The organism is Pseudomonas sp. B20 (genome assembly GCF_020515755.1).
Taxonomy (GTDB): domain Bacteria; phylum Pseudomonadota; class Gammaproteobacteria; order Pseudomonadales; family Pseudomonadaceae; genus Aquipseudomonas; species Aquipseudomonas syringae.
In genome coordinates, this window is sequence record NZ_JAHPJG010000001.1 from 57031 (window position 1) to 114701 (window position 57671).

The window sequence follows — 57671 nt, forward strand, 5'->3', positions numbered from 1 at the left end:
AGATTTTGCTGACGCTGGCGATCTGGTCCTTGGTAAAGCCCTGGTCGATGTAGAACACGTTGGCCATGACCCCCATTACCGTGTCGGACATCCGGTAGGTCGCGATCAGGCCCAGCAACAGCAGCGCCTGCCAGCGGTAGCGCATGATGAAATCGTTGATCGGGGTGAGCACCGGCGCCAGTCCGCGGCGACCCATCGAGGACAGACAGGCGATGGTCAGGAGCGTGTAGAGAATCGCGCGTAAAAACGCCCGGTCTTCCAGCAACAGGTCCATCCAGCTGGTGCCGTTGAACAGCACGCTGGCGAAGTCGGTGTTGTAAAGTTGGGTAAACATCGCCGGTACGGAGACCAGCAGCACAATCAGCACGAACACCGAGGCCAGCTGGTGCGTAAAGCCATAGCGCGCTGCCGACAGCTGGGTGCGCAGCGGCACCGGCGGCTCGCGCATGATCAGCGTGGTGACCAGGGCGGGCAGCATCAGCAGTCCGAACAGCACATAAGTGCCGGTCCACGCCGAATGCTTGTAGGCAAAGCCCGTCGAGCCGAAGCCCTCGGCGAAATACAGCGCACCCGCAGTCGCCAGCAGTGCAGCGACCCGGTAGCCGGACATATAGCTGGCGGCCAGGGCAGCCTGTTGGGTGTCCTGGGCAATTTCCAGACGATAGGCATCGATGGCGATGTCTTGCGTGGCGGACGAGAAGGCGACCACCACGGCAATCGCGATCAGCCACGAGAGATGCTTTTGCGGGTCGCAGAAGCCCATGCCGATCAGGCCCAGAATCACCAGGCTCTGGGACAGCACCAGCCAGGACCGACGACGTCCCAGTCTGCCAAGCAGGGGCAGGCGCCATTGGTCGAGCAATGGCGACCAGACCCATTTAAAGGCGTAGGCAAGGCCGATCAGGCTCGCATAGCCGATGGTCTCGCGCGCGACACCGGCTTCGCGCAACCACACGGACAATGTCGAAAAGACCAGCATATAAGGCATGCCCGCAGCGAATCCGAGCAGCAGTAACACTAATGTCGACGGGCTGGCATATGCGGCGAGCGCGGCGCGCCAGGTTTTACGGGGCATGGGCTGGAATCTGCCTCAGGTTACGAAAACAAAGGGCGCACTCTAACCGCTGTGCTATAGGGGACGCCAGCCATGGCGCTGCATATCAACCCGATTATTCACAATGGTGACGCCCTCGGCGCGTAAACGTGCCCGTTGTTCGTCACCGGAAACGCTGCCAGGCGGCAGACTGAGCCGACCGCCAGCGCCCAAAACCCGGTGCCAGGGCAGCGAAGAGCCGTCCGGCAACTGGCTCAACGTACGGCCCACCCAGCGTGCCGCTCGGCCCAGGCCTGCCAGTTCGGCGAGCTGCCCGTAGGCGACCACTTTGCCTTCCGGTATCTGCGCCATCGTCAGGTAGAGGGCGGTGCGTCGCGCCTCGTTCGGCGATTGTCCCGCTGGGTAAAGTAATGTTAAGTCCGGGTCTGTCACGCGATAATCCTGTATAAAACGCTATTGATTGTCGTTCAGTGAACTTTTGGTGGTTCGGGCTGTCAGTTACCACCGTGCTTGGTGGTACATGGATCGTCCCGTCACCTCCCCCGCAGGAAAATGCCCGATTCCCGCCTTACAGAGCCTAGTTATCGCTTATGTTGTCCAGAACCCTGTTGTGCCTTGCAATCACTGCTGTTTCCACTCCATTGCTTGCCGATACCGTCTGGTTGAAGAATGGCGACCGCCTGACCGGTACAATCAAGGTGTTCGACGGCGGCAAGTTGCTGCTGCAGACCGAATACGGGGGCGCTATCGCGCTGGACTGGAAGCAGGTCAAGACCCTGAAAAGCGATCAGCCATTGCTGGTCAAGCAGGATGAACATGGCGGCGAAGTCTCCAATTCGCTGCAGGCGGCGGATGACGGCAAGGTCGTGCTTGCCAATGGCGATGCACCCAAGACCGTCGAGCTGGCAAGTATCCATCAGATCATCAAGCCCAAGCCGGTTATCACGGATCTTGTCTGGAAAGGCAACATCGATGCGGCGCTGGATTTCCAGCAGGCCGAAAACGATACCAATGATTACAACGTCGCCTTCAAGACCTCGGCTCGTCATGGCGACTGGCGTCACAACGCCAAGGGCGATTACAACCGCGAGACCACCGACGACGTGGTCGGCACTGACAACTGGAGCGCCGAGTACTCGCTGGACCGCTTCCTGACCGAGAAATTCTTCTGGGACGGTCGCGTCAGCTACAAGCGCGACAAGGTCGAGGATCTGTCTCGTCAGCGCGTAGTCGGTACCGGTCCGGGTTACCAGCTGTGGGATGACGAACTGGGTGCATTCAAGGTCGGTGCGCTGCTTAACCGTACCGATTTCGAGTTCTCCAACGACGAGAAGGAAAACTTCTATTCCGTTGCCGGCACCTGGGATTACAACCGCTACCTGATTGGCAAGAAGGTCGAATTCTTCACCAACGGCGAGCTGGGCAAGCCGCTGAGCGCCGTCGCCGACTACTCGCTGGATGTCGAAGCGGGGCTGCGCTACAAGGTGACCGACTGGGCGTCGCTCAACCTGAAAGCCGAGAAGAACGTCATCAGTGGTTCGAGCAATGGCGATGTCGACAAGACACGCTACACCGCTGGCTTCGGCGTAAGCTGGTAAGCGAAGGGCAGGCGACGCACACCCTGTGCGTCGCCTGCTGCTTTTACGGGCTGACTAGATTCGCATTGCGCCATCCAGCTCAAGGATGCGTCCGCTGAAATAATCATTCTCCAGAATATAAGCCACCGAGTGCGCAATCTCGTCCGGCCTGCCCATGCGTTTGAGCGGGATCGCCGAGGTCATCTTCTCCAGTGCTTCGGGGCGCATGCTGCCGGTCATTTCGGTTTCAATGAACCCCGGCGCCACACCTGCCACACGAATGCCGTAGCGGGCCAGTTCCCTTGCCCAGGTAACCGTCGCAGCCGCCACACCGGCCTTGGCTGCCGAGTAGTTGGTCTGTCCGATATTGCCCGCACGTGAAATCGACGAGATATTGATGATCGCGCCCTGACTCTTCTGCTCGATCATTTTCGCCGCCACTTCACGTGTGCAGAGGAATACGCCGGTCAGGTTGACGTCAATCACCGCCTGCCATTGCGCAAGGCTCAGTTTGGTCATCTCGCCATCCTTGACCTTGACCAGCAGGCCGTCACGCAGAATGCCAGCGTTGTTGACCAGGCCATGAATGGCGCCGAAATCCTCGGCGACCTTGCTGACCGTGTCGACGACCTGTTCTTCATTGGCGACATTGCACAGATAGGCGCGAGCCTTGACCCCGAGTGCTTCGCAGGCGGCGACAGCCTGATCGAGTTTTTCCTGATTGAGGTCCAGCAGCGCCAGGTTGGCGCCTTTGCCGGCCAGGTATTCGGCCATGGCTCTGCCCAGCCCCTGGCAGCCGCCGGTGATGATTATCAGCTTTCCTTTCAATTCCATATGCGTGCCCAATCACAGTTGATCGTTTCCATGGCATCACTGGCGGGTTGCGAGTGCTTATGCCATAGCCAGAGCACGTTATAGGCTGTTTTTGCGCGTTCGTCTCGGGTGGGCCGCCAGCCCTGAAATACACCGATACACGTTTGTGAAGGCCTGGTTCAGCTCACTTGTGCGCATAATTTAGCGGTAAGCCAGATGCAGGGAGCTTGAATTAACGATCTTCTGACATCACATACGGTCTACTCGGAAGGCATTCTTCCCTTGAGGAACTCATTTGATGCGTGTTTTTTTGCTGCTGTTTCTATTATTCCCGGTACTTGAGCTGTTTCTGCTGGTTCGTGTCGGGATGTCCATCGGCTTTCTCTGGACCTTTCTGCTGGTCGTCGCGACGTCGATGCTCGGCTTGTTCGTGATGCGCGTGGCCGGTTTCGCGACGGCGCTGCGAGCCCGCGAAAGCCTGGCGCGTGGCGAGTTGCCTGCGCAGGAAATGCTCGAAGGCCTGATGGTTGCCGTGGGCGGCGGTCTGCTGCTGTTGCCCGGTTTCATCAGCGACATTCTGGGTGTGATCTGCCTGCTGCCGATCACCCGTCGTCTGCTGATCAACAAGGTCCGCCAGCGCGCCCAGGATCAGGCCATGCGTCAGCGGGCCTTCGCCGATGATTTGCAGACACCTGCCAATCACGGTGCGTCGAGTCATCGCCCGACGGCGATTCACCAGCCTACCCGCGAGCCCGACGTCATCGAAGGCGAGTTCGAGCATCGCGACAAGTAATCTTCCACACCCCCCGGCAGCGCGGCACCTCAGGGTGCCGCGTTCGTTTTGACCAGCCGGTTCGGGTGTAAAAAATTTCTACCCAAGACTTGTAATCACTTTGCTCGCCCTTATGTATGGGTCACCGCAAGGTTTCTGGCCTGAAGGCCAGACCGTATTCTGCGGTTCGCGCGTCGAACCGTAACCGGCAAGTCCGGATTTAAACCGGCCGGTGCACTCACCGGACGATCAAACAAACATAATCAGGAGATCGACAATGAAGCTTCGTCCTCTGCATGACCGCGTCGTCATCCGTCGCAGTGAAGAAGAAACGAAAACTGCCGGCGGTATCGTTCTGCCAGGTTCGGCTGCTGAAAAGCCTAACCGCGGCGAGATCGTTGCTGTGGGTACCGGCCGCGTGCTGGACAACGGCGAAGTACGTGCGCTGGCTGTGAAAGTGGGTGACAAGGTTGTGTTCGGCCCTTATTCCGGCAGCAACACAGTGAAAGTAGACGGCGAAGACCTGCTGGTGATGAGCGAGAACGAGATTCTTGCTGTCGTCGAAGGCTGAGTGCTCCCGCTGACTTCCGTTACTACTAAGTATTCAAGGAATAATGATCATGGCTGCTAAAGAAGTTAAATTCGGCGATTCTGGCCGCAAAAAAATGCTCGCCGGTGTAAACGTCCTGGCTGACGCAGTTAAAGCGACCCTGGGCCCTAAAGGCCGTAACGTTATCATCGAGAAAAGCTTTGGCGCTCCGCTGATCACCAAAGACGGTGTTTCGGTTGCCAAGGAAATCGAGCTTAAAGACCGTTTCGAAAACATGGGCGCGCAGCTGGTCAAAGACGTTGCCTCCCGTGCCAACGATGACGCAGGCGACGGTACCACTACCGCTACCGTTCTGGCTCAGGCCATCGTCAACGAAGGCCTGAAGGCTGTCGCTGCCGGCATGAACCCGATGGACCTCAAGCGCGGCATCGACAAGGCGACCATCGCCATTGTTGCCGAGCTGAAGAAGCTGTCCAAGCCATGCACCGACACCAAGGCAATCGCCCAGGTCGGCACCATCTCGGCCAACTCTGATCACTCCATCGGCGACATCATTGCCGAAGCCATGGAAAAAGTGACCAAAGACGGTGTTATCACCGTTGAAGAAGGTTCGGGCCTGGAAAACGAGCTGTCTGTTGTAGAAGGCATGCAGTTTGACCGTGGTTACCTGTCCCCGTACTTCATCAACAAGCCGGACACCATGGTTGCCGAGCTGGACAGCCCGCTGCTGTTGCTGGTCGACAAGAAGATCTCCAACATTCGCGAAATGCTGCCGGTTCTGGAAGCAGTCGCCAAGGCTGGCCGTCCTCTGCTGATCGTTGCCGAAGACGTTGAAGGCGAAGCGCTGGCGACTCTGGTGGTCAACAACATGCGCGGTATCGTGAAAGTTGCAGCCGTCAAGGCTCCAGGTTTCGGCGATCGTCGCAAGGCCATGCTGCAGGACATCGCTGTTCTGACTGGCGGTACCGTTATCTCCGAAGAGATCGGTCTGAGCCTGGAAACCACTACCCTGGAACACCTGGGTAATGCCAAGCGCGTCATCCTGAACAAAGAAAACACCACCATCATCGATGGTGCTGGCGTGAAAACCGATATCGACTCGCGTATCTCCCAGATCCGCCAGCAAATCGGCGACACCAGCTCGGACTACGACAAGGAAAAACTGCAAGAGCGTCTGGCCAAGCTGTCTGGCGGCGTTGCAGTGATCAAGGTCGGTGCCGGTTCCGAAGTCGAGATGAAAGAGAAGAAAGCCCGCGTTGAAGACGCCCTGCACGCAACCCGCGCAGCCGTTGAAGAAGGCGTGGTACCTGGCGGTGGCGTGGCACTGGTTCGCTCCCTGCAGGCTATCGAAGGTCTGAAAGGCGACAACGCTGATCAGGACGTCGGTATCGCTCTGCTGCGTCGTGCAGTCGAAGCGCCGCTGCGCCAGATCGTTGCCAACTCCGGCGATGAGCCAAGCGTTGTTGTCGACAAGGTCAAGCAGGGTTCGGGTAACTACGGTTACAACGCTGCTTCCGGCGAATACGGCGACATGATCGAAATGGGTATCCTTGACCCGGCCAAAGTGACTCGCTCTGCTCTGCAGGCGGCGTCCTCCATCGCCAGCTTGATGATCACCACCGAAGCGATGATCGCTGACGTGCCTGACGACAAGCCAGCAGGCGGCGGCATGCCGGACATGGGCGGCATGGGTGGTATGGGCGGCATGATGTAAGCCAGCTTTACCCCCAGCGTTACACCCATAAAGAACCCCGCCTTGTGCGGGGTTTTTTTATGGTCTTTGTGTGTCGGATCAATCAATGCGTCGGTTGTACCTTGCTGTTCTCGAGCCCCTTGGGTTCGGGTCGGTAAAGCACGAAGTAATAAACCCCCAGACAGATCAGCCAGCAGAACACTGCGGTCCAGATGTTATGGGAAAAGAAGTGCGCACCTTGCAGCATCCGCCCGACAGAGAACACCGTTCCAAGGCCGAACGCCAGAGCCAGGCCCATTTTCGCCATCCGTGGACGACGGTCGCGAAAAGCGAAGAACAGCGCGAACAGGGTAAAGCCGGTCGCCGCATGCCCGCCCGGCCAGCAGCGTCCCGGTTTATCGGTCGCAGGGCGTGGGCTCAACAGTTCGCTATAGGTTTCCTGCCCACCGAATTCTTTCAGGCTCCAGGGGCATTGCACTGACGTCACCACTTTCACCGGGGTAACGAAGGCAGTTGAAAGCGCCATGGACAGCACCAGGCAACCCAACTCTCTGCGCCACGGGATCAGGCGCTCTACCTTGAAGGACGCCGCAAAGCCGATCATGGCCACCGCGCCGAACACCATGACCAGCTGTTTGGCGCGGTCGTGGAGAACGTCTTCGAGAAAATAACTGTGCCTGCCGATGAACTGTCCGCTGACCGGATCGAAGGCCAGCTTGGCGATGTCCATGTCCAGGGAAGTCAGTTCAAGCAGCATGAGGATCAGTGCCACGGCGACAGGAATACCCAGGTAAATCCACGGGTTGATAGAGCGGGAATAGGGTGGAGCGACGGTTTTCGACATATCGAATCCAGATCTTTGAAGGGCATGCCGCGATTATTGTGTGCGACGGTTCGTCTCAAAGTGTGTCATGAGCCTTATGAATCATAGGTGAAAAAAACGTCATGCCATTTCGGCGCTGGCCCTCACGCCCACTTCGTCTTAAGCTGCGCCAGCCCAAACTGCATATGAGAGTGTTTTATGCGAATTCTTCTGGTTGAAGACAACCGCGACATCCTGGCGAACATGGCCGATTACCTGGGCATGAAAGGCTATACCGTCGATTGCGCCCAGGATGGCCTCTCAGGACTGCATCTGGCAGCCACCGAGCACTACGACCTGATCGTTCTCGACATCATGCTGCCCGGTATCGACGGCTACACCCTGTGCAAGCGCCTGCGCGAAGATGCCCGGCGCGACACGCCGGTCATCATGCTCACCGCCCGTGATCAACTGGACGACCGTCTGCAGGGCTTCCGCTCCGGTGCTGACGACTACCTGCTCAAGCCGTTTGCCCTGTCTGAACTGGCCGCGCGGATCGAAGCGGTATTGCGTCGTGCCCAAGGCGGCGGGCGGCGAACCTTGCAGGTGGCCGATCTGGTCTACGACCTCGACACCCTCGAGGTCACGCGTGAGGGGCGCATGCTCAAGCTCAACCCGGTCGGCCTCAAGCTGCTCGCCGTACTGATGCAGAAAAGCCCGCACGTGCTGCGTCGTGAGATTCTCGAAGAAGCGCTGTGGGGCGATGACTGCCCGGACAGCGACAGCCTGCGCAGCCATGTGCACCAGTTGCGTCAGGTGATCGACAAACCGTTTGGCAAGCCGCTGTTGCAGACCGTGCATGGCGTGGGCTATCGCTTGGCCGAGGGCCGGGATGGAGTTTAAACAGAGTCTTGCGCAACGGATCATCATTGCCTTCGCATTGATGAGTGCACTGGTCGCCGGGTCGTTCGCCATCGGAATCATCTCCACCGTCCACCTGGTCGAAGAAAAGCTGATTTCCGCCGGCCTCGGGGGTGACCTCAATCGTCTGATGCTGATGGACAGTGTCAGCGACTGGAGCCACCGGCCCAAGCCCGACCAGTTGTTCTATTTCACCAATGGTCCGGGCGACTTCGACCTGCCCAAGGATATTCGTCACCTTGAGCCAGGTTTCCATGAGGTGTTCCGCGGGCCGTTGTCCTACCACGCCATGATCGAGGTGGTGGATGGCCGGCATTACGCCCTGTTGCAGGATCAGAGCGATTTTGAAGAGCGTGAGCGGGTGCTGTTCGCCGTCGTGCTGGTCGGTTTCGTTCTGGCCCTGGCGCTGGCGGTGTTTCTGGGCTGGGTGCTGGCTCGCCGGGTCATGGCGCCTGTAGTGCGTCTGGCCCGGCAGGTTCGCCACCGTGACCAGCTGCTTGGACTGGCACCGCCTCTGGCGCCCGACTATGCCGCTGACGAAGTCGGCGAGTTGGCGGTGGCCTTCGACGCAACATTGGGTCGCTTGCGGCAGGCGCTGATTCGTGAGCGCATGTTCACCAGCGACGTGAGCCATGAACTGCGTACGCCATTGATGGTGCTGGCCAGCTCTTGTGAGCTGCTGCTGGAAAACCCTGCGCTCGATTTGCGCGGCCGTCGTCAGGTCGAGCGTATCGGCCGTGCCTGCGAAGAAATGCGCGATCTGGTGCAAACCTTCCTGATGCTCGCTCGCACCCAGCGCGAAGACCCGGCCATGACGCCCAAGGCCACGCTGGTCGGGGTGGCCGAACAATTGATCTCCCAGTGGCGTGACCCGATAGAGAGCAAGGGGCTGCAGCTGACCTACACGCCACCTGCCGATGACCAGCTGTCCGATATTCGTTACAACGCGACCTTCCTGCATGCCGTGATGGGCAACTTGCTGCGTAACGCGCTGCATTACACCGATCACGGATTCATCGCGCTGACCCTGCACGCAGAAAGCTTCACCGTGGAGGACAGCGGCGTGGGCATTCCCGAGGAGAAGCGCGAGGCGATGTTCGAGCCTTTCGTACGTGGCAATGAGCAGCGCGGAGAGGGGCTGGGCCTCGGCCTGTCACTGGTGCAGCGCATTTGTACCAACCAGGGATGGAGCGTCGATCTCACCCCTATGGAGCCCCATGGTTGCCGGTTCAAGGTGACGCTCAACGTGATCAAACCCTGACCTTTCTCTCGAGTAGACCGGCCTTATTGGGTAGCGGCCAATTGACTGCACTTCGTCGATTGGCCACACACGGCCTCTAACTCTCTGTAAAATCTCGAAACACCTGACGTTAAAAGGTAACATTTTTTTCACATTCAGATGACCTGACGGTGACGGCGGTGCCTTTAGTTTGGCCCCCATCAACATCAGGAGCTGCTCTCATGAGCGATCGCATCGAACTCGAGTTTTCCCGAAAGTACGACAAGACACACGCCCGCCAGTACCTGGAAAAGCATCAGGACGGTATCTGGCGCAAGCTGTCGCATCATCGCGATGAACAGCTGGCGAGAAAGGCGCTGCACATGGCCGGGGACCCAGGCCTGGTGCTGGACCTGCCTTGTGGTGCTGGGCGCTTCTGGCCGTTATTGGCCGAGAAGCCGAACCGCTCGATCATCGGTGCCGATAACTCCGCGGACATGCTCAGTACCGCCTGTGCCTCGCAGCCGGCAGACGTTGTAAAAAGGGTACAACCTTTGCAGACATCTGCCTTTGCCATCGACCTGCCTGATAACGCAGTAGACAGCATCTTCTGCATGCGCTTGTTGCACCACGTCGGTCAGTCCAGCGACCGGATGGCTCTATTGCGCGAGTTTCAACGCGTAACCCGTGACAGCGTGATCGTCTCCATCTGGGTGGATGGCAATTTCAAGGCATGGAAGCGTGCGCGCCTCGAGAACAAACGCCAGCAAAAAACCGGGCGGGAAAGTTACCAGAATCGTTTTGTGTTACCTGTTGTTACCGCAGAAACCGAATTTGAGCAGGCAGGATTTCGCATTCAGAACCGAATGGATTTCCTGCCCATGTACGCCATGTGGCGAGTCTATGTCCTACGTAAAAGGTAAAAAGATGGGTTTGCAGTCCGTGAAAGAGCCAGTTGTGAACCCGATCCAGAACGAGTTCGATCAGTTCTGGAGCCAGCGTGGCGAATGGGTTGAAGAACCCAATGTGCGTCGCGGTGGAGAAAGTGGTGTGCAGCGGTTGGTCATGGACGATGGACAGACCCTCTATGCCAAACGTCAGACAGGTCACATCTACCGCAGCCTGCTACACCCGCTGGGCCGGCCCACTGTACTGCGCGAGCGCGAGGCGCTTGAAGGTCTTCGCAAACTTGGCGTCGTCGTCCCCGAAGTGGTGTTTTGCGGTGCCGAACGGGGCGAGGACAATGCCTGGCGGGCATTGCTGGTCACCGTAGCGCTGGAAGGCTTCGAGGAAATTGAAAAGTGGCAGGCTGCCGGAGGGCGTGAGCGCCATGGCGAGCTGTTCTACGAGCGTGTGCTCAAGGAAGTGGCAGCCACTCTGGCCCGCATGCACTTGGGCCGCTGGCAGCACAGCTGTCTGTACATCAAGCACATTTTCGTGCGGGTGACGGGGGAAGGGGCGGACGCCAACGTCGAGGTCGCCTTGCTCGATCTCGAGAAGGGCCGTCGTCGCCTTACCGCTCAAGGCGCAGCCCAGCACGATATGAAACAGCTACGACGCCATTCGTCATTCAGCGCTGCAGACTGGCAGAAGTTGATCTACTTTTATCATGCAGCGTTTGGCAGCTCTATCAAAGGTTTAGAGTCATGAAGCTAGAAATGGCAAGAGGTTTGTTTATCTTCGGTGCACTGGCAGTTGCCACCGTCGCCGTAGCGGCGCTTGAACAACCGTCTACCCGCATCCTCACCACGCAGCACGGCGAGGGCCACTGCCCATTGCCACGCGTGGCGAAGAATCTTGTGAACGTGCAGCCGGACCACGACCTGTTGCTGTTCATGTACAGCCTGGCGCAGGGTACCGGGATCAAAAACTGAAGCCCTGGGTTCCCTTACCTAACCCACCTGAGCCAGATGAAGATGGTTGTCCCACAACCCGGCTGGCAGGTCCAGCGGCTGGGCCAGCAGCTGCGCCTTGCGACAGTCATAGAAGCGGCAGCGTCCCTGGCCTGAGGTCACGACAAAGCCGTCGGCTACAGCGCCGACTCCCGCACAGTCCGGCAACGGCGCATCCAGTTTCAATGCGCCACTGTCCAGATCCCAGATAAAGAAGCGGTTGCCGCGGGGGGCCGTCAGGGCTACCAGTCGAAGGTCACTGTGTACCGCGACGCTGGCGGTGTAGTGGGCCATCGCGCGCAATTGCTCTTCTGCCACCGGAAACGCCTGGAATGGCTGGCCTGGACGCTTGATGGCCAGCAGTTCGGCCAACTCGTGGCTGTCGCCCATGAACTGTTGACCCGCGACGATGGTGCCATCGCTGGCGATGCCCATGTGGCGCACGCTGTTCATCTGCTGGGAAAGCGCTTCCTTGCTGAGCAAGGTACCGTCACGCTGCATGATGACCAGGCTGGGTTGCATGGCGTCAAGGTTCATCTCTACCCGGCTTTCCGCTTCGGTGCGAATGCCACCATTGGCGACCACCAGCGTTTCACCGTCCGGCATCCAGGAGACCTGATGCGGGCCGATGCCATGCGTGGGGATCTCGCCCGAGTGCACCAGTCGCTCGTCGACGAAGCGGTAGACGCCCAATAAACCGCGGCCTGGATCGCGGGTGTCGTTTTCCGTCGCATACAGCCATTCGCCGTCGCGATGAATCACAGCATGGCCGTAGAAGTGGCGGTCAGGCTGCGACACGATGGTTTGCAGCAAGCGGCCATCGCGCAGGTCGATCAGGTAGCTTTCAGTGCCAGGACGACGGGCGATGAACACCGCGAGTGGCAGGTCGGGATGATTGATGATGTCGTGGCAGCGCTGGCCCACCTGAGTCGCGAATACCTGCGTTCCGTCGAGCTTGAAACCCACCGCATAGTGTTTGCCGTCGCCATCGTCGCGAGCGGAAAGCAACAAGGGGCGTGTGTTCTTTTGCTTGAACAGGGTCCAGCCACCCAGCGTGCAGGCGCTGCGCAGAAGACTGCCGAGCGCCATGGCCTGACGTCGCAACATCACATATACCTCTTGATCAATCGCCGTCGTTGGCGTTGAAACCCAATTGAATGCCGAGGGCCTTGGCCAGCTCGCCTTCGTGCAGGCGGTGCACGGCATTCAGGCTGTCGTAAAACGCATTGAGTTGCTGGCGTCCTGCATCCGTGGCCAGCAGGTCGGCCAGTGGCGGTTTGAGTTCCGACAGCAATTTGCGGCTGTTAGCGTAGGCGGCATCGATTTTGTCGGCCAGCGGTTTCTGCTCGGCGGGCAGCAGGCTGCGCAAGCCCTTGTTGTCGACACCGGTCCACACCGTCTCGGCGCTGATCAGGCTGGCTTCCAGGCTGCTGAGCGACGACTTGCTGCGCCAGGCATCTGCCTGGAACGGCTGCGGCTGCCCCTTGCTCTGACGACCCAATGGCGTGCCGAGCTTTTTCTTCAGGCTGTCGAGGGCGGTGACCTGAACGCGCAGCAATTCGGCAATCGCTTCGTGGGAGTCGGCGTAGCGCTGATTGGGGAACTTGCTCAGTTGCGCGAGCATGCCGTCGGTGCTGTTCCAGCTGTTGAGGATTTCTTCGGCAAGCAGCTTCTGGCGTTCACCGATGGCCATCAGCAGCGGGCAATAGCGCGCTTTTTGCTCGGCATTGGCCATGTCGATGTCAGCGTCGAAGAGGATGTATTCGTAGGCGGACAAGCCCTGCACCACGACACTGGCCTTGGACAGTTCCTGAGCGGTGATCTGTGGCTGTGCAGTCACCAGTTGCTCGACCTGACGGCCCACCAGATTCTTCTTGTCTGGCCAGAACTGTATTTGCCAGGCGCGATTGCCTTCGGCCAGAGGGCCGATCAACAGCGGTTGCAACTCGGCCCAGGTCTTCTGTGCTTTCAGAAAGTCGGCGCGGGCTGTGGCCAGATCAGTCTTGCCCTGGCAGAACGCCAAGGCGCTGGCTGCCAACTGACGATCAGCCTCCACCCAACGGCTGTAGGTCGGCAGGATGACCTGTTTGGCAATCGCTGCGGACGTTACCGCCTGAGGGTCGGATGGCGAGCAGGCACCCAAGGCAAGTGCCGCAAGGCTGGTCAGCAACAACTTGGGTCGGAACATGTCCGGCTCCTTATTTCTGAAAGGAAGATGTTAGAACAGGAAGATTCTGCAAAGGGCGCAATCATAACGAATTCAGGAAGGCCAGCAGCGCTTCACGTTGCGGTGCGTCAAAAGCCAGAACCTGACGCTGCGCCGCCTGGGCTTCGCCGCCGTGCCACAGTATCGCCTCAAGCACATTACGCGCGCGACCGTCGTGCAACAGTTGGGTGTGTCCGCTTACCGTGCCGGTCAGGCCAAGCCCCCACAAGGGCGGAGTGCGCCACTCACTACCGGTGGCCTGGAACTCGGTGCGGTTATCGGCCAGCCCTTCGCCCATGTCGTGCAGCAGCAAGTCGCTGTACGGGCGAATCTCCTGATTGGCCAGCTCGGGTTCGGCGGCGTCGCTACGGGTTTTGAAAGAGGGGGTGTGGCATTGCTGGCAGCCCGCCTGGAAAAACAGGTTCTTGCCTGCCAGCACCTGCGGGTCGTCCACCTTACGGCGCGCCGGAACACCCAGGTTGCGGGTGTAGAACTCCACCAGGCGCAGGATGTTTTCGCTGACTTCCGGTTCGCCCTCCGGGCCATTGCCATTGGGCGCAGCCAGGCAGTCGGTCTGGGCCGGCGTGCAGTCATCGAAAGGGCGCAGGCTGGTGGTCAGCCCCATGTCGCCGGAAAAAGCGTGCACGTTCTGCTGGTTGAGGTTGGGCTGGCCGGCTTTCCAGCCAAACCTGCCCATCACCACTTTTTGCTGAGCGTCATCCCAGACCCAGTTGGGGCGTCCCGAGATGCCATCGGCGTTCTTGTCATCGGGGTCGGCATTGGCAAGGATGGCATCATCGGCAATAGCCTCGAGCAAGCCCAGGCCGATCATTGGCGGGGCTACGCGTGCCGAGATGTGAGTATCGGGGTGCATGGGGCCATAGCCCAACTGGGTAATCCTGAGGGTCGGCTGGCGTAGTTCGACTGACGTGCCATCGCGAAATTCGACCGTCAGCGCATCGTACTCGACCCGCACCTTGCCCTCGGGCGCTACGCCGGGGTTCGACATGTCCTGCAATTGCCCGCCGTAAACCGGCTCGGGCAGCACGCCGTTGCGCTTTATGAGATCGGCATAGGCCGGGTCATCGGGAATCGACAGCCTGACCAGCATGGACACGGCATTGCTGTCGCCAGCCTCTGGCGGGTGACCGCGACCGTCCTTGATGTGGCAGTTCTGGCAGGCATTGGTGTTGAACAACGGCCCCAGCCCATCGCGAGCCGTGGTAGTCGACGGCGCAATCACCCACGGGCTGCGGAAGAAGCTGTTGCCGACGCTGAAATCCAGCCGCCGCACGGGGGCCAGATTGGCCGAGGGCATGGAGAAAGCGTTCTGGTCGCTCTTCCTGACGGTAGCGCTGCCACCGGACAAGGCTTCTCCCGGCTCGGCATGCGTGAAACGCGGGGCGTCATCGCATGCGCTCAGGACCAGGGTCGTGAGCAAGGCAAGTGATAGACGGAGCCGCGTACTCATAGACATCCTGCAACGGGGCGAAAAATCGGGGCGTGCAAGCTTATCAGCCTCGTGCGGTTTGAATAAGAGGGATTATCGTTTGCGACGTCTCATGCAATGTGATGTTACGAATCTTTGAGGCTGGTCGGGTCCTGATGTTTTTGCCTATGCTGCGCAGGCTGCTTCACACGATCAGTCACATGACGCTGGCAGCATTCATACACCAACGGCCAGCAGAGATTATCCAATGAATAGCCCGGACAACAGCGCGTTCGTGACCACCATCCAGGCACTTGAAGCGATCTATGGTCCGATTGCACCTCCTTCGCTCATCAAGGAAGTTGACCACATTCACGAGGTCTACCGGCCTTTCATCGAGCAGGCACCGTTCGCCGTGCTTGCCTCTGCCGGCCCTGACGGGCTCGATGCTTCTCCACGTGGAGATCAGGCGGGCCTGGTGCATATCGAGGACAGCAAGACGCTTTACCTGCCGGACCGACGCGGCAACAACCGCATTGATACGCTGCGCAACATCGTCAACGATCCGCGCGTCGCGCTGCTGTTCCTCATACCCGGCGTGGGTGAAACCCTGCGCGTCAACGGAACCGCACAGATATCGGTTGAGCCCGAGTTGCTGTCGCGCTTCGCAGTGAAGGGCCAATTGCCCAGGTCTGTCCTGCGTATTTCAGTGACCAGCGTGTATTTCCAGTGCAGCAGGGCGACCATCCGGTCCGGTTTGTGGGACCCGGCGAAGCACGTCGAACGCAGTGCGCTACCCACTGCCGGGCAGATTCTCAAAGCGGTTTCGGCGGAGCAGATCGACGGCGAAGCCTATGACAAGGCGCTGCCGGGGCGTATTGCGGATACGTTGTATTGATGCTCGTGAGTCCGCCCATGTCGCAGGCCAACGCGCACGGCAGTTGCAAGCGATGCCTGTCAATCAGACACAAAAAATGCCGGTCAGCGAACTGACCGGCATTGATTATTACCGCTACAAACGCCGTTGATCAGAACTCGTGATCGGCGTTGTCCGGGTTCAGATCGGTGATGCCCAGCTTGCCAGCCGCCTGCTCGATAGCGCCTGTCTGTTTGACCAGCGCGGCGATGGCGTCACGCACCACCTGATTGCCAGCCGTGTTGCCGGCAGCGATCAACTGGTCGAAATGCTCGCCCTTGTTCGCGTGATCGACGATGACCTGCAACTTGGCCTGAGTGTCGTCCAGGTCGGCGCGCAAGGTGGCGTCGGTGGCCGGGTCTGCCTTGGCGACCAGAGACGAAAGGCTCGGCCCGCTGACCTTGGTGCCGTCAGTACGGGTGTACTCGCCGAGGTAAACGTTGCGAATGCCCTTGCCGTTGTAGAAGTGCGAGTTGTGCGTGTTGTCGCTGAAGCAGTCGTGTTCGTCTTCGCTGGAGTTGGCTTCCAGTGCGACTTTCATGCGCTCGCCCGCCAGTTCACCCAGCGACAGGCTGCCCATGCCGAAGAGCATTTTGCGCAGACCGCTTTCGCCGGATTCGGCTTCCAGCGTGGCGCGGTAGTTGTCGGGCACGCCGGCCTTCCAGTTACCGGACATTTCTTCAAGGTCGCTGACCAGCAGGTCGGTGACGGCCTTGAGGTAGGCGCGGCGACGGTCATTGTGGCCGCCGGTTGCGCCAGCCCCTTGCAGGTAATCGCTGGCCGGACGTGCGCCGGCGCCAGGGCCGGTACCGTTCAGGTCCTGGCCCCAGAGCAGGAATTCGATGGCGTGGTAGCCGGTGGCGACGTTGGCCTCGGAACCGCCCAGCTCGTTCAGGCTGGCGAGTTTTTCGGAGGTGATTTCCTTCACGTCGACCTTGTCTTCACCGACCTGAATTTCGGTGTTGGCGATGATATTGGCAGTGGCGCCCGGGTTGCCCAGCGCGTGCTGGTAATCCTTGGCCACATAGTCGATCAGGCCTTCGTCCAGGGGCCAGGCGTTAACCTGTCCTTCCCAGTCGTCGATGATGGTGTTGCCGAAACGGAAGACTTCGCTCTGCATGTAAGGCACACGCGCAGCGATCCACGCCTCACGGGCGGCTTTCAGGGTTTCATCATTGGGTTTGGCCAGGAAAGCGTCGACGGCAGTGCTGAGTTTTTTCGCGCCGGCCTCGGCATCGTCGAACACAGCGGACACCATGTTGGTGTAGTTCGCGACCACAGCCTTGGCCGCCGCGTCGTCAGTCTGGGCAGCGGCTGCCGGAGCAGGGGCCGCAGGCGTCACAGCCGGCGTCGCCGGAGCAGCGGCTGGCGCGGGTGCCGGGGCGGCAGCCTTGTCCTTGCCTTCGCCACAACCGGCGAGAGAGATAGCGATGGCCAACAGACTAGCGGTTGCCAGAGGCATACGAATCATGACTGAATCCTGCGTCGATAAAGGTGATGGCGGGCGGGCGCCCATAAAATCTGCGACATAATGCGAAAGATTTGCATTCGATGTAAAGGCAAAACGCCTGTGTGGGCGTGTTCAGGCATTCGGCAGGTTGTAACAGTCGGTTTCAAGATGGCTTGAATGGCCGGTCGCGTGCAAGCCGGTTCACAGACTGGCGGTGTGGTCCTGACGCGACTGCTTGAGGTAAGCCAGCAACTCCCGACCCGGCAGCGGCTTGCTGTACAGATAGCCCTGGCCTTCGTGGCAGCCCTCGGTCACCACATAGGCCTCCTGCTCGACGGTCTCCACGCCTTCGGCAATGACTTGCATGCCCAGGCTTTTGCCCAACTGAATAATGGCTCGCACGATGGTGGCGTCATCGTCGTCATCGATCAGGTCCTGCACGAAGCTGCGGTCAATCTTGATCTTGTCCAGCGGCAGGCTTTTCAGGTAGCTCAGCGATGAATAGCCGGTGCCGAAGTCATCGATGGCAATCAAGGCGCCGGAACGTCGCAAGCTCAGCAAGTGCTGGGCGGCAGTGTTGATATCTTCCATCAGCCCGGTTTCGGTCACTTCCAGTTCCAGGCTGCGCGGTGGCAAGCGGTAGATCTGCAGCAGGTTGTTGACCACGCGCGGCAGTTCGGCGTGATGCAACTGCACGGTCGACAGGTTGACTGCCATGCGCAAATCCGTGAAGCCCTGATCGAGCCATTCGCGCAGCTGGCGGCAGGCCTGATCCAGCACCCATTCCCCGATGGCGATGATGGTGCCGTTCTGTTCGGCCAGCGGGATGAATACGTCCGGCGGCACCAGGCCATGCTCCGGATGCTGCCAGCGGATCAGCGCTTCCACACCGACGATACGGTGATCGCGATAGCTGATCTGCGGTTGATAGACCAGGTACAACTGATTGCGTGGCAGGGCTTCGCGCAGGTCTTTTTCGAGTTCGCGGCGGCGGCGCATTTCGCTGTCCACGCTGGCGATGTAGAACTGATACCGGTTGCGCGAGCGGGCTTTGGCCAGTGTCATGGTCTGTTCGGCTTTTTGCAGCAGTTTCTCGGTGCTGTCGCCGTCTTCGGGAAACAGCGTGATGCCAATGGTTGCCCGCAGTCGAATCTGCTGATCGCCGACGATGAACGGCGCTTCCAGCTCATCCAGAATATTTTGCGCCAGCTCTGCCGCCTCGTAGGGCTGCTCGATGTTGGATTGCACCAGCGCAAACTGGTCGCCGCCCAGGCGCGCCAGTGCCCCGAGCCTTACGCTGTGCGCGCGCAGACGATCAGCGAGTGCGAGCAGCAATTGGTCGCCGGACTGGTAGCTGAACTGTTCGTTGATGCCCTTGAAGTCATCCAGTCCCACGCAAAGAACCGCCACTCTGTGTTGCTGGCGTCCCGCGTCTTCCAGAATCCTGTCCAGCCGTGTCTGCAACTGCAGTCGATTGGGCAGGCCGGTGAGGAAATCGTACTGCGCCATGCGCTGCAGATTGTTCTCGGCCTCATGGCGCAGGTAAGTGTGGCGCTCGATGGATGCGAGCAACTGGTTGGCGGTGTTGACCCAGATCCCCAGTTCGTTTTTCTCGTGGCCTTTGAGCAGCGGCAGTTGGTGTTCGCTGGGGCGGTCGGGGTTGATCGCGATCAGGTGCTCGATGATCTTCGACAGCGGCTTGGTCAGCAGCCAGTGATAGACCAGATACAGCACCAGCCCCATTGCCAGCGCACGCAGTACGCCCGCGATGAAGATGATTCCGGCATTGACCAGAAAGCTTTCGCCGTAATTGGCGGTGTCCAGCGTGATGCGCAGGTCGCCGTAATACTCGCTGTAAGGGCTGCGGCCTACCAGTTGAGTGGTGAAGCTGCGCTCCTGGCCGAGGATGAGGTCTGTCAGCCACCGGGTAGAGGAGGTTTTCAGCGGCCGGTTTTTCTCGGCGAGCAGGCTTTCGTTGGGGTGCCCTATGGACGCCATGCGTACCGAGTCATCCTGGAACAGGCCTTCGATGACCTGCATGCCCATCTCGCGGTCCAGGCTGTAGACGGCCTGCGTCGACGGATCGCGGAACATGCCGAGAATTCGCTCGGCATCGTTCGCTACGGTCTGACGTGTCTTGTAGGCGTCGAAGACGATTTGCGCACAGCTGAGCAGGACGCCTACCAGAAGCGCCGAAAGCAGCACAACGCGCAGCAACTTTACCGACAGGCTGTTCTTGAGTTCCAGCTTCAATGGCCGTTCCTTAGTTCGTGTCGGAGGGCATATCGCCTCATGACCCTCGAAAAACCAGACCCGCACGCTATGACCTTGTCACAACCGGTGCGCCTGGCTGATCTTCGCGTTCCTTGCACCTGCTGGCCAAAGCCACCTAAATGCGTCGGGTGGCCAGGTAGGTAACTAGAGCAGAACACTGTAAAGAATTACGTCATAGAGAATTAAGTTGTATTACGAGTCAGCGAGCGTTTTCTGACAATACACAAAGTACGAGCGGCAGGCGAAAAAAGATTTGCGATTCGCCTGACGGGCAGGCTGGTGTTCTACGCTGTCTGTGAAACAGGCGTCTGGTGAGCAACCTTTACAGGCCGGAGAACATAAAAAACCCGACGCGAGGCCGGGTTTTTTCGATGACGCTGGACTCAGGCTGCGAATTGCTTGGCCACGAAGTCCCAGTTCACCAGGTTCCAGAACGCTTCTACGTACTTCGGACGCAGATTGCGGTAGTCGATGTAGTAGGCGTGTTCCCACACATCGCAGGTCAGCAGCGGGGTGTCGCCGCTGGTCAGCGGGTTGCCGGCACCGATGGTGCTGGCCAGTACCAGGGAGCCGTCAGCCTTCTTCACCAGCCAGCCCCAGCCGGAGCCGAAAGTGCCGATGGACGTCTTGCTGAACTCTTCCTTGAACTTGTCGAAGGAACCGAATGCCTTGTTGATGGCTTCGGCCAGAGCGCCGGTAGGCTCGCCGCCAGCGTTAGGGGCCAGGCAGTTCCAGTAGAACGTGTGGTTCCAGACCTGAGCGGCGTTGTTGAAGATACCGCCCGAGGAGGTCTTGATGATCTCTTCCAGGGTCTTGCCTTCGAACTCGGTGCCAGGCACCAGGTTGTTCAGGTTCACGACGTAGGTGTTGTGATGCTTGTCGTGGTGATATTCCAGAGTCTCCGCAGAAATGTGCGGCACCAGAGCGTCTTTGGCGTAGGGCAGTGGCGGCAATTCAAAAGCCATGGTTTATCTCCTTTCAGGTCAATTGCGGTAGTCGCACGGCCGATCACGGGCGGCCAGATACAGCATGCACCGGGAGTTTTACTCTTTTGCGGCGCAGACCCCGGATCATAGCACCGGGTCTGCGCCTTAACCACGCAACAACTGTGTGGGATAGAGGTTCCCACGGGTTTGACTCTGCGGTCATGAAATCCGTCAGGCTGAGCGGATCAACTGGAAGGCCACGCTGAACATCATCACTGCGATCATCAGATCCAGCATGCGCCAGGTGGCAGGGCGCGCCAGCCAGGGAGCAAGCCATGCCGCGCCCAGGGCCAGGCTCGAGAACCACAGCAGCGAAGCGCTGGCTGCGCCGGCGACATACGCGCCAGGTACGCCTTGTTGTGCGCCCAGCGAGCCAATCAGCAACACGGTGTCCAGATAGACATGCGGGTTCAGCAAGGTGACCGCCAATGCGCTGAGCAACACGGTGCGCAGCGATTTTCTGCCAACCGCTGCGCTGTGCTCCAGGCTTTGCCGCGAGCAGGCGCGGCGCAGTGCCTGCAGGCCGTACCAGCTCAGGAATATGACGCCGCCCCAGCGCGCCACCGCCAGCAGGGTCGGATTCTGCGCCAGCACATTGGCCAGACCGAACACACCTGCCGCTACCAGCAGGGCGTCGCAGACAATGCACAGCATCGCCACGGCCACGTGATGTTCACGACGCAGGCCCTGAGCCAGCACAAAAGCATTTTGAGTTCCGATAGCCATGATCAGGCCTGCCGCGATCAGCAGCCCGTTGAGGTAGCTTTGCCACATAAGGATGTTCCATTGAGCAGATTCAGGTAGCCATTCTTAGGGCTCGGGGGATATAAGGAAAACCAATAATCTTCATCGCTCATTAGGAAAACTGATGTTCGACTATAAACTGCTGTCAGCGCTGGCGGCGGTGATCGAGCAAGCCGGGTTCGAGCGCGCTGCTCAGGTGCTGGGGCTTTCTCAGTCAGCGGTCTCGCAACGCATCAAATTGCTGGAGGCACGCATTGGCCTGCCGGTGCTGGTCCGCGCCACGCCGCCGAGCCCGACCGACATCGGCCGGCGCCTGCTCAATCACGTGCAGCAGGTTCGTTTGCTGGAGCGCGACCTGCAAAGCCAGGTGCCTGCACTGGACGAGGAGGGCATGCCCGAGCGTTTGCGCATCGCCCTGAATGCCGACAGTCTGGCAACCTGGTGGGCGCCGGCCATTGGCGCGTTTTGTACGCAACACCGTTTGCTGCTGGATCTGGTTGTCGAAGATCAGGACGTAGGCCTCAAGCGCATGCGCGCCGGTGAGGTAGCGGCCTGCCTGTGTGGCAGCGAGCGTCCGGTGGCCGGAGCCCGCAGCCAGTTGCTGGGGGCGATGCGCTACCGGGCGCTGGCCAGTCCGGCGTTCATCGCCCGCCATTTTCCGGACGGCGTCAGCCCGGAAACACTCGCCAGAGCAGCGGCACTGGTATACGGGCCGGACGATCTTCTGCAGCATCGTTACCTGGCACTGCTGGGTGTTCAGGACGGCTTCGAGCATCATTTGTGTCCTTCTTCCGAAGGTTTCATCCGTATGATCGAGGCGGGGATGGGCTGGGGGCTGGCGCCCGAGTTGCAGGTGCGCGACCAGTTGCGCAACGGCACGCTGCTCGAATTGCTGCCGGACCGTTGCATCGATGTGCCGCTCTACTGGCATCATTGGCGCAATGGTGGGCAGCTTCTGACGCGCCTCACCGAACATCTTGCGCAACATTCGGCTCACTGGCTGGTGCCGCTGAGCGAAGACTGATCGTCAACAGGATCATGTGTAATCCATGCAGGCAGGGTTTTCCTTTCCTGCAGACGCGTTAATGGAGCGGTAAATGAAGATTCTGGTCACCGGCGCGAGCGGCTTCATCGGCGGACGCTTTGCGCGTTTTGCCCTTGAGCAGGGCATGAGCGTGCGGATCAATGGCCGTCGTGCCGAAGGTGTCGAGCACCTGGTCAGGCGCGGTGCCGAGTTTATCCAGGGCGACCTCGCCGATCCTTATCTGGTGCGCGCACTGTGCGATGACGTGGAAGCGGTCGTGCATTGCGCGGGCTCGGTCGGTACGTGGGGACGTCGCCAGGATTTCATGCAGGGCAACGTGCAGCTCACGGAAAACATCGTCGAGGGCTGCCTGAAACAAAGGGTGCGAAGGCTGGTTCATCTGTCCTCGCCGTCGATCTACTTTGATGGCTACTCGCACCGTGGCATCAAGGAAGAGCAGGTGCCCAAGCGCTTTCACAATCACTACGCGGCCACCAAATACCTGGCCGAGCAAAAGGTTTTCGGTGCCGAAGAGTTCGGGCTGGAAGTCATCGCCCTGCGGCCACGCTTTGTCACCGGTGCGGGCGATAACAGCATTTTCCCGCGTTTGCTGCACATGCAGCGCAAGAGGCGCCTGTCGATCGTCGGCAATGGCTTGAACGTGGTGGATTTCACCAGCATGCAGAACCTCAACGAAGCCTTGCTGAGCAGTTTGCTGGCAACGGGTTCGGCACTGGGCAAGGCCTACAACATCAGCAATGGCACGCCGGTCCCGCTGTGGGACGCGATCAATTACGTGATGCGCCAGATGCACTTGCCGCAGGCCACCCGTTATCGTTCGTACGGGCTGGCCTACAGCGCTGCGGCGATCAATGAGGCTGCCTGTATGCTGTGGCCGGGCAGACCTGAACCTACCCTGTCGAGAGTGGGCATGCAGGTCATGAACACGGATTTTACGCTTGATATCAGCCGCGCCAGGCATTATCTGGATTATCAGCCCCAGGTCAGCCTGTGGGCGGCGCTGGATGAATTCTGTGGCTGGTGGCAGGCACAGCACGCGATCTGAATGCGGCAGTAGCGCAGTGAGATTGATTCTGCGCTGTTGTTATACTGCTCAACTTTGATTTAACAGCTTCCTGAAGGGTTATTCATGCGCAACGATCCCTACGACGACGTCGATGACGTTCCCAGCCTGAGCGCCAAGGACGATGACGACGACTTCGCGCCGAGCAATGGCGCACGCGAGCGCACCACCGTCTATTCGCGCACCACGCCTGTAGTCAAGGTCAAGGCGCCGAGCACCGGGCCTTTGTGGGCGTTGGTCGGTGCGCTGTTCATCGCCTTCTGCGGGCTGGGCTGGTGGAGCTTTCAGCAGGTTTCCCTGATGGAACAGCAGTTGGTGGCGACTCAGGAAAGCTTCGCGCGCATCAGCGAAGAAGCAGCGGGGCGCTTGCAGGATATTTCCGGCAAGGTGGTCGCGACCGAAGCGCTTTCCAGTGATGGCGAGGCGCTCAAGCAGCGTATCAAGTTGCTCGAAGCGCAACTGGAAGATCAGGACAAGCAGCGCGAAGGGGTCGAAGGCCAGCAGGGCAGTCTCGACAAGCGTCTGGAGCAGATGGCCGCGCAAACCGCCCAGCAGCAGAGTGAAAACGCGCAGTTGCAGGAGCAGCTCAAAAGCGTCGTCGCTGAACTGACCACCCTGAAGGCGGCGTTGCCTGACCTGAAGACCGCTCAGGCCGATCAGGGCAAGCTGGATGCGCAGATCAAAAGCGTGGCAGCCGATGTCGCCACGTTGAAAAAACAGGGCAACCCGTCTGCCGCTGTAGAGCGCCTGGAGCAGGACCTGATGGTGCTGAAAAGTGAACAGGAAAACCGCCCGGCTCCTGCAGCGCAAGCCAATACGGCTGAGTTCGATGCGTTTCGTGCTCAGGTGACTCGTAACATCAATACCCTGACCAGCCAGATCCAGAACCTGTCGCAACAACTCAACGCTCGTCGTTGACCCCCGAGTCTGCCTGCCGCTATCCATGGCGGCAGGCAAATGCTCCGGTCTTTTTTGCACCCCGCAAATAAATATGTGCTTGCCAGGTGAGGGGCGGCTTAAAGTTGCGTTGCTGTTAAATAAATGGAGCTTCAATAATGAATGGAATCAATGGTATGAACGCTGATACGCCTGAAGAAAAAGCCCTAGTCGCTGGTGAAGATCGCCAGCCAATGGATGCCTCTGTCGAACGAGCAGAACCGGATGTGGAAGAACTCTCTGAAACGCAAGCGCCCGCTGGAGACTATGGGGCCGCGCGTCCGAAGAGGGCAGCGAGCCCGGACGGACCACCGGTAAGGAAGGCGCCACCTGTGAAGGTTGGGCGGGCCGGTGGGCCACCGGCCAAGGTCGGGCAGGCTGGCGGGGCCGGGGCAAATAGTGGCGCGCCTACCAGGCCACCGGTCAAGGTTGGGCAAACCGGCGGGTCCGGGGCAAATAGTGGCGCGCCTATCAGGCCACCGGTCAAGGTTGGGCAGGCTGGCGGGAAAGTGGCAGGAGGGGGAGCGCCTGTCAGGCCGCCTGTTGCAAAGGTATCGCCGCCTGAGAAACCGATCGTCCAGCCTGCTAGCGTTCCGCTGGCGCCGCAAACGGTTCCCGCGACCCCTGCGCCACCTTCGCGTCTGGAAAAGGTGCTGACGACCGTCAATACCGTAACGGGCGTGCTGCAACTGATCCCGGCGTTCCACCACATGGTAAATCCCAACGGCACGATCACCTATCCGGACGGCAAAGTTCAGTCTGCGGATGGTCAGACCCTTACCCATCCAAGCGGGGCCGTACAGCATGCCGACGGCACGACGGTGCATGCCGATGGTTCGGTAGAGAACGCAAATGGCGATGTGCAGCACAAGGACGGAACCTGGGTTTTGGCGGATGGCTCGATCAACTACCCGGACGGACGCTGGAAGCATCCGGATGGCAGTATCACCGACGCCCAAGGCAACTTGCTGGGGACGGCCGCGGCTGACGCCAAGCCGTAGCGCCAATGCTGGAGTGCTGATGGCTGCAGGCAATAAAAAACCCTGATGCTCGCGCGTCAGGGTTTTTGCTGTTGCAGCGTCTGGTTACATCCGTGGGTAGTCGATATAGCCGACTGGCCCTTTGGCGTAGAACGTCTCCGGATGGGCTTCATTCAGAGGCGCATCGCTGGCCAGACGCTCAGGCAGGTCCGGGTTGGCGATGTACGGCACGCCAAAGGCAATGGCGTCGGCCTTGCCTTCTGCCAGCCAGGCGTTGGCCGTGTCCTTGGTGAATTTTTCATTGGCGATATAGACGCCGCCGAAATCCTTCTTCAGCTGTGGGCCGAGGCTGTCTTCAGCATCATGCTCACGGGCACAGATGAACGCGATACCGCGCTTGCCGAGCTCTTTGGCCACGTAGCTGAAGGTTTCAGTACGATTTGCATCGCTCATGTCGTGCATGTCGAAGCGAGGTGAGAGGTGAACACCTACACGGCCAGCGCCCCAGACATCGATGACTGCGTCGGTCACTTCGAGGAGCAGACGCGCACGATTTTCCACCGAACCGCCGTACTCGTCGGTGCGCTGGTTGCTACCGGTCAGCAGGAACTGTTCAAGCAGATAGCCGTTGGCGCCATGCACTTCCACGCCGTCGAAGCCCGCAGCCTTGGCGTTTTCCGCACCGACGCGATAGGCCTCGACGATGTCACCGATTTCCGCCAGTTCCAGCGCGCGCGGGGTTGGCAATGGGGTGATCGGGCGCATCAGGCTGACGTGGCCTTCGGCGGCAATGGCGCTAGGTGCGACCGGCGTTTCACCGTTCAGGTAGGCCGGGTGGGAAATACGGCCCACGTGCCACAACTGCAGGGCGATGCGACCACCGGCGTTGTGCACGGCCTTGGTGATGTTGCTCCAGCCACGCACCTGGTCGTTGGACCAGATGCCCGGGGTGTCGGGGTAGCCCACGCCCATTGGGGTGACGGAAGTGGCTTCGGTCAGGATCAGGCCGGCCGAGGCGCGCTGAACGTAATACTCGGCCATCATCGCGTTCGGCACACGGCCTTCATCGGCACGGCAGCGCGTCAGTGGAGCCATGATGATGCGGTTGGGCAGTTGCAGATCGCCCAGGGTGATCGGGTCAAAGATAGTCGTCATGTGTCTAATCCTCGTAATTGATCAATGCGTAGCAGGGGCCAGATCGGGGTTGCCGGTCTGACGAAAGGTAATCAGGGTAATCAGCAGCGCCAGCACGGCCAGGATGGCGGCAGCCAGCGGTACGCTGGTCAGGCCCAGACCGTGGGCGATGACGCTGCCACCGACCCAGGCGCCCAGCGCGTTGCCGACGTTGAAGGCGCCGATGTTCAGGGTTGAAACCAGGTTCGGTGCGGCTTTGCCGAACGTCACCACGTTGATCTGCAGGGCCGGGACGGCAGCGAAGGCTGCGACTGCCCAGAGGAACAGGGTGATTTCAGTCGGGATCAGCGCGGTGCTGGTCCAGCTGAGTACGGTGGAGATCACCGCCATCGAGACGAATACGCCAATCAGCGTGGACGACAGGCGGCGGTCGGCCATCTTGCCGCCGATCACGTTGCCGGCGGTCAGGCCCAGGCCGATCAGCAGCAGGGTCCAGGTCACGCCGTTGGGCGGTACACCGGTGACTTCGCCCAGCAGCGGGGCAATGTAAGTGAACAGGGTGAACATGGACGCCGAGAACAGCGCAGTCATGGTCAGCGACAGCCAGATGCCGGCCCCTCGCAGGGCGCCCAGTTCAGCGCGCATGTCGAGCTTTTCTTCATTGCGGTTGGTCGGCAGGAAGCGGATCAGGCCGATCAGCGCAATCACGCCGATGACCGTGACGGCCCAGAACGTCGAGCGCCAGCCTGCGTATTGACCCAGCGCAGTACCCAGCGGCACGCCCAGTACGTTGGCCAGGGTCAGGCCGGTGAACATCAAGGCCACCGCCGAGGCACGACGGTTGGCGGGCACCAGACCTGCGGCGACCACCGAGCCGATGCCGAAGAACGCACCGTGACACAGTGCAGTCACCACGCGGGCGAACATCAGGACGTTGTAGTCACTGGCCAGCGCACAGAGCAGGTTGCCGATGATGAAAATCCCCATCAGCGTGACCAGCGCGGCCTTGCGCGGCAGTTTTGCCGTGGCCATGGCCATGAACGGCGCACCAACGGCGACACCCAGCGCGTAGCCGGTCACCAGCCAGCCTGCGCCGGGGATCGATACGCCAAGGTCGGCCGCTACATCGGGCAGCAGGCCCATGATGACGAATTCGGTGGTGCCGATGGCGAAGGCGCTCAGGGCCAGAATGAGTAGCGAAAGAGGCACGGGGGCAGCTCCTGGTAAACGTTGGAAAATCAGGTCGGGTTGTTCAGTTCTTCAACCAGCGCCTGAACGAATGCCTGTATGACTTCTTCGTTGCGTCTGAAGAAATGCCATTGGCCGACCTTCTTGCTGCTGATCAGACCAGCGCGTTGCAAGGTCGCCAGATGGGCCGAGACAGTGGATTGTGACAATCCCGCACGCTGATCGATCTGTCCGGCGCACACGCCGTGTTCGATCGAGTATTCCTGGGCGGGAAAGCTTGCGCGGGGGTTCTTCAGCCAGGTCAGGATTTCTCGGCGGACCGGGTGGGCCAGGGCTTTTATTATGTCGTCGAGGTCGATAGGCATGTCGTTCTCACAGGCGGTGTAGCGTTATATCGCGATAGAGCGAACCTTATATCTGTATTTCGCGATATACAAATATGATTATGTGCTTAGGATCAGTGAAATCGCTATATCGGGTTATAACGATATATGGACAGTGGGCCCGAAAGCGGCCTAGGCTTGCAGCCATGAACTACTTGGCACATCTTCATCTTGGCGGGCACCGGCCCGCTCAATTGCTTGGCAGCCTGTATGGCGACTTCGTCAAAGGTCCGCTGCCGGGACGTTTTCCTGCGGAACTCGAAGCGGCGATTCGTCTGCACCGTAGCATCGATGCCTTCACTGACAGTCATCCGCTGATCAAGGCTTCCATTGCCCGCTTTCCGCTCCAGAGACGGCGTTATGCGGGCATCATGCTCGATGTCTTTTTCGATCATTGCCTGGCGCGCGACTGGCATCGTTATGCCGACCTGCCGTTGGACGCATTCACCCGCAAAGTCTATGGCACGCTGGCTGCAGAGCCGCAATTGCCCGAGCGGCTGGCGCTGATCGCACCGCGCATGGCCGCGCAGGACTGGCTGGGGTCGTATCGGGATTTCGAGGTGCTGGAGCAGGTGTTGAGCGGCATATCCCGACGCTTGTCAAAACCCGAAGGGCTGGCCGGCGGCATGCAGGAACTGCAGGCGCTGTACCAGCCCTTGAGTGCGGATTTCGCCGAGTTCTATCCGCTACTCGAAGATTTCGCTCAGGCCGCTCTGGCCGGACGCGAAACCACTTCGCTCGGCTGAGCCGGCGGCTCGCCAAACAACGCCACCTGAACGGCCTGCTGGGCCTTGAAGGCCAGTGCGGCGCGTTCCTGGTCAGCGGTCGGGATCGGTGTCAGCAGGTGAATATGCACGTCGCTCTGCTCGTTGGCGAACAGTCGGCGCAAATGCGACAGCAAGTCATCGTCGCCAATGAACGGGGCTATCGGGTCCGGTTTGCCGTCACGCGAGTAACCAATGGCCACCGGCTGGATCGGCACGCCAGCGTCGATGGCGCTGGACAGCAGGCGACCGTGAAAGGTGCGCAGGCTTTTGCCGTCTGTGGTGGTGCCTTCGGGGAAGATCAGCAGTGCGTTGCCTTGTTGCAGGTGGTTGCACATCTGCTTCTGGATCAGACGGCTGTCGCCCGATCCGCGACGAATGAACAGCGTACCGGCCTTCAGCGCCAGCCAGCCCGCTACCGGCCAGGTCCGCACTTCGGCTTTCGACAGAAACGACAGCGGCGCGAGCATGCCAAGCAGGGCGATGTCGGTCCATGACACATGGTTGCTTACCCACAGCATGGGCTGGGTTGGCAGTTGACCTGTCACGGTGACGCGAAATGGCAGGGCGTTGGTCAGGCGTGCCATGAACCAGCGGCTCCAGCGCTGCCTGCGCTCCATCGAACCTCCGACCCTGGTGCGTTCCAGGACCGCGAACGCGCTGGCAATCGTCAATCCGAGCGCTACGACCAGTAGCACCCGGACTACGCGGGCATAGCCGCGCAACCGGCTCATCACACGGCCGCCTTGAAGTGGCGGGCATAGCGCGGGCACAGATCATCGCGCTTGAGCAGGATGAACACGTCGGCCACCTGGAAGTCTTCGTCCCAGCACGGTTCGCCACAGATCTTGGCCCCCAGACGCATGTAGGCCTTGAGCAGCGGTGGCATCTCGCAGATCACATTACTCGGGATGTCGAGGGTCGGCAGCGGATTCTTCGGCTCGGCGCGCAGGTGCTCGTTGCACAGGTAGCGTTCGCGCAGGCGTTGCATGATCGCATGGGCCTGAATACCGCCGTCCTGCATCGGGATGCTCGCGCAGCCCATCAGGTAGCTGTAGCCGCCTTCGTTGAGCACTTCGGCGAGCTCGCTCCACAACACCGCGATGGTGCCGCCGTTGCGATAGGCCGGGTCGACGCAGGTGCGGCCCAGTTCGAGGATCGGCCCTTGCAGATTGACCAGCCCGTGCAGGCTGAACTCTTCTTCGCTGTAGAAGCGCCCCAGCGTGTTGGCGGCCTGATGGTCGAGCAGCCGGGTCGTGGCAACCAGACGCCCGGTGTTCAGGTCACGCACCCCGATGTGCGAGCAGTGAACATCGTAATCGTCGATGTCCAGGCCTTGTTCAGCGCCGTTGAGACGGGCGTTGAACTCTTCGCTGAACACACTGAAACGCAACGCCTGTGCTTCCTGCAAGGCGCGCGCTCCAATCAGGCGCTCGGCCTGAAGACGACGTTCAGAAGTGTTGTCACGAATGCGGGCGATCTGGGTCATACGAATCTCCATGAGCCAGCCTTGCAGATGCAGAAAGGGCTGGTTGACTGATTTGTCCAGGCGCTTTGCCGTACTTGCAGGCTAGGGAGATGCCGTGTCATGCCTGTGAAGCTTTGGTGATGGTTGTGTGACGGCGGATGCTGGGGCCATTTCCCCTGTGTCCGGTCTTGAGGGTTGCAGGGCGGCGCAGATTTGTGACCCGGAGCGTCACGCGAATGCATTCCCAGGCTGTGGCGTGAGGAACGAGCGGCGTACGCAGGATCACTATCGTTCCCATGCTCCGCGTGGGAATGCAGTTCGTGACGCTCTGCGTCTGCTCCCGAGGTAATGGCTGACTGTCATGAAACGCTGATACGGTGTGCGGATTATTCTGTAGAGGCCTTGTCATGCCGCGTGGATTTGTCCGTCTGTGTCTGGTTCTGATTCTGGGTTTCAGTGCCCAGGGAGTCGTTGCTCAAACATGGCCGGCAGAGCAATGGCCTGCTCAGTCTGTGCCGCGATCGGCGGCCATCGAAGAGCTTGAGGCTTACGCCTTCCCGCCCCGTGACGACGCCACGCGCAAGGGCATACGCACCGATGAGCTGCTGGTGATTCGTGATGGCGAAGTTGTGTACGAGCGCTACGGCGGTGTAACCACTGCGCAAACGCCGCACCTGACCTGGTCGATCAGCAAAAGCGTCATGGCGACGGTGCTGGGCGTGGCGTTTGCAGAAGGACGCTTTCAACTGAATGATCCGGTGGCGAAGTTCTACACGCCGTTCAAGGCGCACCCCGAGATCGCCATCAAAGACCTGATGCACTGGGCGTCAGGTCTGGATTGGCAGGAAGACTACGAATACGCTCCGCTCAACTCCTCGGTGGTCGCCATGCTCTACACCCGCGGGCGTGACGACATGGCGCGCTTCACCGCCGATCACCGCGCTGCCCAACCCCCCGGCAAGACTTACCTTTATTCCAGTGGCGACAGCACCCTCCTGGCGGCGGCCTTGAAAAAGATGGTCGGCGATGAGGCTTATCCGGGTTATCCATGGACCGCGCTGTTCGACCCGCTCGGCATTCGCAGTGCCGTCTGGGAAACCGATGGCGCGGGTACATTTGTAGGCTCGTCCTATGCCTACATGACCGCCCGCGATCTGGCCCGCATCGGCCTGCTGATGCAGCGCGGCGGGCAATGGCAGGATCGGCAGTTGCTCAACAAGGCGTGGATGGACTTCGTGCTGACGCCGTTTGCCGGTGCAGGCGTGGATGCCAGCGTTGAAGTGCCCGGAGGCCAATGGTGGCTCAACCGTACTGCCGAGGGCGGCAAAGGACCGTGGCCGGATGCTCCCCCTGACACCTTCGCGGCGTTGGGGCATTGGGGGCAGGCGCTGTATGTGATTCCCGATCAGAAGCTGGTGATCGTGCGCTATGCCGATGACCGCGACAGTACCTACAACCACAATGAGATGCTCAAGCGCGTACAGGCCGCGTTCGGCAAGGAGGGCGGTCAATGAGCTCGCGTCGACTGTTCATCCTGCGTCGTCCCTTCAGCAGCCTGCTGTTGCTGATCGTTGCCGCACTTGCCGTACTCGCCTGGCAGTACCGTGTGAACCTGCAGGCATTTCCGACCATCATCAGTGCCTACACCGCCAAGGAATACTGCTCGTGCAGGTACGTCACGAACAATTCCGAAGCCTATTGCCAGGGCTACATCAAGCAGTATCTGCCCAGCACCCTGGTCGACGACAGCAGTCAGAAACGGGTCATCGCCAGCGGCCTTGGACGCACCAGCAGCGCGTCGTGGCAGGGTGAGCGACAGGGCTGTCGCCTGCTGCCGTGAGGCCTTGATGGGGTGCCGCCGAACGCAGTCGTTTGCCAGCGGTCAGACAGGCGGATAAGGTGGCCCTCAATTGTACGTCTGGAGTCTGCATGCTCACTATGAATCGCCTGCTGCTGGTCCTGCTGGCCGCAGTGGCGTTACCTGCCCATGCGAACTGGTATCTGGATAACGAGTCGTCGCGACTCTCGTTCACCTCGACCAAAAATGCCGATATTGCCGAAGTGCATCGCTTTCTCGTGCTGCACGGCAAAGTCGACGCCAAGGGGCTGGCTGAGGTGGAGGTTGAAACCGATTCAGTCAGCACCGGCATCCCTCTGCGCGACGAGCGCCTTCGAGAGCAGGTGTTTCAGGTGCGCAAGTTTCCGACTGCCCATATCAATGCGCAGCTCGACATGCGCCCGATCAACGACCTCGCGCCCGGCGCGCAACTGGAACTGCGTTTACCGCTGACCGTCAGCCTGCGCGGCAAGACCCACAGCTATAACGCCGAGCTGCTGGCGACGCGTCTCGACGAGCGGCGCTTTCAGGTCGTGACGCTCGAGCCGCTGGTGATCCATGCCCAGGATTTCGATATGGCCCCGGACTTCAAGGCCTTGCGCAATGCCGCAGGATTATCGGCGGTGAGCCTCTCGGTTCCGGTCGGGGCTGTCCTGATCTTCACGGCGCGCTGATATGAGCGGTGCGATTTTTCCGTGGCGTGAAAACAACCGCTTTCAATTGCTGATCGACGGTCCTGCGTTCTTCCCGCGCATGATCGCAGCCATTGATCGCGCCGAGCAGCAGGTCGATCTGGAGTTGTACCTGGTCGAAGCCGGGGCCTGCGCCGACGCCATCGTGCGCGCGCTGGTCGAGGCGGGCAGGCGTGGCGTGATCGTGCGCTGCCTGTTCGATGACTTCGGTTCAAAAGCCTTCGACGCCGGCCTGCGCAAGCAACTGACCGATGCCGGTGTGATTCTGCGTTTCTACAATCCGATCCACTGGCGGCGCGGCGTGCGCAACTTCTACCGCGACCATCGCAAACTGCTGTTGGTGGACAAGGCCTTGGCCGTGGTGGGCGGCACCGGTGTGACCGACGAGTTCTGGGAGCCGGACAAGGACGCCAGCCAGTGGCACGAAGTGATGGTCGAAATCACCGGGCCGCTGGTGATTGACTGGCAGGCGCTGTTCAACCGGCAGTTCCACGCCAACGCCCGGCGTTTCGCCTGGCGTCCGAAAGAAAACTTCGGCCTTGATCATCTGCCCAAGGCCCCGACAACCGGTGAGGGCTTAGGGCGCGTGGCATATGCCGATTCCCGCCAGCACCGCGACATTCTGCAATCGCTGGTGCGTGCGCTGAACACCGGGCAAAAGCGGATCTGGCTGGCAACTCCTTACTTTCTGCCCACCTGGAAAGTTCGCCGCTCTTTGCGCAGGGCTGCGGCGCGTGGCGTTGATGTGCGTTTGCTGCTGACCGGGCCGCGCACCGATCACCCGTCCGTACGCTATGCCGGTCAACGCTACTACCCGCGCCTGTTACGCGCCGGGGTCAAGGTGTTCGAATACCAGCCCTGCTTTCTGCACCTGAAAATGGTCCTGATCGACGACTGGGTGAGTCTCGGCTCTTGCAACTTCGATCACTGGAACCTGCGCTTCAACCTGGAAGCCAACCTCGAAGCCCTCGACCCCGGGTTGACCCGCGACGTGGTCGCCAGCTTCGAAAAAGACTTCGCCCTGAGCGCCGAAACCACGCTGGCAGACTGGAAGGCCAGACCGCTGTGGCGGCGCGTCAAACAGCGCTTGTGGGGCTGGATCGACCGGCTGGTGGTGAACTTGCTGGATCAGCGTAACTGAGGTTTGCACGGGGCCGATCGTGGCCCCGGCTTGTCATCTGGTCAAACGATGCATTCCAGTGAGCGGTCAACCATGGCTTTGGCCATCTCGGCCATGTGCAGCACCGAAAACGCCAGATCACGGCTGGTGCCTTGGGTGCTGTCGCCGGACTCATAGGCCGTCGTAATGATGCAGCGCAGCAGATCCGAAGCGTAATTGAGCGCTTCCTCCTGGCTGACGGATGCGTTGACGGTGAATAGGGCGGTGGGCGGGTCGGGGACGATTTTATCGGGCATGTTTGCAACTCCTGATCAATGAAAGGAGCCGCCCCTTTCGCTACCAAACGATCAGGGTGGCGGCCGTACGCAGGTTGGTAGACCGGTGACCAGGCAAGCCGGTGCGTCCGAAGACGCCAAGCGCACGGCCACCATAAACGCAGGCCGAAAAAATGCGCCTTGAGAAGGTGGCGCATTGCGCACAGGTCACTCAGGTCTACCAAACCTGATCGCTGATTGGGCAGCGATCGATGAAGGCTAGAGGCCTGAATAGCCAAGCGCAAGAGGCCGGGATTTTCTCGGAAATTTCCTTCAATTGGAAGGGAGGCGTCCTGCTGATAATTCCTACAAGAATTATCGAAATGGGTTTTCTGAAGATGTTTTCGGTGTAGGCGGGGAAATGACGAGGGCTGTTTGTCAGTATTTCAACAAGCAGTACATCACCGAGGGCGAGATGTTAAGCAGCTATCGGATCACGTGAAGCAGCATGATGTGTCTCCGCCCTATAGATAATGTGCGGAGTAGGGTGCTTGTAATGAAAATAGCCTGTGCAGCGTTTGCCGGACAGGCTTGTTGCATGAAGAGAGTGGTTAAGGCTTTTTGATATTCTGCATGTAGGTATGATTCGGGTGGCTCACGACCTTCTTCGTCAACGCGTCGAGCTCCTTACTGTGATACATGTCCAGGCATTTCAGCAGGTCGAATTTTATACCCTTGATCTGGGATTCGGCCAACGGGTTTGTGTAGTCTCGCGCGAGGTATTTTTCAACCAGGGCCTTGACGGCAAGAGGACTTTTTTCCATGTCATAGTAGGTCCAGTCACGCATCGCACTGACACTGCTGCCCGCGTCAATTCCGACGTTTACGTCATATTTATAAGCGGTGTTTATGCAGGTGGCTAGCGCCATGTCCTTGTAGTTTTTTTCAAAGGTTCTGTACATTCCTTCGGGTGATGAAGTAAGGGTGTAGGCAAAGCAGTTGGATGTTGCTAAGACTAGAGATAATGCAAGGGCCGCAAGACGTGATTTCATTCTGCGAACCTCCCTGTGAATATGAGTTTTATTTGTAGTCTTGCATGTAGGTGTGTGTTGGATTTACGACAGTCTTTTTTGTCAAGTCATTCAGATCCTTACTGTGGTAAAGATCCAAGCACTTTAAAAGGTCAAATTTTACACCTTTTATCTCGGACTCGGTTAAGGGATTTGTATAATCTCTGGTCAGATACTTTTTTACGAGTGCTCGTATTTCATCAGGTCCCACTTCCCAGTCGTAATTTGCCCAGTCCTCAATGGCGGTGACGCTACTTCCAGCGTCAATTCCGACCTTTACGTCATAGGCGTAAGCGTTTGCTATACAGGTAGCGAGGACCAGGTCCTTGAAGTTTTTTTCATAGCTTCGGTGCATGCCCTCTGGTGATGAAGGTTTTGTATGTGCGAAGCTCTCGGTTGCCACGAGTGCGAGACAGAATGTGAAGGCTGTGAAGAGAAACTTCATGAGGTTAGGCTCCAAAAGTTTGCCGTATCCGTACGGTAGTTGACGTCGGGCTCGTTAAAGTAGCAATGGTCATAGCAAAGATTGCCGTCAAACAACGTTGCATGGCCTTTTGCGTCTGTCCAGCCCGATATTTCAAATAATATAATTCCTTTTTTTCTTGCAAGCGCTCCGCCGTCAGAAGGTGGGTATTTGACGACCTCAGGCCTGCCCCAGTGCGTTTCCAAAAAGCTTTTCAGGTTCGATACACGGAAAAAGTACTGGTGCTGATCTGCGCCGGAGACTGTCTGTTTAGATACTTTAGGTATTTTCAGTCCTGAGTAGTTCAGGATGTAACTTAATCGAACAGCACAGGTGTTCCTCCATTTTGTAGAAGGATCAGGGTTGTTTATGTTCTTCGCGACGAACCCCCCAATCACCTCTGCCACTCGCTTTTCCGGCGCTACCGGATCATAAATATGTTGCGAAGCCGCCCAGGCGGCGGTAAAAAATGGCCGTGCCATAGTCCTTCCTTGATCATGTCGTGACGTTTGATACGTGAGCGTTCAAGACGTCAGGAATAGACCTTGTTGTTGATACGGTTCCAGCCACCCGAGACATTCCCTCCACCGGCACCGTCAGATCTTTTCTGCTGGGTGTAGGTGGTTTTTATTTTTCCGTAGTTTAGGCTGATGGTCTCGCTGGGGATGCCATCGTTGGCATGCTGGGTGTAATTGGAAATGATGACTTCTTCCAGCAGCACTTCAAAGTATTTGACCTTGTCTCCGCCTGCACGATGCAATGACAAGACGACTTCCTTCAGATGCCTGCCCGCGCACAGCGTTTCCATGAGTTTGCAGCTCGATTTGTCGAGTGATTTGGTGAACGTGAAATCACTCAAGGACGTCCGACCCGACGAGGCGCCTCCTGAAGAGCTCGCCGTGGCGGAGGTACTTTGGTGCATGCCGAAACCATACCCGGTGATCTCGATACAGTCCTTGTAGCGATCATCCAGCGCTTCGCCTGGAATGCCTTCGATTTTGATGTACGCATCAAATGCCATGTTTCAAATCTCCACGTTCGATCGGTCTTACGTTGCATACAGGTATCCATATGTTTCGGCAGCGTAATCCTTATTTTTATCGAACGTGGTGGTCAGCAACCTTTGCAATACACTGAAATGTCTACATTTTTTGTGGGAAATGTAGTACAGATTTAAGTGTGTTGGCTTTATTGTTATTGCCTTGCTCAGTGCATTGTAATATCACGTTTCAAGTTTTATTATATTGAAGCTCTTCTGCCAGGGCGGACATTTGTCCAGCGTCCTTCACCATTTAGTCCGCGCTTGAAACCGCGAAAAAAAATGTTGGACAGTGATCGTTGTTCCGGTTGCATGTTATCTGTGCAAGGTGTATCACGGTAGAAAAACTTATCATGAGGTACAGCGTAGGCTTTCTTTTCTTCCGCAGTTGCAGGAAGGAAGTTGCGGATCAACGAGGGGCCGGTCATATGCATGGTTAACGTCAATCGGCTGAGTAGCCCTTTGCCCGGGGTACTGCGTTTCTTTGCCCATCCGTAATTTTCATTGTCCTCCATCATACTAGGGCTTGTGGTGTAAAGGTCAGCGATGGTGTCCATTATTTCGCCAGCCACTCTTCCTCGGGGTGCGGAGGCGAGTACGGCGTTAGACGTAAATTTTTCTTCAATGTGTACAAGAAACCCATTGGGTGCATCGAGGCTCCCGAGCGGCTGTCCCACCGCGACATCTGCGTCCATGTACAGACCACCCTCCATGTAAGTTGAGGCCAGCTCTATCAGATCGCTGGCTGCAGCGTAATTCTTATAAGGCCCATTCGTCTCGCGGCTATAAAACGCTTCGAGTTTCTTTGCGTGTGGATAGGCCTGGCTCAGTGCGCTGAATAGTTCTTCAGGATTGCCTGTATTAACGAATCGCCATGCGCCAACGCCATATGTCGCTCGGCAGGGTCGTTGCTTTCACTCATTGCCGCTAATGGGTTTAGCAGGTGCTTTACCTTGGAGGTCCACACATTGACTTGGTAGTCGGGATTTATTTCTTTAAAAAGCAGCATGTTCTGCAGGTGCGGTATTGGAATGTCGCCACCTTCCCAGTAAAAGTGTGCGTTAAGGGGTATGGCTACGTTACCGTTCAGGTCAACATGATTAAGAGGGTTGTTTCTTAGCATTTTATAAAGATTAAGGTCAGTATCCTCGCCGGATATATCTGGACTTGTCCACCGCTGCAACCACGGCGCGTAATACCTGAACCCATAATAATAAAGCCCGCTGGCATCGCGCTCCTTGCCTGAATAACGCACGGTCTTGTACTTGGCTTCCACTGCACTGCGCGCCGCCCGCCAGGCCGTACCGCCGAACGGATAATAACTTTCCTGGCTGATCAGGCCGCCTTGTTGATCAAGCTCCAGCGTGCTCGAGCCCAGATGATCACCCAGGCTGTAACGTACCTGATCGTTCGCAATGGAATCTGGTTTTCCAGCTTCCCAGTGCAACACCCGCACGCTGTTGCGACCCGCCTGAGTATTAATAACGTGAAGAATTTCGCCATCGGCTGTGGTGCGGATTTCCAGCCCCGGCAGGTAGCGCACTTCGTTGATCAGCGTGCGACCTGATGCCTGCGCGGTACTGATCTTGCGGCAGCGTTGACCCTGGCCGTCATAGACATAGCGTTCGTCATCGTTCGACCCGTCTTCACGTTGCACAGTGGTGATGTGCTGCAACTGATTACGCGCATTCCAGCCCATAACCTGCCCGCGAACCAGTTGCAGCAGATTGCCGTTGGCATCAAAACTCGTAGCGAAATCCACATCCCCGTCATCGTCGGGCAGGCTGCGATTGCTGTCCGGGGCAACGTGCATGTTGCGGGTGAAGTTGTGTGCGCCTTCGTGGCGCATTTGCAGCAGATTGCCCGCAGGGTCGTAGCTGTAATTCTGTTTGTAGTTGCTGACCTGGCAAGGATCGAGCGTCGGCAGAGATTGCAGCCCGGGCAACGCGGGACCATGGCTGGCCCCATTTCGGACCTCCCGACCCGTGGCTTCGATCAACTGATACAACGTGTCGTAACGGTAACGGCTGATCGGTTCGATAAGCTGGTTGTCGCAATAGCGGTCTGGTTGGGACGCATCGTTGACGAGTAGGATATTGCCCACCGGGTCATAGCTGTAATCGAGTTTTTGCAACCGCGTGCCATCCGCAGATAGCGTGCTGAGCTCAGCTAGTCGACCGTCCTGCTTATCATAGACATAACGGCTGACCACGCCGTTGCCGGCAGTCTCCTGCTCTACCTGATTGAAGGCGTTGTAATGAATTTCACTGACCAGCGTCTGCGACTGTGCGGCACCGGCCAATGTCAGTTCAGCCGCTTTCAACTGCCCGGCGACGGTCATGCCAAAGGCCTGCGTGTTGCCCATGGCATCAGTCTGCACGAGCACTTCGCCCAGCGCATTGAAGCCCCAGCGGGTTTGCAGGGCCGCAGGCTCAAGCAAGGCATCGCGCTCGGCTTCGACCAGCGGCCAGTCCGGCGTTACTGATACTCGTAAGAAATATCTATGCTGATTAAGTACTTTGCCGCTCAGGCCATGGTCCGGGGACAGGCTTGTACCGGCGGTGTCGTCATGGCGCGATAGCCGACCGCATAAGTTATGGCTGGCTGAATCAGGTCCGCCATAGGCAAAACGCTCAACGACCTGATGCTGCTCGGTAACCGAAACAGGGCGCAGCAACTGATCGTACTCAAAATGACGCTGATTGGCGTTACTGTCCCAGCCGCTGACGGGCTGACTCCCTTCGCCAAACAGCATCAAGCGCCAGTTGGCGTCCACACTGTCGGTCAGTATCGGCTGCCCCGAAAGGCTGTAAGTTGTTGTCAGGTTTGGCGCATCAAGTCGTGGATCTCTTTGCGTGCTCACATGGCCCGCAGCGTTGTAAGTCTTCCGGGTAATACGGCGCTCCATCGCTTGCTGCGCCTCGCTTCGCCAATAAGCGATATTGCCGATTGCCAGTCCTCTTGGGTCAACGGCTCTTACATCAGGTGTGTGCTGGTGCAAGGTATTGTTCATCATGTTCTCCTGGGAGAGTTGATTTCACCGTCAGCAACAAGGATCACCCTGGAAAACTGGATTTATAAAAAGTCAGGAAGTTACCTATTCCTCGCCCAGGGTTGCCTCTGGCCGATTGATCCATGATGATTTCGCCTGAGCGGGAGACTATCCCCAGCGCCGCGCTATCGCCGCCGTCGAGATTGGCAGACCATCCGGGTGTGGCGTTCAGTTTGTCCAGCCTTACCATGATCTTCGCCCATTCCGGCATCGTGTAAGCTCTGGACTTCTGGGTTCTGCTTCCGCCTAACCCGACGGCCAGACGCGTTCTTGATGATCCGTCGAAAACAACCGGAAAGCTGATACCCGAACGTTGATTGGGCGTGTTGGCATGACCTAATTGGCCCGGCCCTGATGTGGCCGGTCCATATTGAAACCTTCCCTGCTCAAGATGGCTTTCGGTGAAAGCCACTTCTCCCCCGGTAGACAGCAGTGGTGCCGAGTGAAGAGTGGAGCCATCCCCCATCGTCAGCGCAACGTAATCTTGTTCGTAATGCCTTGGAATGCTGACAGATGCTTCCTCCTCGCCACCCATGAACAACTTCCCAACCGCGGCGTGTGTGGGATCTGATGGTGAGGCGTTACCTTTCAAGTTATAGAAGCCGCCATTTATGTATGCCAGGTGACTACTGCCAGGTACTTCTGCCTCTATATAAATAGAAGCGCCGGACGCGGACTTTATAGCGAAGGGGTAGCTGCCTCCTGAAACCTTGCTCTGGTAGGTAGAGTCGATGGACAGGTAAGTAAGTTCTCGCTGGCCTTTAAACGCTCTGGGCAACCCCATCCCTATTTGCGCGAAGGTTTCATTGGTGCCCTGGATACTCACGCCGATTATGCCTGGCGCGAGCGTTCTGACACTCACGTCGTTCGTATCCCTTTGCTCGCGCAGGGTATCCATCGCCGTCAACCAGCGCGCCCTGGCCTTTTGACTGTTCTGACCGTCGGGATCAAATAAGTTGAGTGGGTTGTTGCCAACAAAGCTGTACAGATTCAAACCATCCACATCCCCCGCCGGATCCGGATTGATCCACCGCTGCAGCCACGGCGCGTAGTACCTCAAGCCGTAGTAATAAAGCCCGCTGGCATCACGCTCCTTGCCTGAATAACGCACCGTCTTGTACTTGGCCTCCACGGCACTGCGCGCCGCCCACCAGGCCGTGCCGCCGAACGGGTAATAACTTTCCTGGCTGATGAGGCCGCCTTGCTGATCCAGCTCCAGCGTGGTGGAGCCCAGGTGATCGCTCAGGCTGTAACGTACCTGATCGTTGGTGATGGCGTAGGGTTTACCAGCTTGCCAATGCAGCACGCGGACACTGCTGCGCCCCGCCTGAGCGGTGATGACATGGAGGATTTCGCCATCGGCCGTAGTACGAATTTCCAACCCCGGCAGGTAGCGCACTTCGTTGATCAGCGTGCGACCTGATGCCTGAGCAGTACTTATCTTGCGGCAGCGCTGACCCTGGCCGTCATAGACATAACGCTCTTCATCGCTCGCTGCGTCTTTACGCTGCAGCAGAGTGACAAGAGCAAGTTGATTACGCACATCCCAGCCCATAAGCTGCCCGCGAACCAGTTGCAGCAGATTGCCGTTGGCATCAAAGCTCGTGGCGAAATCCACATCCCCGTCATCGTCGGGCAGGCTGCGATTGCTGTCCGGGGCAACGTGCATGTTGCGGGTGAAGTTGTGTGCGCCTTCGTGGCGCATTTGCAGCAGATTGCCCGCTGCGTCGTAGCTGTAATTCTGTTTGTAGTTGCTGACCTGGCAAGGATCGAGCGTCGGAACAGGTTGCAGACCGGGTAGCGCCGGACCATGGCTGGCCCCGTTCCTGACCTCACGCCCCGTGGTTTCGATCAACTGATACACCGTGTCGTAACGGTAATGGCTGATGGGTTCGATAAGCTGGTTGTCGCAATACCGGTCCGGTTGCGAGGCATCGTTGACCAGCAGGATATTGCCCACCGGGTCATAGCTGTAATTGAGTTGCTGCAGCAGCGTGCCGTCAGCAGAGATCGCGCTCAGCCCGGTCAGCCTGCCGTCCTGCTGATCATAGGTGTAAAGGCTGACTACGCCATTGCCCGCTGTTTCCTGTTCGACTTGATTGAATGCGTTGTAGCGAATCGCGCTGACCAGCGTGCGCGCATGCATGCTGTCGTTCAATATCAGGTCTGTGCTGTGCAGCTGTCCAGCCAGGTTATAAGTTGAAAGCTGGCTATTACCACTGGCATCAGTCTGCGTCAGCACTTCACCTTGTGCGTTGAAAACGCGACAGGTCTGAAGGACGGCCGGCTCCAGCAGCTCATTACGATCAGGCTCGGTTGATGGCCAGTCCGCTGCTTCTGCGGCGAGCAGGAAATGTCGTGTTTCGCTGAGTACCGAGCCATGCAGGCTGTAATCCTGCAGCAACCGCGAGCCCGCCGTATCGTCATGGCGGACCAGTTGATTGCACTGGTTGTGTCCTGCCGCATCTGTCTGGCCATAGGCGAACCGCTCCGCGCAGCGATTCTGTTCGATGATCCTTGTCGGGCGCAGCAGCAGGTCGTACTCGAGCTGCCTCTCGGTGCCGCGACCATCCCAGCCTTGCAAGACCTGGCCCGCCTCGCCGAACAGCGCAACTCGCCAGCCGGCATCGACACTCTCGGTGGCCAACGCGTTGCCGCCAAGGCTGTAGGCAGTGCTCCGGTTGGCGTCGGCCAGACGTGGGTCAGTGGCGGCGATCATTCTGCCTGCCGGGTCGAAACGCTGTCTGGTAACCCGCATTGCGGCGGCTTCTGCGGCTTCGGTTCGATGTAAGAGGACCTGGCGCACGACCAGCCCACGAACCTCGGAAACGAGCAGTTCCGGCGTATGGGAATGTACCGCGCTATTAACCACGCCCGGCTGCCTTTCTCGCGGTCAGCACTTCCTCGGCCGTATCGTTTTCGTCCTCACTGATGGTGTACCAGACCCGATAGGTCTGTCGGCGCATCCAGCCTTTGGCGGTGATTGTGATGGTCGGACGCCCCAGCGGGTCGTAGAACTGTTTGTCGACGATGTTTTGTGAGCGTATCGATGCGTCGTTCACATACAGATGACTGTTGGCGAAATACGGCCGGTAAACGCGCACCGCCAGGCCTTTATTGTTGTATTCCACACGTTCACTGACACGCCAGCGCGGTGATGCGTGAACAATTTTCGGCTTACCGTCGACCAGTTCGAGATTGCCCCATTCATCGACTGAATAGGCGTTTCCGTCCTCTACCTTTTGACGGGTTTGCAGCGTGCGACCGAAGCCGTCTATCGACGCCATGCTGACGCGGATCTGCCTGTCCAGGTCTTCCGGGTAGCGGTCTGCCGCGAGGGCCGCGGTGGCCAGCGGGATGTGGACCTGCCCCAAAGCCGTGTTGCCGTCGTAATAGAGCGCGCTGGCTTGCCTGCCCAGAGCGTATTCGGGTTGCAGCGCTACCTCGCCGGCAGAAGCCCAATAATGCCCGGCGCGATTGAGTGGAGGAAAACCGACTGCCTCACCCAGTTCCTTGCCGTAAAAGCTGGTTGCCCATACTCTGCCGAAGGCATCGTAATCAGCTTCCTGACTGTTCTGATTGGGGTCGATGATTCGTTTCGGTTGCAGCACACGATAATCGTATTCAGCGGTAGTGACGCAGCCTGCCGGGTCGGTGATGCGAATCGCGAACAGATGGTAGGCGTCGTATTCGACGAGACTCCAGCCGTGACTGCGCGTGGGCCTGAACTGAGTAGGATGAAAGAAGTGCTCCTGACCGGCGTAAGTGGCGAAGCCGCGTTTTACCGACCATAGATTCAGGCTGTCTGCTGGCAGAAAGCTTGGCATCTGCTGATAACCGATCTCGACGAGTTTTTCGGCCAGAGTGACGCTGTCCATGACCCGCTCGTAGGCGCTCAGTGCATGATCATCCAGTTCAGCGGTTTCAACGGCGTCAGCCAGCGCCTGAAAGGTCGCCTCGCCATCGCCGCAACCGATGTAGCGTTGCACCGACAGACTGGTGAGCGTACGTGGCAAGGTTGCGAAGGGCCCGGCCGGATCGGCGAACTGTTCATAGCTGATCTGCTCAGGCGTCAAGGCGCTTGCCGGAATGAGCATGGCGTCGCCGCGTGTGCGGTAAGGCAGCCCCAGACGCCAGCTCTGCGGGCTGTCCAGGTGGATTGCTTCGGCGTGCATTTCATTCAGGCAGGACTGTTGCTGGGCGTCGTCGTGCGACGCCTCCCACCATTGTTGCTGGTGAGGGTCCGCAAAGGGTGGCGCGTCACCCGGTTTCTTGCGCCGGGCATAGTTGACGCTGACTGAGTGGAGCGTCGAGCCGTAGCGGTCCCACGCCAGGTTCAGGCTGTGTTCGCACATCGGGTCCTCCAGCTCCTCGGCCTCGTAACGATAGGTGATGACTTCCAGGCTCAGCGGCAGCATCGACGCGTAGGGTCGATGTGCGCTCAATGCTTGCAGTTGGCGAACCAGGTAGCGGCAGGACTGGGTCGAATACAGCACTGTGGGACGTTGACTGGCGTCGAGTCCAAAGACTTCGCTGCGCAGTACCGAGCCGCTCAGCGCTCGCGCCATTTCCTGCAAGGTCGCGTCATCCGCGTCCGTTATTGGCAGCTCTGTCTGGGTTGCGGCGTCGAGTCGGGACAACACATGCTCGCCGGGCAAGCGTGCCAGTGGGTCGCTGCGGTCGTGGTCGGTGCAGGGTCTGGCAGGATAGCGTCCGGTGTGGAACCAGGTCTTGTTCAATACCGGAGCGGTAAAGTCTTCCTGATCCTGCGACGACGTTTCGGTGTCGGTCTGCAGGAGCAGGCCAAAGCCGCGAAACTCGCGTTCGCGAGGGTCATAGAAACCCTGCCGATAGCGGAACAACTGAGTCAGCATATTGCCAGTGACCTTGTCCTGCATGGTTTGCCTGACGACCACATGAACCGGGAACGGTAATTCCGAGACAGCAACGCTGCCTGCGGCCCGCAGCTCGTTTTTTTCGTCCAGCCATTCCTGCGCCGAACTGCGGTAGCTGACTTCGCCGGCAGCACCGAGATTGTTGTCCGAGGCCTTCAGCAAATAAGGTTTGCGCACCGAGCCGGCCCGGTCCGCCGCGTAGTAAAGGCTCCAGTGCCGTGGCGCCATGTGCGGTACGGTCAGTACCAGACTGGAGAAACCGAGGCCCAGCAGATCGACCGCACTGAACTGGCAGAACCGGTCATAACGCACGCCCTCCGGCCAGCGCTGATCGAAGGGCGCGGCCAGACCGTTGCCGCCCCGGTTCATGAAGACCTGAAAGCCATCGGTTTGCAGGTACAGCACGTCACTGGCACCTGAACCGTCCAGGTCGGCCAGCCGCACCAAGCTCGAATCAAAGGCTTCATAGGTGTAGGGCAGAGTGGCAAACAACTGGCCCTTGCCGAACCTGCCTCGGCCCAGGTTTGGCCAGACGCGGATTTCGTTGTGCCGGATACGGATCAGGTGTTGTTGCCCTGTGCCCAGCAGGTCACTGAACGCCACGAGTTCAGTGGAACTGTCGCTGAGCAATGGCAGGCGATCCTCGTCGTGAGGAATGTCCGTTGCTGCGGCGAATCCATCGGCTCGACGGTTGGCGTACAGGCGAACGCTGCGCGGCCCGATCAAGGCCAGATCCGACAACCCGTCGCCGACCAGATCCGCCATTTGGCCTTGCGGGTGGAAAAACTCTGCAGGAAAAGCCGAGAACGTGGCGTATTTCGACCAGCTTCGATCAGGGTTGAGGGTAAAGAATCCGGCCATTCCCGGCTGGGCGACTACCCAGTCCAGTCGCCCGTCGCCGGTCAGATCCGTGAGGGTCTGACGTACCGGTGTGGCTGAATCAGCCGTCGGGATGCGCGGTAACCATTCACTGGCTCCGTAGGCAACGGCGTCCGCTCCGCCAGCGGTATCACGGACCGGTTCGCGATAAAGCCAGGCCTTGTCGTCTCGGTACAGAATGCCGGGCAAGCCGTCGCCATAAAGATCGACCAACTGGTATTGCTGGCCGTCATTCAGGCCGGCCATGGGCTCCAGCGGCGTGTAGATACCCGACTCGAGACTGAAATCGGTGTATTGAAATTGCACAGGAGGTTGCTGATCGACGCGCCGCCAGTCCGTGCCATCCCATGCCTGCGAATGCGCCGCGCTCAGCAGGTTGTAGCCGAGCGTTGTCTGAAGGTGCTCCAGCAGCAGTCGCCGGGTCAGCAGCGGGGCTTCTCCGAGTTCATTCGGGAAGTGATGGAACATCAAAACCTGCCGGCACAGGCGCAGATTACCCAGCTCAAAACCATAGGCGAAACTTGAATGCGGATCACTGCGCACCGGCCAGGTAAATTGCTCGTCGTATTCGGGGGGCGGGTCACTGCGGGTGTCGCGCTGGTCATAGTCGAATATCAGGTCGAAATGCCACAGCAAACCGTCCAGCGAATCTTCCTGCCACAGGTAAAGTACGGGGTGCGCCTTGGCATTGCCGTAGCGAACCCGGCTCAGGTAGCGTTGGGCGCGGAAGTTTCTCGGGTGATCCTCCGTTAGGCCCTGATGGTCTTCGGGCTTGTATTCATAAAGGATGTGTTCGCCGACGGCATTCATGCTTTCATCCAGCAACCATTCGGCAACCCGATTCATGTCTGCCGGGTCGGCAATGCGCGACGAGGTCCTCCTGCCATAAAGGTTCAGGCTGCCGTCGGCGCCGTGGATCAGCCAGAAGCCGGGATCTGCAATGTCTACGCGCCAATGCTCGATGCGCGCAAAGGCCCCTTCGACTCGGCTGAAGTAACGCACCACCTGATAAGTCGCATTCAAATCATGGCCGTTGTAGCGGCTGACCTGAGTCGAAACCAGCGCGCCGTTGTCGTCACGTTCGGGCAGGCAGACATCGCCTCCGGGGCCGAAAATGAGGTCGTCGTCGGTGTAGATCGGTACGCCTTTGCTGGCACGACGCGCGACTTTGCTGGTGTTCAGGTTCCAGCCAAGTCCGAACACTCCGTTGCCGGAAGTGCTCTGATAACTCAGCGACAGGGCGGGTGCGTAACCGCGTCCCGGACTGATCGGCAGAGCGACTTCCAGTGACGCTGCGCCGCTGGTACCAACGGATCCCCAGCCCTTGCCGATGCTTTGAATCGCGCCACCGCCTTTGGGTAATGAAGGGGTGGCAACAGCCGGCTGGAGAGACTGCGGCGATTGATTCTGCGATTGCGATTGAGCTTCCATGACGCTTGCTCCCTGTCGGTTAACGACTTTTCGCCGTGTAGCGCATGTGCACGATGATGTCGGTGATCGAGTCGATCATGTTGCGCTGCGATGCCGGGTTGGAAAAACTCAGTGTCCAGCGCGATATCGCACCGGTGCCCTCAAACGGCAGATAGCGCTCATCGTCGAAGTTGAAAACGAACAAGCCGTCATCGTCCACGCCGGTAGACAAGGCGATCTGCTGGCTGGCACGCAGGTTTTCCTTGAGCGGCCCGTCAGGCTGGGCGTCCATCTGCACCGCGCTGTACGACTGTGTCAGGGTGGCGCGGATGTCCTGATAAGGCCCGACCGTGGCTGGCAACGACACACTGATGCGCTTGATGCGCCGCAGGTAGTGGTCCGGGTAATCCTCGTCAAGCATGGCTCGGGTGATTTCGAACTCGGCAATCCCGTCTTGCGCCAGGCGCTCGACCACTGCATCCCAGCCGTGATTGATCCCCGTATCATCTCTCTCTGCTTCTGGCAGCTGGCGCACCGAAACCGTTTTGACGATCTCCATTTTGCGCTCGTTGCGGGCCAGGTAAGCCGCGTCCATGCGCAGCAGATTCAGTTTCAGGGCCTCGCCAGCAGTCAGGCCGCGCCAGGCATCCTTCCAGGCTGCAGGCTGGATGAAGGAGGCCGAGTAGTCGGCAATTTCATACTGCCAGCAGGCTTGCGTTGCCAGGCACAGTGAGAACGTGGCGTCATAGGCCTGGTAGTAGAAGGTCGAGAACTGCCCATTGAGCCATTGATAGAGCTGGCTGTTGGTGAAGCGCTTGTTGAGAAATGCATAGACAGCCTCGGCCTGTTTTTTGGCTTCCTCAGCCTGACGCAGTTGTAATGCGGTAATGCGGGCCTGAGCATCGTGGACAGCCAGTTGCAAGGTGATCTGTTCGGACTCGAGCAAGGCCTGATCGCGCGCGTGTTCCCATTCCTGGAGGCGCCGACGGAACATTTCCGTGCGCTCCAGTGCATCGCTGACAGCTGCAGATCTTGCTGCGACGGCATGAGCGCCAGTTGCAACCATTTCCGGTATGCCTTCCAGCCGGAAGCCGCCTACGGCCCCTCCGGCTGCGGCACCTACGGCCATCCCGCCGGTTGCTCCGGCATGAACACCGGCGTGATTAGGCGCTACTTTCATAGCTGAAGCCACGATGCTGGCCGCACTGGCAGCGCTTTCTGCGATACGTGAAACAAGTTTTGCAGCACCCGCTGCGATTTCGACTGCGCTGACATTTTCATCCGCCAGCGTGCCGTAAAAGCGGGCCCTTGCATCAACGACCGCTTTGCTGGCCTCCAATGCCTTGCGTGCCTGAACTTCGACTTTTTGCGCCTCAAGCTGCAGGTCAATGGCGTACTGGGCGAACTCCCAGACCTGCTGCTGTTGCAGTTCCATCAACTGCCCTTGCTCCTTGCGCTCGATGATCGACAGCAAGGTGAAGCCGAACTGGATAAGGGTCTCCACGACCGCGCTGGCTCTGGCGAACATGACCGGGTAGCGATAGTGCGGTGTTTCCTGAGCCAGCAAACTCCCCGCACCGCCCTCGGTTGCGCCATTGGCGTAGGCTGCGAGCAGCGCCCGTGGGTCCAGCGGTGCGGCGAACAGCGGCAGCGACAGTGGCTTGCCGTCCAGGGTGAGGTTGTGGCGCAGGTTGTACAGGCGCGTTTCAAGCATGTCCCAGTATTTGACCAGCTCCGAATTCATCGGGAGGATGAAGTGATCGCTGTCTTCCTCGTTCAATGTCGGGTCGCTGCCGAAGGTGCTCAAGCGCAGGGACGGTTGGCTGAAACTGACAGTGGCTTTGCCATCGTTGACGGCGGCGCTGGCACGTACCTGTTGTTCCTGCTCGACAAGCTGCTGCTCGAAAGCCCGCAGTCCCGGACTGGTGGACGCTGCCAGATCGCCCAGTGCCATCGGCGTCCATTGGCTGGTCAGTTTCACATCCGGGCGCGGCCCGAGCAGATCGAGAATACGCACGTACCACAGCTTGGCTTCGCCCAGACTGTCGGGCGTCAATTGCCGATAGGCCATGTCGCCGCGGTCGATAAGGTTTTTGATGTAATGGAAATACACCGCTTTCTGATAGCGCACCGGGTCGCTTGCCGCGATGCCGTCCGGGTCGATAGGGGCGCGCAGAAAGTAATCCGGGTCCGGTATCTCCACCAGAGGTCGAACGTTCCAGTAAGCCGGTGCGTCGCCTGTTTTTTTACGGCCCGGGTCGAAGATGAACCCAAGCCAGCGTTCGGCATCGGTGAAGCGTTGTTCCAGGTTCAGGCGATGGGAAATCATGAACGGCAGATGCAGAAACAGCTCCCAGAAGTACAGGCCGTTGGCACCTTTGAAGTCCATCAGGTCAGCGATGGCGTCATCATCGATGGGCGGTTCCTGTAGCTGCTGGGTGTCCCAGGACAACAAGGCTTCGAGCGCAATGTTGGCCTTGTTGATCAACTCGCGGGCGAACAGCGTGTTCATGCGGATCGGGTCGCGGGTATCGATGGTGGAGTTGTCGCTGAACCGAATGCTGGAGGCGGAGAAATCGATGTATTCGGCGATCCCCAGAATGGCGTTGATGCGTTTGCTGATTTTGGGCGCGATAGGGTCGCCCCCATCAGCGGTTGTCCACTCCAGCTCTATTTCGGTGGATTTGAGGGCGTTACCGATCCAGGCAGGGGGAACTAGCGTGTTTACGGCAAAGCCGTGGGTGATGTAAAACTTTTTCGATCCGCTGATGAATTGGGTTTGCGGAAGATTTGGCAGAAGCGTGGATTTATCGAATGTAATGATTGTTTCGTAAAGGCTCGGTGCTGTAATGCTGCTGGTCGGAGGTCGTGCGGTCAGCTGCTTTTGCGAGTTGTTGTGGGGGACGTTCATATCCAATGGGTAACTGAACGATTGGGCGAAAGAAAGCGTGTCAGTGTAGTGAGGCCCTACGTGTGCAGAGGGATACAGATTATATGAAGTTTCGCCTTGTATAAGTGCTATGAGTGCCGAGGCTATGACCTCCGGGTCGGTTGCCGCCAAAGACATTAGCTCGACAGCGCCCACCTTCAGTTTGCCGCCTCTAAGGTTCCAGTCGGTGGTATATCGTTCTATACGGTAATAACTATTGTGTTGGTTGCGAAGGAAAGTGGTACTTGAGGGGGGGCGGCTACAGCGCTATACAGGTTCAGCGACAGGTCGCCCCAATAGCCTGCGGTCGATTCGATTTTTAAGCTTGAGCCGTTCTGTAATATAAAATTTTCATGGTAGAGGTCGAGATCGTAGGGTGTCGTTATGAACTCAAACGTCCACTGGCTGGCTGGCTCAGTCAATATGAGTGTGGTTTTAGTAGTACCATTAATTAGGATGTCCTTGTTTATTGCAGTGCTTAATTTTATTGTGGAGTTTTCAAGGTCCAGGCGGGGTGCATAGACACCGGTCATCTGGGCTATTGCTTCCTGATGGTCTTGGTAGTCCCACCAGGTGTCGCCATCGTTTGGAGATGTTGTCAGGGATGGTTTTAGCCTGATATACAAGCTCCACGTAAACTGAAAATTACCCTTGTTCTTTAAAGCAAATGCCCAGCAGGTCTTGCGCACGCGAGGTTGCTCCAGACCCAGGTCTGCCTTGTCGGAAACGGCGTCTACGTAGTTCGCAACTGGAAAAGCTGGCGTTTTGTTGAAATTCTTGTCGATAAAGGCCGTGTGCAGAAAGGCATACGTCGACGTTGAGCCATCGGTGTCACCAAGCGTCAGCGCTTCACCCGCATACATGGCGATAAACAGCGATTCCGGGGAGGCCGATACATCGAAGATCGCAATACTGTTCAGGTCGTTCTCAAGGTTGACTGCCTTGCCTGCCCGGGTGAAGACATTGGGTGTTGTCACGTCCATGTAGATTTGTGGCGCACTCCAGGAGTCGTCATATTTTTTATAGGAAATATTCAACACCAGACGCACATTGGGTGTGATTACCGTCAATGGCGCGATGTCAGCCGGTGGGGTGATGGGGATACTGCCATCGGCGCCTGGCTTAACCGTACCTTCGCGCAGCGTAACCGCTACCTGTTCGGTCACGTGAACCAGGTCCACCCACGTCACAAACAACCGGTTGTTGAAATACACCGGGCGAATGGTTCTTTCCAGTGTATTGGCATTGATGCCGATCTCGGCCCGCTTCCAGTCGGACCAGGCACCGGGTGTCGGGTTATCGTATTTCGGCCCTTCAGTCCCTTCTTTGTAGGCGCGCTCATTCATGTCTACGGTGCGCCAATAATAAATATTCTCGGCGCGCGACTTGCCGATAAAGTAATACTTGCCTTCTGCGAATCGGTCGCTGTCGATGTAGCCGTTGATGATCGTCAGGTTGGCGACTTCTTCAAAACTGGCCAGGTAGGCTTTTACCGCATCTTGCGCCGTGTCGATATTGATCCTGTTCTGATTGATATCGTTTTCCAGTTGCGTGAAGTAGCCGGACTTCTTCAAGCGCAATGCCGGAGAAATATAGATTTCCGGATACAGTGCCAATTGCATATTGGCCGCCCAGATCGGGTATTGACTGCTGCGTTCACGCCACTCGACAAAGCGCGCTTCGGTCGGCAGCAGCATTTCATAGCCCGGCTCCATGCCCAGTAACGTGCCATTGATGAGCTGCTGCAGGCTGCTCATTGCCGATGCGACATAACTGGTCTGGACTTCATTGCTGACCTGATTGTCGAGCAGAAAAAACTCATACAGGTCATTGGCGGTTTTCAAGCGCTGGTCCAGGCCCAGGCGCTTCAGCATAGGGTCGTTGGGTACGACCTCACTCAGATAGTAAGCCACCAGCGCATCGCGGAAGGATTCGTTGAGCCGGCTTTCAAGGGTATCGGACATGATCAGGCCTCCATGGCATTGAACAGGTTAATGCTCACGGCTTAACGGTTGGCGGCTATCACGGCTTCGCCTACGGACTTCCAGTGCGAGGCCGTGCTGGTCGCTGTCAGGTCAGTAGCCGACAGTAATTGTCTTGCCGAAAGGCCGGTGACGTCACTGGCGCTGTGCATCCGGCTTAACCAGTCCACCTCGTGCATGCTGGAAGCGATACGATCTGACCCGGTCAGCAATTCGTTTGCGGCCAGCACTTCAGATGACGTCCAGCCTGTCAGTGACGCCAGCCGCGCAGCACATTGTGTAGCGTCTCGCTGCGGGTCATTGGCTTGCTTGAAATACTCGAGCAGCGCTTCTTCCGGGTAACCGCAGTGGTCGCGCCAGTTGCTGTAACGGTCGAGCAAATACAGACTGTTCGGTGAGAGATAAAACTGGCCTTCTGAGCCTGCGTACAGCCAGCTTGGATTGATCAAAAAAGTGCGCAGTGCCCGGGCGCTCAGCCCCAGTTGCTGGCTGACTTCTGAATAGCGAATCAGCGTCGAGAGTGTCTGAATGACGCCATTATCCCAAAGTAACGCAGCGAGAAACTTGCTTACGTCGCTGCCTGCCCAGCGTATCACCGGCTCGCAACGGTCCGGCGGCAAACCGGTGAGGGTCAGCAACAGCTCTTCCACCAGCCGATGCTGATTCCGATAGCCGTTCAATACGAACGTTGCAAGTCTGGCTTCGACTTCGCTTGCAAGGGGTTCCGCGATGGCTATGGCGGACAAGCGTTCATGCAGGGTGCGGCGGATGCTGACCGCGGGTTCCTCGTGCAGCGGCTGAGTCCTGACCAGCCCTGATTCGTCGATCAGGTAAGAGAGGATTAACCACCAATTGATGGTGTTGTTTTGGTCATCCTTGCTTGGCAAATCAAGGGATGCCAGCTGGTCGCTGTTCACTACAGCCAGGCGCGCATCATTGGTTAATTGCTCAAGCTGAACAGTCAGTTCCTGCGTGACTATTGTTTCGGTCATGTCCCAGCCTGCCTGACGTCGCAGTGTGGTGACGTCTCGATCAGACGCTTCGAGCCATGTGACTGCCCAGTCCAGTTGCATCAGGATATCGAGCACGTCCGGTTCGCTGTCGTCGAGTTGACCTGAGACCACCTTTTTCCGAAAAGACAGAGAACCTAGCAGGTCGATCAATGCCCGGCATTGCGCAGTGGTCAGACCGAACATCGAAGCAATGCGGGCTTGGCGGTACAGCGAAGAGATCATGCTGACGTTGAGTCTGAAGTCAGTGGGCGCGTTGCCAATCAGTTCGCGAACATCGATGGCCAGTTGCCTCAGGCCCTCATGAGTGCTGGATAAATGCAAGGCTCGGCTCAATTGAGCGCGAGCTTTGACGTGCTCGCTACTGTCCTGATCGAGGTCGAGAATCGACCTATCCAGCACCAGCGGGGTATCGAACAATGCCGGGTTGTTGAATACCCGGTCGAACATCGGCAAGCGTCCGTCGTTTGCCTCGCCGGGCATCTGGTGAACAAAGGCTGCAAACTCATCAGGCGCGAGGCCGTAACGTTTGTTCAGATACCGATAGGTTCCCAGTGCGCGCAACGTATTTACCGTCAACACCATCTGAGGGTTCACGGCGCCTTCGGAGCGAATGACGGCCATGACCAACGTGTCCAGCGCTGTAAAAGGAATGCCCGTCCAGCGCTGCAGACGGATCATGCGTTGCAGGCGGTCGAAGCGGTCCACGCTGGTGTTGACCAGCCGCTCAATGCCGTATTCATCCTTGTTCAGAGCCATTGCCGGCTGAGTGGTCGGGCCATTGACGTAGCCAGCTCCGAATCGAGCCTTGATTGCTGTCAGGCTTGCCTCGCGTGGGGAGTCTTCATCCGCGGTGTGTCCCGCTGACAGGATGTTGGGAGAGGCATAGGCCGTGTGGCTGCCGATGGCAAGAAGGGCTTCGACTCCGTCGCTGTCTAGACCCGTCTTCTCCAGAAAGACGTTCAGATTATTCAAAGGATTGCTGGCGTCGTCGACGTAATCAACGTTGTATTTCGTTTTGAAGAACTGACGGGTCAGGTCTGCTGACGTGTCGGCGTTTGCCTGACTGGATAAGGCCGGTTCAAGCACGATTGCCTGTTGCTCTGGGCCTGCTCCGCTCATCAGTACCTGTGCAATGGCACTGGAGTGCTGCACTTTTCCATAGTCATTGCCGTACCTTGACGTGGTTGGAACTTCAAGGCTGACGCGGTAACTCAGCTCGCCTAGCGTTGGTTTCTTCCCGTCAAGCCCAAGGCTGATCTGTTGAAAGTGAAAGTTGTAAGGAAACTGAAACGGGTGTTGTTTTTCGGCCACCAATTGGTAAATAGATTTGTCCTTGTCTTCAGGCACCGTGTCCACGTAGGCGTTGATGGCTTTACTTAACACCTGATTGACGATATGCAGCGTAGGCACTGGCGTGAAGGTGCTTTGTTGATCGATCAACAGATCCTTGAGGTCAGGCCGTCGTTCATCGAGCTTGATTCGGCTCGGTTCCGCCACGCTGCCTTCCAGCTGTTCCAGCGCAAAGCGGTACAAGGACGTCAGGTACGCCACGGGTGAATCCTTGGCCTCGATTGCACCCACCTTGCAAAACAGATCCCAGTTCTCCTTGAACAGATTAGGGAAGCCAGGCCCGATGTCTACCAGCGAACGCACGCCGGTGCGCCGCGTCAGCTGTTGGGTTCGGCCTGAGGACAGCAGTTGATTGCGATACAGGCGCACGATCTGGGTGGCGTAACAGCGAGCGTTTTCATAGGCGAGCGCTGCATCAGCATCACTGATACGTGAGAGTTCGTGAACAAAAGCGCTTTTGGAGCGCCGTACGATATCGAACACTGAATGGATGTTCAGTTTTTCCATCGCGTTGATGAACGGTAACGTGTCATCGCCATGTTCGTGCGTGTCGTTCCCGGTTCGGGCCAGGTTGCGTAGAAGGGAGAAGGGTTGCTCGGTCATGTCCGGCGCTCCAGTGGTCATGACACAGCCTTGTTTAGCATGGCGCTCGCGTCTAGCTGACAAAAGTGTCAGTCAACCATCAACAACACCAAGAATTTCCCGGCAAAACAAAGCATTAGCGCCCGACGCTGGAGGTATATTCATTGGCGATTGACTGCCCAAAGGTTATGCCTATTGGTTCTTGACCAAACAGCGTGCGTCCGTTTGTCTGCTGTTATGGTTGAAGGGCGTCACTAACGGCGGATAGAGGTTTCAAGGATGAACTCGATCATGCACACCAACACGCCGCAATTGGCGGTCAGCGATTCACGAGGCCTGCCGGTACGCAGTGTGCAGTTCTATCGTGGCGCTGATGGTCAGCCTGTTGAAGCCAGGGTGACGCAGCACTATTTCGACAAGGCCGGGCGACTGATCGCCAGTCGCGATCCACGTTTTTCCTGTCGTTCGAAAGATGGTGTCTGCGCGCCTGTGAACCTTATGCAAATCGTCAGCTTGTCCGGGGCTTTGCTGTTATCGAAAAGTGTCGATTCAGGTTGGCGGGTGAGCCTGAACGGCGAAGCCGGGCAGTTAGTCGACAGCTGTGACGGACGTGACAACCCGCGCCATATCGAATACGACAGGCTGTTGCGCCCTTTGGCGATCAACGAATCAGGCCGAATGACCGAGCGCTTCACTTATGGCGGGCCTGCCACTGCTGAGCATAACCAGTGCAATCAACTGATTCGCCATGACGATACGGCAGGCTCGCGCTTGCTGCTGGACTATGGACTGTCGGGTAGCGCGTTGAGCGAAAAAAGGTACTTTCTGCAGTCGCCCGACAGCCCGGACTGGCCACTTGCCGAGCCTGATCGTGATGCACTGCTCGAGCCCGTCGGCCTGCAGACGCGCTGGGCTTTCAACGCGCAGGGCGAGGACCTGGCGCAGACTGACGCCAACGGTAATGTCCATCGTTTCAGTCATGGTGTGGCTGGGCAACTGCACGCTGTTGAACTGACCCAGGCCAATACGACACAGCCCCAAACGCTGGTCAGTGCCATTCACTACGACGCGTTCAATCAGGTCGAGCAGGAGACGGCAGGAAATGGCGTGGTCAGTCGCTATTTATATGATCAACAGGACGGTCGTCTGACTGAACTCAGGGCGCTATCTGCTGACGGTTCAGTGCTGCAAAAACTGAAGTACAGTCATGACCGGGTGGGCAATATCCTGCTCGTCAACGATGCCTCGCAACCAGACCGATATTGCGACAACCAGCTTATCGAACCGATCAGCCGTTACCGTTACGACACGTTGTATCAGTTGATCGAAGCCACGGGTCGGGAGGTCAGAAATGGGGCCAGCCATGGTCCCGCGTTGCCCGGGCTGCAACCTCTGCCAGCGCTTGATCCATGCCAGGTCAGCAACTACAAACAGAATTACAGCTACGACGCAGCGGGCAATCTGCTGCAAATGCGCCACGAAGGCGCGCACAACTTCACCCGCAACATGCACGTTGATCCCGACAGCAATCGCAGCCTGCCCGACGATGAAGGAGAAGTGGATTTCGCTACGAGTTTTGATGCCAACGGCAATCTGCTGCAACTGGTTCGCGGGCAGGTTATGGGCTGGGATGTGCGTAATCAGTTGCAGCACATCACCACTGTGCAACGTGAAGACGGGTCGAACGATGACGAACGCTATGTCTATGACGGCCAGGGTCAACGTTGTCGCAAGATAAGTACTGCTCAGGCGTCAGGCCGCACGCTGATCAACGAAGTGCGCTACCTGCCGGGGCTGGAAATCCGGACCACAGCCGATGGCGAAATTCTCCACGTTGTTACCGCTCAGGCGGGTCGTAACAGTGTGCGGGTGTTGCACTGGGACGCTGGAAAGCCGGGCGCTATTGAGAACGATCAGGTGCGTTACAGCCTGGGTGATCATCTGGGCTCGAGCACGCTGGAGCTGGATCAGCAAGGTGGCCTGATCAGCCAGGAAAGTTATTATCCGTTCGGCGGCACGGCCTGGTGGGCGGCGCGTAGTGCAGTGGAGGCCAAGTACAAGACCGTGCGTTATTCGGGTAAAGAGCGTGACGCCAGCGGGCTTTATTATTACGGCTTCAGGTATTACGCGCCGTGGTTGCAGCGGTGGATCAATCCGGACCCGGCGGGGGATGTGGATGGGTTGAATTTTTATGCAATGGTTCGGAATAATCCGGCAGTTAGCGTGGACCCCTCTGGGCTCGCCGGCGACTATCGTGGACGGCGAGACAGTGTCGAGCGTGAAGTGTTACTTGATACCCGCATTCTTGCACGTGGTAGAAGCGAAATATCAAGGCTTCCAGACACTGAAAGTAATTATATGGACAAGGCTTTTAAGCTCGCTCACCTTGCCTTTGATGAAAGCTCAACAATTCTCGCCGCTCCGGGGTTGGCGGACATGCCTGAAATGCTGGTGAGTTATGTGTTGGGGGACAGCGTCAAGGAGAGGCTTGGCGAGGTGGTTGAAACATACACTGCGACGGCGGCCATGCTGAAAGAATATGATGAAGGAGGGGAGCAGTACAATCAGATTGCTGTGATGAAAAGCTATCCAGGGACGGATGCATTTATTGACCTCGAAGATCAGCATAAACGCATATTCATAGTAGAAGACTTTTTAAAGCATCATGTGGCGGGCACATCAATCACACTGGGGCATGAAGTGTCCCACATCGTCCGCGACAACGAAATTCTTGATTTCGGGTACCTGACTCCCGGCTTACGGGATGAAAAGGAAGCCGCTATAAGTGAGGAGCGCTACCTGACGCACCTTGAGGGCGGGCTTCAGTCGGCGATGGAATATTCTT

48 protein-coding genes and 1 pseudogene (2 of these 49 only partly in view) are annotated in these 57671 nt (G+C 58.3%); 20 read left to right on the top strand and 29 right to left on the bottom strand.

Annotated features, from left to right (window positions below; translation table 11 throughout):
• Positions 1–1075 carry the 5' portion of an AmpG family muropeptide MFS transporter gene (locus LIX91_RS00265; RefSeq protein WP_226487799.1) on the bottom strand. The gene continues 476 nt to the left of window position 1, outside the view, so only the first 1075 of its 1551 coding nucleotides appear in the window; its start codon is at positions 1073–1075; the stop codon falls past the left edge of the window.
• A 54-nt stretch (positions 1076–1129) separates the two neighbouring features.
• Positions 1130–1486: an MGMT family protein gene (locus LIX91_RS00270; protein WP_024638335.1), complete on the bottom strand. Its 357-nt coding sequence runs from the start codon at positions 1484–1486 to the stop codon at positions 1130–1132.
• Positions 1487–1644: 158 nt separating this feature from the next.
• Between LIX91_RS00270 and LIX91_RS00275 the strand changes: the two genes are divergently transcribed.
• The gene (locus tag LIX91_RS00275; RefSeq protein ID WP_003395309.1) at positions 1645–2652 is read left to right on the top strand and encodes a DUF481 domain-containing protein; all 1008 of its coding nucleotides are present in this window, start codon (positions 1645–1647) and stop codon (positions 2650–2652) included.
• Positions 2653–2706: 54 nt separating this feature from the next.
• Here the strand turns inward: LIX91_RS00275 and LIX91_RS00280 are convergent, their stop codons facing one another.
• Positions 2707–3465, bottom strand: coding sequence for an SDR family oxidoreductase (locus tag LIX91_RS00280; RefSeq protein WP_099315051.1), 759 nt, complete (start codon positions 3463–3465; stop codon positions 2707–2709).
• Positions 3466–3742: 277 nt separating this feature from the next.
• Here LIX91_RS00280 and LIX91_RS00285 point away from each other — a divergent pair, with 277 nt between their 5' ends.
• The 3 genes from LIX91_RS00285 (at position 3743) to groL (ending at position 6480) form a co-directional block, all read left to right on the top strand.
• Positions 3743–4237 (top strand): FxsA family protein, encoded by a 495-nt coding sequence (locus tag LIX91_RS00285; RefSeq protein ID WP_003348157.1) that lies wholly within the window; start codon positions 3743–3745, stop codon positions 4235–4237.
• 256 nt (positions 4238–4493) lie between these two features.
• Complete coding sequence (locus LIX91_RS00290; protein WP_003304675.1) at positions 4494–4787, top strand: co-chaperone GroES; 294 nt, start codon at positions 4494–4496, stop codon at positions 4785–4787.
• A gap of 49 nt (positions 4788–4836) precedes the next feature.
• Positions 4837–6480, top strand: coding sequence for a chaperonin GroEL (gene groL, locus LIX91_RS00295; RefSeq protein WP_003413326.1), 1644 nt, complete (start codon positions 4837–4839; stop codon positions 6478–6480).
• A gap of 82 nt (positions 6481–6562) precedes the next feature.
• On the opposite strand, the gene LIX91_RS00300 is transcribed toward groL, so the two are convergent.
• Positions 6563–7303 (bottom strand): phosphatase PAP2 family protein, encoded by a 741-nt coding sequence (locus tag LIX91_RS00300; RefSeq protein WP_074997141.1) that lies wholly within the window; start codon positions 7301–7303, stop codon positions 6563–6565.
• A gap of 177 nt (positions 7304–7480) precedes the next feature.
• On the opposite strand from LIX91_RS00300, the gene colR reads away from it, so the two are divergent.
• The 5 genes from colR (at position 7481) to LIX91_RS00325 (ending at position 11275) form a co-directional block, all read left to right on the top strand.
• Entirely contained in the window at positions 7481–8164 is a 684-nt protein-coding gene (colR, locus tag LIX91_RS00305; RefSeq protein WP_002555020.1) for a two-component system response regulator ColR, read from the top strand.
• A complete protein-coding gene (locus LIX91_RS00310) occupies positions 8154–9443 on the top strand; it encodes a sensor histidine kinase (RefSeq protein WP_003413322.1) in 1290 nt (429 codons plus the stop codon). The genes colR and LIX91_RS00310 overlap by 11 nt, the downstream gene beginning before the upstream one ends.
• Positions 9444–9643: 200 nt before the next feature.
• Complete coding sequence (locus LIX91_RS00315; protein ID WP_003418744.1) at positions 9644–10324, top strand: class I SAM-dependent methyltransferase; 681 nt, start codon at positions 9644–9646, stop codon at positions 10322–10324.
• A 4-nt stretch (positions 10325–10328) separates the two neighbouring features.
• Positions 10329–11051, top strand: coding sequence for a lipopolysaccharide kinase InaA family protein (locus tag LIX91_RS00320; RefSeq protein WP_032703175.1), 723 nt, complete (start codon positions 10329–10331; stop codon positions 11049–11051).
• Complete coding sequence (locus LIX91_RS00325; protein WP_024683819.1) at positions 11048–11275, top strand: hypothetical protein; 228 nt, start codon at positions 11048–11050, stop codon at positions 11273–11275. The genes LIX91_RS00320 and LIX91_RS00325 overlap by 4 nt, the downstream gene beginning before the upstream one ends.
• A gap of 18 nt (positions 11276–11293) precedes the next feature.
• Here LIX91_RS00325 and LIX91_RS00330 read toward each other — a convergent pair whose 3' ends face one another.
• The 3 genes from LIX91_RS00330 to LIX91_RS00340 form a co-directional block, all read right to left on the bottom strand.
• A complete protein-coding gene (locus LIX91_RS00330) occupies positions 11294–12400 on the bottom strand; it encodes a DUF1513 domain-containing protein (protein ID WP_103689428.1) in 1107 nt (368 codons plus the stop codon).
• A gap of 16 nt (positions 12401–12416) precedes the next feature.
• Positions 12417–13481: an imelysin family protein gene (locus LIX91_RS00335; protein WP_003413318.1), complete on the bottom strand. Its 1065-nt coding sequence runs from the start codon at positions 13479–13481 to the stop codon at positions 12417–12419.
• 61 nt (positions 13482–13542) lie between these two features.
• Entirely contained in the window at positions 13543–14970 is a 1428-nt protein-coding gene (locus LIX91_RS00340) for a di-heme oxidoredictase family protein (RefSeq protein WP_226487800.1), read from the bottom strand.
• Positions 14971–15196: 226 nt separating this feature from the next.
• Between LIX91_RS00340 and LIX91_RS00345 the strand changes: the two genes are divergently transcribed.
• Positions 15197–15826 (top strand): pyridoxamine 5'-phosphate oxidase family protein, encoded by a 630-nt coding sequence (locus LIX91_RS00345; RefSeq protein ID WP_103696100.1) that lies wholly within the window; start codon positions 15197–15199, stop codon positions 15824–15826.
• A 130-nt stretch (positions 15827–15956) separates the two neighbouring features.
• Here LIX91_RS00345 and LIX91_RS00350 read toward each other — a convergent pair whose 3' ends face one another.
• The 4 genes from LIX91_RS00350 to LIX91_RS00365 all read right to left on the bottom strand — a co-directional run bounded on the left by LIX91_RS00350 (position 15957) and on the right by LIX91_RS00365 (position 21328).
• Positions 15957–17315 carry an imelysin family protein gene (locus tag LIX91_RS00350; protein ID WP_100072507.1) on the bottom strand — a complete coding sequence of 453 codons (1359 nt, stop codon included), beginning with the start codon at positions 17313–17315 and terminating at the stop codon, positions 15957–15959.
• A gap of 180 nt (positions 17316–17495) precedes the next feature.
• Positions 17496–19547, bottom strand: coding sequence for a putative bifunctional diguanylate cyclase/phosphodiesterase (locus LIX91_RS00355; RefSeq protein ID WP_003418731.1), 2052 nt, complete (start codon positions 19545–19547; stop codon positions 17496–17498).
• Positions 19548–19951: 404 nt separating this feature from the next.
• A complete protein-coding gene (gene sodB, locus LIX91_RS00360; RefSeq protein WP_226487801.1) occupies positions 19952–20533 on the bottom strand; it encodes a superoxide dismutase [Fe] in 582 nt (193 codons plus the stop codon).
• A gap of 192 nt (positions 20534–20725) precedes the next feature.
• Entirely contained in the window at positions 20726–21328 is a 603-nt protein-coding gene (locus tag LIX91_RS00365; RefSeq protein WP_003413296.1) for a LysE/ArgO family amino acid transporter, read from the bottom strand.
• Between the two features lie 94 nt (positions 21329–21422).
• Between LIX91_RS00365 and LIX91_RS00370 the strand changes: the two genes are divergently transcribed.
• The 4 genes from LIX91_RS00370 to LIX91_RS25590 all read left to right on the top strand — a co-directional run bounded on the left by LIX91_RS00370 (position 21423) and on the right by LIX91_RS25590 (position 25343).
• The gene (locus LIX91_RS00370; protein ID WP_003413294.1) at positions 21423–22322 is read left to right on the top strand and encodes a LysR family transcriptional regulator ArgP; all 900 of its coding nucleotides are present in this window, start codon (positions 21423–21425) and stop codon (positions 22320–22322) included.
• A gap of 73 nt (positions 22323–22395) precedes the next feature.
• Positions 22396–23388 carry an NAD-dependent epimerase/dehydratase family protein gene (locus tag LIX91_RS00375; protein ID WP_226487802.1) on the top strand — a complete coding sequence of 331 codons (993 nt, stop codon included), beginning with the start codon at positions 22396–22398 and terminating at the stop codon, positions 23386–23388.
• Positions 23389–23472: 84 nt separating this feature from the next.
• On the top strand, positions 23473–24324 hold the full coding sequence (locus LIX91_RS00380) for a hypothetical protein (RefSeq protein ID WP_003413292.1): 852 nt from the start codon (positions 23473–23475) through the stop codon (positions 24322–24324).
• 527 nt (positions 24325–24851) lie between these two features.
• Positions 24852–25343 carry a hypothetical protein gene (locus LIX91_RS25590; protein ID WP_317135423.1) on the top strand — a complete coding sequence of 164 codons (492 nt, stop codon included), beginning with the start codon at positions 24852–24854 and terminating at the stop codon, positions 25341–25343.
• An 84-nt stretch (positions 25344–25427) separates the two neighbouring features.
• Here LIX91_RS25590 and LIX91_RS00390 read toward each other — a convergent pair whose 3' ends face one another.
• From LIX91_RS00390 to LIX91_RS00400, 3 genes are read right to left on the bottom strand one after another with little or no spacing between them, the layout of a single operon-like run.
• The gene (locus LIX91_RS00390) at positions 25428–26477 is read right to left on the bottom strand and encodes an alkene reductase (protein WP_226487804.1); all 1050 of its coding nucleotides are present in this window, start codon (positions 26475–26477) and stop codon (positions 25428–25430) included.
• A gap of 21 nt (positions 26478–26498) precedes the next feature.
• Complete coding sequence (locus tag LIX91_RS00395; protein ID WP_032662762.1) at positions 26499–27665, bottom strand: MFS transporter; 1167 nt, start codon at positions 27663–27665, stop codon at positions 26499–26501.
• A 29-nt stretch (positions 27666–27694) separates the two neighbouring features.
• Positions 27695–28009 (bottom strand): ArsR/SmtB family transcription factor, encoded by a 315-nt coding sequence (locus LIX91_RS00400; protein ID WP_003313487.1) that lies wholly within the window; start codon positions 28007–28009, stop codon positions 27695–27697.
• Between the two features lie 164 nt (positions 28010–28173).
• On the opposite strand from LIX91_RS00400, the gene LIX91_RS00405 reads away from it, so the two are divergent.
• Positions 28174–28773, top strand: coding sequence for an ACP phosphodiesterase (locus LIX91_RS00405; RefSeq protein ID WP_003313486.1), 600 nt, complete (start codon positions 28174–28176; stop codon positions 28771–28773).
• On the opposite strand, the gene LIX91_RS00410 is transcribed toward LIX91_RS00405, so the two are convergent.
• Entirely contained in the window at positions 28731–29525 is a 795-nt protein-coding gene (locus LIX91_RS00410) for a lysophospholipid acyltransferase family protein (protein WP_226487805.1), read from the bottom strand. The genes LIX91_RS00405 and LIX91_RS00410 overlap by 43 nt on opposite strands.
• On the bottom strand, positions 29525–30280 hold the full coding sequence (gene olsB / locus LIX91_RS00415; protein ID WP_003405915.1) for an L-ornithine N(alpha)-acyltransferase: 756 nt from the start codon (positions 30278–30280) through the stop codon (positions 29525–29527). The genes LIX91_RS00410 and olsB overlap by 1 nt, the downstream gene beginning before the upstream one ends.
• Before the next feature lie 386 nt (positions 30281–30666).
• Between olsB and LIX91_RS00420 the strand changes: the two genes are divergently transcribed.
• The 4 genes from LIX91_RS00420 (at position 30667) to LIX91_RS00435 (ending at position 33929) form a co-directional block, all read left to right on the top strand.
• Positions 30667–31773, top strand: a complete 1107-nt coding sequence (locus LIX91_RS00420) for a serine hydrolase domain-containing protein (protein WP_226487806.1) — start codon at positions 30667–30669, stop codon at positions 31771–31773.
• Positions 31770–32099 (top strand): hypothetical protein, encoded by a 330-nt coding sequence (locus LIX91_RS00425; RefSeq protein ID WP_003418717.1) that lies wholly within the window; start codon positions 31770–31772, stop codon positions 32097–32099. Before LIX91_RS00420 ends, LIX91_RS00425 begins: the two co-directional genes overlap by 4 nt.
• An 89-nt stretch (positions 32100–32188) precedes the next feature.
• Positions 32189–32770: a YceI family protein gene (locus LIX91_RS00430; protein WP_003418716.1), complete on the top strand. Its 582-nt coding sequence runs from the start codon at positions 32189–32191 to the stop codon at positions 32768–32770.
• A gap of 1 nt (position 32771) precedes the next feature.
• On the top strand, positions 32772–33929 hold the full coding sequence (locus tag LIX91_RS00435; protein WP_003418714.1) for a phospholipase D-like domain-containing protein: 1158 nt from the start codon (positions 32772–32774) through the stop codon (positions 33927–33929).
• A 41-nt stretch (positions 33930–33970) separates the two neighbouring features.
• Here the strand turns inward: LIX91_RS00435 and LIX91_RS00440 are convergent, their stop codons facing one another.
• The 13 genes and pseudogenes from LIX91_RS00440 to LIX91_RS00495 form a co-directional block, all read right to left on the bottom strand.
• The gene (locus LIX91_RS00440; RefSeq protein ID WP_003313478.1) at positions 33971–34204 is read right to left on the bottom strand and encodes a DUF6124 family protein; all 234 of its coding nucleotides are present in this window, start codon (positions 34202–34204) and stop codon (positions 33971–33973) included.
• Between the two features lie 569 nt (positions 34205–34773).
• Positions 34774–35214: a type VI secretion system amidase immunity protein Tai4 gene (locus tag LIX91_RS00445; protein ID WP_226487807.1), complete on the bottom strand. Its 441-nt coding sequence runs from the start codon at positions 35212–35214 to the stop codon at positions 34774–34776.
• A 28-nt stretch (positions 35215–35242) separates the two neighbouring features.
• Positions 35243–35677: a type VI secretion system amidase immunity protein Tai4 gene (locus LIX91_RS00450; protein WP_065093634.1), complete on the bottom strand. Its 435-nt coding sequence runs from the start codon at positions 35675–35677 to the stop codon at positions 35243–35245.
• Positions 35674–36177, bottom strand: coding sequence for a type VI secretion system amidase effector protein Tae4 (locus LIX91_RS00455; RefSeq protein WP_226487808.1), 504 nt, complete (start codon positions 36175–36177; stop codon positions 35674–35676). Before LIX91_RS00455 ends, LIX91_RS00450 begins: the two co-directional genes overlap by 4 nt.
• 50 nt (positions 36178–36227) lie before the next feature.
• On the bottom strand, positions 36228–36716 hold the full coding sequence (locus LIX91_RS00460; RefSeq protein WP_003313472.1) for an Hcp family type VI secretion system effector: 489 nt from the start codon (positions 36714–36716) through the stop codon (positions 36228–36230).
• Positions 36717–36934: 218 nt separating this feature from the next.
• The gene (locus LIX91_RS00465; RefSeq protein WP_230412445.1) at positions 36935–37429 is read right to left on the bottom strand and encodes a hypothetical protein; all 495 of its coding nucleotides are present in this window, start codon (positions 37427–37429) and stop codon (positions 36935–36937) included.
• Positions 37430–37444: 15 nt separating this feature from the next.
• Positions 37445–37564 (bottom strand): annotated as a pseudogene (locus LIX91_RS25530) (hypothetical protein); the annotation flags it as partial.
• Positions 37561–39747 carry an RHS repeat-associated core domain-containing protein gene (locus tag LIX91_RS00470; protein ID WP_410524735.1) on the bottom strand — a complete coding sequence of 729 codons (2187 nt, stop codon included), beginning with the start codon at positions 39745–39747 and terminating at the stop codon, positions 37561–37563. The pseudogene LIX91_RS25530 and the gene LIX91_RS00470, both read right to left, overlap by 4 nt.
• A 43-nt stretch (positions 39748–39790) precedes the next feature.
• Positions 39791–42658 carry an RHS repeat-associated core domain-containing protein gene (locus tag LIX91_RS00475; RefSeq protein ID WP_226487809.1) on the bottom strand — a complete coding sequence of 956 codons (2868 nt, stop codon included), beginning with the start codon at positions 42656–42658 and terminating at the stop codon, positions 39791–39793.
• Positions 42651–46991: a SpvB/TcaC N-terminal domain-containing protein gene (locus LIX91_RS00480; RefSeq protein WP_226487810.1), complete on the bottom strand. Its 4341-nt coding sequence runs from the start codon at positions 46989–46991 to the stop codon at positions 42651–42653. Before LIX91_RS00480 ends, LIX91_RS00475 begins: the two co-directional genes overlap by 8 nt.
• Before the next feature lie 19 nt (positions 46992–47010).
• Positions 47011–49881, bottom strand: coding sequence for a hypothetical protein (locus tag LIX91_RS00485; RefSeq protein WP_226487811.1), 2871 nt, complete (start codon positions 49879–49881; stop codon positions 47011–47013).
• A 218-nt stretch (positions 49882–50099) separates the two neighbouring features.
• A complete protein-coding gene (locus LIX91_RS00490) occupies positions 50100–51863 on the bottom strand; it encodes a neuraminidase-like domain-containing protein (RefSeq protein ID WP_226487812.1) in 1764 nt (587 codons plus the stop codon).
• Positions 51864–51904: 41 nt separating this feature from the next.
• The gene (locus LIX91_RS00495) at positions 51905–54868 is read right to left on the bottom strand and encodes a Tc toxin subunit A (protein WP_226487813.1); all 2964 of its coding nucleotides are present in this window, start codon (positions 54866–54868) and stop codon (positions 51905–51907) included.
• Positions 54869–55105: 237 nt separating this feature from the next.
• Between LIX91_RS00495 and LIX91_RS00500 the strand changes: the two genes are divergently transcribed.
• Positions 55106–57671, top strand: the 5' portion of a protein-coding gene (locus LIX91_RS00500) for an RHS repeat-associated core domain-containing protein (protein ID WP_226487814.1). It continues 251 nt past the right edge of the window; only the first 2566 of its 2817 coding nucleotides appear in the window; it begins with the start codon at positions 55106–55108; its stop codon lies beyond the right edge, outside the window.

Excerpts from the sequence above, each read along its gene's own strand:
- LIX91_RS00275 (WP_003395309.1), top strand. The coding sequence starts at position 1,645 with ATGTTGTCCAGAACCCTGTTGTGCCTTGCAATCACTGCTGTTTCCACT.
- LIX91_RS00280 (WP_099315051.1), bottom strand. The coding sequence starts at position 3,465 with ATGGAATTGAAAGGAAAGCTGATAATCATCACCGGCGGCTGCCAGGGG.
- LIX91_RS00285 (WP_003348157.1), top strand. The coding sequence starts at position 3,743 with ATGCGTGTTTTTTTGCTGCTGTTTCTATTATTCCCGGTACTTGAGCTG.
- LIX91_RS00290 (WP_003304675.1), top strand. The coding sequence starts at position 4,494 with ATGAAGCTTCGTCCTCTGCATGACCGCGTCGTCATCCGTCGCAGTGAA.
- groL (WP_003413326.1), top strand. The coding sequence starts at position 4,837 with ATGGCTGCTAAAGAAGTTAAATTCGGCGATTCTGGCCGCAAAAAAATG.
- LIX91_RS00300 (WP_074997141.1), bottom strand. The coding sequence starts at position 7,303 with ATGTCGAAAACCGTCGCTCCACCCTATTCCCGCTCTATCAACCCGTGG.
- colR (WP_002555020.1), top strand. The coding sequence starts at position 7,481 with ATGCGAATTCTTCTGGTTGAAGACAACCGCGACATCCTGGCGAACATG.
- LIX91_RS00310 (WP_003413322.1), top strand. The coding sequence starts at position 8,154 with ATGGAGTTTAAACAGAGTCTTGCGCAACGGATCATCATTGCCTTCGCA.
- LIX91_RS00315 (WP_003418744.1), top strand. The coding sequence starts at position 9,644 with ATGAGCGATCGCATCGAACTCGAGTTTTCCCGAAAGTACGACAAGACA.
- LIX91_RS00320 (WP_032703175.1), top strand. The coding sequence starts at position 10,329 with ATGGGTTTGCAGTCCGTGAAAGAGCCAGTTGTGAACCCGATCCAGAAC.
- LIX91_RS00325 (WP_024683819.1), top strand. The coding sequence starts at position 11,048 with ATGAAGCTAGAAATGGCAAGAGGTTTGTTTATCTTCGGTGCACTGGCA.
- LIX91_RS00330 (WP_103689428.1), bottom strand. The coding sequence starts at position 12,400 with ATGTTGCGACGTCAGGCCATGGCGCTCGGCAGTCTTCTGCGCAGCGCC.
- LIX91_RS00335 (WP_003413318.1), bottom strand. The coding sequence starts at position 13,481 with ATGTTCCGACCCAAGTTGTTGCTGACCAGCCTTGCGGCACTTGCCTTG.
- LIX91_RS00340 (WP_226487800.1), bottom strand. The coding sequence starts at position 14,970 with ATGAGTACGCGGCTCCGTCTATCACTTGCCTTGCTCACGACCCTGGTC.
- LIX91_RS00345 (WP_103696100.1), top strand. The coding sequence starts at position 15,197 with ATGAATAGCCCGGACAACAGCGCGTTCGTGACCACCATCCAGGCACTT.
- LIX91_RS00350 (WP_100072507.1), bottom strand. The coding sequence starts at position 17,315 with ATGATTCGTATGCCTCTGGCAACCGCTAGTCTGTTGGCCATCGCTATC.
- sodB (WP_226487801.1), bottom strand. The coding sequence starts at position 20,533 with ATGGCTTTTGAATTGCCGCCACTGCCCTACGCCAAAGACGCTCTGGTG.
- LIX91_RS00365 (WP_003413296.1), bottom strand. The coding sequence starts at position 21,328 with ATGTGGCAAAGCTACCTCAACGGGCTGCTGATCGCGGCAGGCCTGATC.
- LIX91_RS00370 (WP_003413294.1), top strand. The coding sequence starts at position 21,423 with ATGTTCGACTATAAACTGCTGTCAGCGCTGGCGGCGGTGATCGAGCAA.
- LIX91_RS00375 (WP_226487802.1), top strand. The coding sequence starts at position 22,396 with ATGAAGATTCTGGTCACCGGCGCGAGCGGCTTCATCGGCGGACGCTTT.
- LIX91_RS00380 (WP_003413292.1), top strand. The coding sequence starts at position 23,473 with ATGCGCAACGATCCCTACGACGACGTCGATGACGTTCCCAGCCTGAGC.
- LIX91_RS00390 (WP_226487804.1), bottom strand. The coding sequence starts at position 26,477 with ATGACGACTATCTTTGACCCGATCACCCTGGGCGATCTGCAACTGCCC.
- LIX91_RS00400 (WP_003313487.1), bottom strand. The coding sequence starts at position 28,009 with ATGCCTATCGACCTCGACGACATAATAAAAGCCCTGGCCCACCCGGTC.
- LIX91_RS00405 (WP_003313486.1), top strand. The coding sequence starts at position 28,174 with ATGAACTACTTGGCACATCTTCATCTTGGCGGGCACCGGCCCGCTCAA.
- LIX91_RS00410 (WP_226487805.1), bottom strand. The coding sequence starts at position 29,525 with ATGAGCCGGTTGCGCGGCTATGCCCGCGTAGTCCGGGTGCTACTGGTC.
- olsB (WP_003405915.1), bottom strand. The coding sequence starts at position 30,280 with ATGACCCAGATCGCCCGCATTCGTGACAACACTTCTGAACGTCGTCTT.
- LIX91_RS00420 (WP_226487806.1), top strand. The coding sequence starts at position 30,667 with ATGCCGCGTGGATTTGTCCGTCTGTGTCTGGTTCTGATTCTGGGTTTC.
- LIX91_RS00425 (WP_003418717.1), top strand. The coding sequence starts at position 31,770 with ATGAGCTCGCGTCGACTGTTCATCCTGCGTCGTCCCTTCAGCAGCCTG.
- LIX91_RS00430 (WP_003418716.1), top strand. The coding sequence starts at position 32,189 with ATGCTCACTATGAATCGCCTGCTGCTGGTCCTGCTGGCCGCAGTGGCG.
- LIX91_RS00435 (WP_003418714.1), top strand. The coding sequence starts at position 32,772 with ATGAGCGGTGCGATTTTTCCGTGGCGTGAAAACAACCGCTTTCAATTG.
- LIX91_RS00440 (WP_003313478.1), bottom strand. The coding sequence starts at position 34,204 with ATGCCCGATAAAATCGTCCCCGACCCGCCCACCGCCCTATTCACCGTC.
- LIX91_RS00445 (WP_226487807.1), bottom strand. The coding sequence starts at position 35,214 with ATGAAATCACGTCTTGCGGCCCTTGCATTATCTCTAGTCTTAGCAACA.
- LIX91_RS00450 (WP_065093634.1), bottom strand. The coding sequence starts at position 35,677 with ATGAAGTTTCTCTTCACAGCCTTCACATTCTGTCTCGCACTCGTGGCA.
- LIX91_RS00455 (WP_226487808.1), bottom strand. The coding sequence starts at position 36,177 with ATGGCACGGCCATTTTTTACCGCCGCCTGGGCGGCTTCGCAACATATT.
- LIX91_RS00460 (WP_003313472.1), bottom strand. The coding sequence starts at position 36,716 with ATGGCATTTGATGCGTACATCAAAATCGAAGGCATTCCAGGCGAAGCG.
- LIX91_RS00465 (WP_230412445.1), bottom strand. The coding sequence starts at position 37,429 with ATGGACGCAGATGTCGCGGTGGGACAGCCGCTCGGGAGCCTCGATGCA.
- LIX91_RS00470 (WP_410524735.1), bottom strand. The coding sequence starts at position 39,747 with ATGAACAATACCTTGCACCAGCACACACCTGATGTAAGAGCCGTTGAC.
- LIX91_RS00480 (WP_226487810.1), bottom strand. The coding sequence starts at position 46,991 with ATGGAAGCTCAATCGCAATCGCAGAATCAATCGCCGCAGTCTCTCCAG.
- LIX91_RS00485 (WP_226487811.1), bottom strand. The coding sequence starts at position 49,881 with ATGAACGTCCCCCACAACAACTCGCAAAAGCAGCTGACCGCACGACCT.
- LIX91_RS00490 (WP_226487812.1), bottom strand. The coding sequence starts at position 51,863 with ATGTCCGATACCCTTGAAAGCCGGCTCAACGAATCCTTCCGCGATGCG.
- LIX91_RS00495 (WP_226487813.1), bottom strand. The coding sequence starts at position 54,868 with ATGACCACTGGAGCGCCGGACATGACCGAGCAACCCTTCTCCCTTCTA.